At 60.3% G+C, this 57286-nt stretch carries 53 protein-coding genes (2 of these 53 only partly in view); 11 read left to right on the forward strand and 42 right to left on the reverse strand.

Going from position 1 to position 57286, the window contains the following annotated elements:
• On the forward strand, window positions 1-1691 hold the 3' portion of the coding sequence (locus HGP16_RS15840) for an AsmA-like C-terminal region-containing protein (protein WP_168840970.1). It extends 211 nt beyond the left edge of the window; only the last 1691 of its 1902 coding nucleotides appear in the window; the start codon falls outside the window, past its left edge; the stop codon is at window positions 1689-1691.
• A gap of 33 nt (window positions 1692-1724) precedes the next feature.
• Here HGP16_RS15840 and HGP16_RS15845 read toward each other — a convergent pair whose 3' ends face one another.
• From HGP16_RS15845 to HGP16_RS15865, 5 genes are all read right to left on the reverse strand, one after another.
• A complete protein-coding gene (locus tag HGP16_RS15845) occupies window positions 1725-2540 on the reverse strand; it encodes an ABC transporter permease subunit (protein ID WP_168840971.1) in 816 nt (271 codons plus the stop codon).
• A 3-nt stretch (window positions 2541-2543) separates the two neighbouring features.
• On the reverse strand, window positions 2544-3455 hold the full coding sequence (locus HGP16_RS15850; RefSeq protein ID WP_168840972.1) for an ABC transporter permease subunit: 912 nt from the start codon (window positions 3453-3455) through the stop codon (window positions 2544-2546).
• Between the two features lie 2 nt (window positions 3456-3457).
• Window positions 3458-4600: an ABC transporter ATP-binding protein gene (locus HGP16_RS15855; RefSeq protein ID WP_168840973.1), complete on the reverse strand. Its 1143-nt coding sequence runs from the start codon at window positions 4598-4600 to the stop codon at window positions 3458-3460.
• Window positions 4601-4720: 120 nt separating this feature from the next.
• Window positions 4721-5809, reverse strand: a complete 1089-nt coding sequence (locus tag HGP16_RS15860) for a polyamine ABC transporter substrate-binding protein (RefSeq protein WP_246703496.1) — start codon at window positions 5807-5809, stop codon at window positions 4721-4723.
• A 192-nt stretch (window positions 5810-6001) separates the two neighbouring features.
• Entirely contained in the window at window positions 6002-6874 is an 873-nt protein-coding gene (locus HGP16_RS15865; protein ID WP_168840975.1) for a LysR family transcriptional regulator, read from the reverse strand.
• An 88-nt stretch (window positions 6875-6962) separates the two neighbouring features.
• Here HGP16_RS15865 and HGP16_RS15870 point away from each other — a divergent pair, with 88 nt between their 5' ends.
• Window positions 6963-7220, forward strand: coding sequence for a hypothetical protein (locus tag HGP16_RS15870; protein WP_168840976.1), 258 nt, complete (start codon window positions 6963-6965; stop codon window positions 7218-7220).
• Here HGP16_RS15870 and HGP16_RS15875 read toward each other — a convergent pair.
• From HGP16_RS15875 to HGP16_RS15890, 4 genes are all read right to left on the reverse strand, one after another.
• Window positions 7196-9733 carry a methyl-accepting chemotaxis protein gene (locus HGP16_RS15875; RefSeq protein ID WP_168840977.1) on the reverse strand — a complete coding sequence of 846 codons (2538 nt, stop codon included), beginning with the start codon at window positions 9731-9733 and terminating at the stop codon, window positions 7196-7198. The two genes, HGP16_RS15870 and HGP16_RS15875, sit on opposite strands and share 25 nt — an antisense overlap.
• 328 nt (window positions 9734-10061) lie before the next feature.
• Entirely contained in the window at window positions 10062-10205 is a 144-nt protein-coding gene (locus HGP16_RS15880; protein ID WP_168840978.1) for a hypothetical protein, read from the reverse strand.
• A gap of 159 nt (window positions 10206-10364) precedes the next feature.
• Window positions 10365-10877 carry an ankyrin repeat domain-containing protein gene (locus HGP16_RS15885; protein ID WP_168840979.1) on the reverse strand — a complete coding sequence of 171 codons (513 nt, stop codon included), beginning with the start codon at window positions 10875-10877 and terminating at the stop codon, window positions 10365-10367.
• Window positions 10878-10949: 72 nt separating this feature from the next.
• On the reverse strand, window positions 10950-12131 hold the full coding sequence (locus HGP16_RS15890) for an NAD(P)/FAD-dependent oxidoreductase (RefSeq protein ID WP_168840980.1): 1182 nt from the start codon (window positions 12129-12131) through the stop codon (window positions 10950-10952).
• A gap of 137 nt (window positions 12132-12268) precedes the next feature.
• Between HGP16_RS15890 and HGP16_RS15895 the strand changes: the two genes are divergently transcribed.
• The 5 genes from HGP16_RS15895 (at window position 12269) to edd (ending at window position 19340) form a co-directional block, all read left to right on the forward strand.
• Complete coding sequence (locus HGP16_RS15895) at window positions 12269-13705, forward strand: glutamine synthetase family protein (RefSeq protein ID WP_168840981.1); 1437 nt, start codon at window positions 12269-12271, stop codon at window positions 13703-13705.
• 13 nt (window positions 13706-13718) lie between these two features.
• Window positions 13719-15017 carry an FAD-binding oxidoreductase gene (locus HGP16_RS15900; RefSeq protein WP_168840982.1) on the forward strand — a complete coding sequence of 433 codons (1299 nt, stop codon included), beginning with the start codon at window positions 13719-13721 and terminating at the stop codon, window positions 15015-15017.
• Window positions 15018-15148: 131 nt separating this feature from the next.
• Window positions 15149-16624 (forward strand): glucose-6-phosphate dehydrogenase, encoded by a 1476-nt coding sequence (gene zwf, locus HGP16_RS15905; protein ID WP_168840983.1) that lies wholly within the window; start codon window positions 15149-15151, stop codon window positions 16622-16624.
• Window positions 16625-16639: 15 nt separating this feature from the next.
• Window positions 16640-17338: a 6-phosphogluconolactonase gene (gene pgl / locus HGP16_RS15910; RefSeq protein ID WP_168840984.1), complete on the forward strand. Its 699-nt coding sequence runs from the start codon at window positions 16640-16642 to the stop codon at window positions 17336-17338.
• Between the two features lie 178 nt (window positions 17339-17516).
• Window positions 17517-19340, forward strand: coding sequence for a phosphogluconate dehydratase (gene edd, locus HGP16_RS15915; RefSeq protein ID WP_168840985.1), 1824 nt, complete (start codon window positions 17517-17519; stop codon window positions 19338-19340).
• A gap of 41 nt (window positions 19341-19381) precedes the next feature.
• Here edd and HGP16_RS15920 read toward each other — a convergent pair whose 3' ends face one another.
• Window positions 19382-20212 (reverse strand): DUF3313 domain-containing protein, encoded by an 831-nt coding sequence (locus HGP16_RS15920; RefSeq protein WP_246703488.1) that lies wholly within the window; start codon window positions 20210-20212, stop codon window positions 19382-19384.
• A gap of 297 nt (window positions 20213-20509) precedes the next feature.
• On the opposite strand from HGP16_RS15920, the gene HGP16_RS15925 reads away from it, so the two are divergent.
• On the forward strand, window positions 20510-21106 hold the full coding sequence (locus tag HGP16_RS15925) for a TetR/AcrR family transcriptional regulator (RefSeq protein ID WP_168840987.1): 597 nt from the start codon (window positions 20510-20512) through the stop codon (window positions 21104-21106).
• Between the two features lie 53 nt (window positions 21107-21159).
• On the opposite strand, the gene HGP16_RS15930 is transcribed toward HGP16_RS15925, so the two are convergent.
• The 6 genes from HGP16_RS15930 to HGP16_RS15955 all read right to left on the reverse strand — a co-directional run bounded on the left by HGP16_RS15930 (window position 21160) and on the right by HGP16_RS15955 (window position 28274).
• Window positions 21160-21513, reverse strand: a complete 354-nt coding sequence (locus HGP16_RS15930) for a hypothetical protein (RefSeq protein WP_168840988.1) — start codon at window positions 21511-21513, stop codon at window positions 21160-21162.
• A gap of 305 nt (window positions 21514-21818) precedes the next feature.
• Window positions 21819-22907, reverse strand: a complete 1089-nt coding sequence (locus HGP16_RS15935; RefSeq protein WP_168840989.1) for an ABC transporter ATP-binding protein — start codon at window positions 22905-22907, stop codon at window positions 21819-21821.
• A 21-nt stretch (window positions 22908-22928) separates the two neighbouring features.
• Window positions 22929-24581 (reverse strand): alpha-glucosidase, encoded by a 1653-nt coding sequence (locus HGP16_RS15940; protein WP_168840990.1) that lies wholly within the window; start codon window positions 24579-24581, stop codon window positions 22929-22931.
• Between the two features lie 35 nt (window positions 24582-24616).
• The gene (locus tag HGP16_RS15945; protein ID WP_168840991.1) at window positions 24617-25771 is read right to left on the reverse strand and encodes a carbohydrate ABC transporter permease; all 1155 of its coding nucleotides are present in this window, start codon (window positions 25769-25771) and stop codon (window positions 24617-24619) included.
• Window position 25772: 1 nt separating this feature from the next.
• Window positions 25773-26789 (reverse strand): carbohydrate ABC transporter permease, encoded by a 1017-nt coding sequence (locus HGP16_RS15950; RefSeq protein WP_168840992.1) that lies wholly within the window; start codon window positions 26787-26789, stop codon window positions 25773-25775.
• A 123-nt stretch (window positions 26790-26912) separates the two neighbouring features.
• Window positions 26913-28274, reverse strand: a complete 1362-nt coding sequence (locus HGP16_RS15955; RefSeq protein ID WP_168840993.1) for an ABC transporter substrate-binding protein — start codon at window positions 28272-28274, stop codon at window positions 26913-26915.
• A 312-nt stretch (window positions 28275-28586) separates the two neighbouring features.
• Between HGP16_RS15955 and HGP16_RS15960 the strand changes: the two genes are divergently transcribed.
• Complete coding sequence (locus tag HGP16_RS15960) at window positions 28587-29618, forward strand: substrate-binding domain-containing protein (RefSeq protein WP_168840994.1); 1032 nt, start codon at window positions 28587-28589, stop codon at window positions 29616-29618.
• Between the two features lie 60 nt (window positions 29619-29678).
• On the opposite strand, the gene HGP16_RS15965 is transcribed toward HGP16_RS15960, so the two are convergent.
• The 24 genes from HGP16_RS15965 to HGP16_RS16080 all read right to left on the reverse strand — a co-directional run bounded on the left by HGP16_RS15965 (window position 29679) and on the right by HGP16_RS16080 (window position 52752).
• Complete coding sequence (locus HGP16_RS15965) at window positions 29679-30578, reverse strand: bifunctional methylenetetrahydrofolate dehydrogenase/methenyltetrahydrofolate cyclohydrolase (RefSeq protein WP_168840995.1); 900 nt, start codon at window positions 30576-30578, stop codon at window positions 29679-29681.
• Between the two features lie 117 nt (window positions 30579-30695).
• Window positions 30696-32624: a succinoglycan biosynthesis transport protein gene (locus HGP16_RS15970; protein WP_168840996.1), complete on the reverse strand. Its 1929-nt coding sequence runs from the start codon at window positions 32622-32624 to the stop codon at window positions 30696-30698.
• A gap of 199 nt (window positions 32625-32823) precedes the next feature.
• A complete protein-coding gene (locus HGP16_RS15975) occupies window positions 32824-33663 on the reverse strand; it encodes a WecB/TagA/CpsF family glycosyltransferase (RefSeq protein ID WP_168841112.1) in 840 nt (279 codons plus the stop codon).
• 254 nt (window positions 33664-33917) lie between these two features.
• Window positions 33918-34445, reverse strand: a complete 528-nt coding sequence (locus HGP16_RS15980; RefSeq protein WP_168840997.1) for a hypothetical protein — start codon at window positions 34443-34445, stop codon at window positions 33918-33920.
• A complete protein-coding gene (locus HGP16_RS15985; protein WP_168841113.1) occupies window positions 34442-34810 on the reverse strand; it encodes a hypothetical protein in 369 nt (122 codons plus the stop codon). The genes HGP16_RS15980 and HGP16_RS15985 overlap by 4 nt, the downstream gene beginning before the upstream one ends.
• Window positions 34811-34824: 14 nt before the next feature.
• Window positions 34825-35421 (reverse strand): rod-binding protein, encoded by a 597-nt coding sequence (locus HGP16_RS15990; RefSeq protein ID WP_168840998.1) that lies wholly within the window; start codon window positions 35419-35421, stop codon window positions 34825-34827.
• 134 nt (window positions 35422-35555) lie between these two features.
• The gene (locus HGP16_RS15995; protein WP_168840999.1) at window positions 35556-35972 is read right to left on the reverse strand and encodes a hypothetical protein; all 417 of its coding nucleotides are present in this window, start codon (window positions 35970-35972) and stop codon (window positions 35556-35558) included.
• A 166-nt stretch (window positions 35973-36138) separates the two neighbouring features.
• A complete protein-coding gene (fliR, locus tag HGP16_RS16000) occupies window positions 36139-36891 on the reverse strand; it encodes a flagellar biosynthetic protein FliR (protein WP_168841000.1) in 753 nt (250 codons plus the stop codon).
• Window positions 36888-38975, reverse strand: a complete 2088-nt coding sequence (gene flhA / locus HGP16_RS16005) for a flagellar biosynthesis protein FlhA (protein ID WP_168841001.1) — start codon at window positions 38973-38975, stop codon at window positions 36888-36890. The genes fliR and flhA overlap by 4 nt, the downstream gene beginning before the upstream one ends.
• Window positions 38976-39127: 152 nt before the next feature.
• Window positions 39128-39394, reverse strand: a complete 267-nt coding sequence (gene fliQ, locus HGP16_RS16010; protein WP_112506729.1) for a flagellar biosynthesis protein FliQ — start codon at window positions 39392-39394, stop codon at window positions 39128-39130.
• Between the two features lie 29 nt (window positions 39395-39423).
• Window positions 39424-39912: a flagellar hook assembly protein FlgD gene (gene flgD, locus HGP16_RS16015; RefSeq protein ID WP_168841002.1), complete on the reverse strand. Its 489-nt coding sequence runs from the start codon at window positions 39910-39912 to the stop codon at window positions 39424-39426.
• Window positions 39900-40352 carry a flagellar biosynthesis repressor FlbT gene (gene flbT / locus HGP16_RS16020; RefSeq protein ID WP_168841003.1) on the reverse strand — a complete coding sequence of 151 codons (453 nt, stop codon included), beginning with the start codon at window positions 40350-40352 and terminating at the stop codon, window positions 39900-39902. Before flbT ends, flgD begins: the two co-directional genes overlap by 13 nt.
• Entirely contained in the window at window positions 40349-40696 is a 348-nt protein-coding gene (gene flaF / locus HGP16_RS16025) for a flagellar biosynthesis regulator FlaF (protein ID WP_168841004.1), read from the reverse strand. Before flaF ends, flbT begins: the two co-directional genes overlap by 4 nt.
• A 37-nt stretch (window positions 40697-40733) precedes the next feature.
• Complete coding sequence (locus tag HGP16_RS16030; protein WP_168841005.1) at window positions 40734-41786, reverse strand: flagellar hook-associated family protein; 1053 nt, start codon at window positions 41784-41786, stop codon at window positions 40734-40736.
• A gap of 3 nt (window positions 41787-41789) precedes the next feature.
• On the reverse strand, window positions 41790-43280 hold the full coding sequence (gene flgK / locus HGP16_RS16035; protein ID WP_168841006.1) for a flagellar hook-associated protein FlgK: 1491 nt from the start codon (window positions 43278-43280) through the stop codon (window positions 41790-41792).
• A 24-nt stretch (window positions 43281-43304) separates the two neighbouring features.
• Window positions 43305-43616, reverse strand: coding sequence for a hypothetical protein (locus tag HGP16_RS16040; protein ID WP_168841007.1), 312 nt, complete (start codon window positions 43614-43616; stop codon window positions 43305-43307).
• A 289-nt stretch (window positions 43617-43905) separates the two neighbouring features.
• On the reverse strand, window positions 43906-44577 hold the full coding sequence (gene rem / locus HGP16_RS16045; RefSeq protein ID WP_168841008.1) for a transcriptional activator Rem: 672 nt from the start codon (window positions 44575-44577) through the stop codon (window positions 43906-43908).
• A 278-nt stretch (window positions 44578-44855) separates the two neighbouring features.
• The gene (locus tag HGP16_RS16050; RefSeq protein ID WP_409526843.1) at window positions 44856-45488 is read right to left on the reverse strand and encodes a transglycosylase SLT domain-containing protein; all 633 of its coding nucleotides are present in this window, start codon (window positions 45486-45488) and stop codon (window positions 44856-44858) included.
• Window positions 45391-46974 (reverse strand): flagellar hook-length control protein FliK, encoded by a 1584-nt coding sequence (locus HGP16_RS16055; RefSeq protein WP_168841010.1) that lies wholly within the window; start codon window positions 46972-46974, stop codon window positions 45391-45393. Before HGP16_RS16055 ends, HGP16_RS16050 begins: the two co-directional genes overlap by 98 nt.
• Window positions 46975-46976: 2 nt before the next feature.
• Window positions 46977-48284 carry a chemotaxis protein MotC gene (gene motC, locus HGP16_RS16060; RefSeq protein WP_168841011.1) on the reverse strand — a complete coding sequence of 436 codons (1308 nt, stop codon included), beginning with the start codon at window positions 48282-48284 and terminating at the stop codon, window positions 46977-46979.
• Between the two features lie 3 nt (window positions 48285-48287).
• Window positions 48288-49715, reverse strand: coding sequence for a MotB family protein (locus HGP16_RS16065; protein WP_168841012.1), 1428 nt, complete (start codon window positions 49713-49715; stop codon window positions 48288-48290).
• Window positions 49712-50344 (reverse strand): hypothetical protein, encoded by a 633-nt coding sequence (locus tag HGP16_RS16070; protein WP_168841013.1) that lies wholly within the window; start codon window positions 50342-50344, stop codon window positions 49712-49714. Before HGP16_RS16070 ends, HGP16_RS16065 begins: the two co-directional genes overlap by 4 nt.
• A 252-nt stretch (window positions 50345-50596) precedes the next feature.
• Window positions 50597-51577, reverse strand: a complete 981-nt coding sequence (locus tag HGP16_RS16075; protein WP_168841014.1) for a flagellin — start codon at window positions 51575-51577, stop codon at window positions 50597-50599.
• Between the two features lie 257 nt (window positions 51578-51834).
• Complete coding sequence (locus tag HGP16_RS16080) at window positions 51835-52752, reverse strand: flagellin (RefSeq protein ID WP_168841015.1); 918 nt, start codon at window positions 52750-52752, stop codon at window positions 51835-51837.
• 339 nt (window positions 52753-53091) lie between these two features.
• Here HGP16_RS16080 and HGP16_RS16085 point away from each other — a divergent pair, with 339 nt between their 5' ends.
• Both HGP16_RS16085 and HGP16_RS16090 read left to right on the forward strand, forming a co-directional pair.
• On the forward strand, window positions 53092-54579 hold the full coding sequence (locus HGP16_RS16085) for a pyridoxal-dependent decarboxylase (RefSeq protein WP_168841016.1): 1488 nt from the start codon (window positions 53092-53094) through the stop codon (window positions 54577-54579).
• A complete protein-coding gene (locus HGP16_RS16090; RefSeq protein WP_168841017.1) occupies window positions 54573-55829 on the forward strand; it encodes a RimK family alpha-L-glutamate ligase in 1257 nt (418 codons plus the stop codon). Before HGP16_RS16085 ends, HGP16_RS16090 begins: the two co-directional genes overlap by 7 nt.
• 111 nt (window positions 55830-55940) lie before the next feature.
• Here the strand turns inward: HGP16_RS16090 and HGP16_RS16095 are convergent, their stop codons facing one another.
• Both HGP16_RS16095 and HGP16_RS16100 read right to left on the reverse strand, forming a co-directional pair.
• Window positions 55941-56852, reverse strand: a complete 912-nt coding sequence (locus HGP16_RS16095; RefSeq protein WP_168841018.1) for a flagellin — start codon at window positions 56850-56852, stop codon at window positions 55941-55943.
• A gap of 239 nt (window positions 56853-57091) precedes the next feature.
• Window positions 57092-57286: the end of a flagellin gene (locus tag HGP16_RS16100; protein WP_168841019.1), read on the reverse strand. 717 nt of this gene lie beyond the right edge of the window; 195 of the gene's 912 nt are visible here — the last part of the coding sequence; the start codon falls outside the window, past its right edge; its stop codon occupies window positions 57092-57094.

Genomic DNA, 57286 nt, shown 5'->3' on the forward strand with positions numbered 1-57286 from the left:
AGATCGAAGGAGATCCGACACTGGAATTCTGGCCGACGGCGCGCGTCACGCTCAATGGCGTGACCATCCGCGAGCCGACGCGGAACGGCAAGGTTCTGGGTCATGTCGACAGTCTTTCTGCGGATTTCTCGCTCTGGTCGGCCATTCGCGGCCATGCGCGCTTTCATGAATTTCATTTCCTGCGCCCGATCCTCTATATCCGCCGCGACGATAACGGCCTGATCGACTGGACGAATGAAGGCCGTCTTTCCAAGGCGATCGAGCAGGCCGGAGCCTCCTCCGGCCAAGGCATATCGATGCGGAAGGACCAGGATGCAGCCATCGGCATGCTGACCATCGAGGACGGCAGCGTCGAAATGACCGATGAGCGCAGTGGCAACATCTACCGGCTGAATGGCGTCAACGCCGATATTTCATGGCCGCGGCTCTCGCAGGCGATGGCCGCCGTCATCCTCGCGCGCTTCAACGGCCAGGACATCAAGCTCAATTTCGATTCGGCGCAGCCGCTGCTGTTCTTTGCCGGCAAGAATGTCGATGCCAGGACGAGCTTCACCTCGGCGCCGATCAGCTGGACTTATTCCGGCGTCACCAGCCTATCCGACTTTTCAGCCTTTGCGGGCAATCTGGAGCTCAGCGTCCCGAACGTGCCCTCTTTCCTAGCTTGGAGCGGGCAACGTCTGCCGGCGGCCGATGCCCTCAAGAACGTTTCGCTCAGCGCCGATATTGCGGCGGTCGAAAAAGGCCTGCGCTTCAACAATCTCAGTTTCAAGGTCAATGATTCCACGGCGTCCGGCATCATGGATCTGAACTATACGACGGCAGGCAAGCCAAAGATCTCCGGCACGCTCGCCTTCGACCAGATGAACCTCAATCCGTTCCTGGCCGCCTTCTCCATGCGCCTTGCCGCCGAGACCGCCATCGATGCGATCCTGAACGGTAATCCGCTGCAGCGGCTCGACCTCGACATGCGCCTGTCGTCGAACAAGGCGGCACTCGGTCCCTTCCAGTTCGAAAATATCGGCGCCAGCCTGCTGGTGGCGGGCGGAAAGGCGAAGTTCGATATCGGCGACAGCGGCTTCGAGAACGGTTCGCTGACCGCGCATCTGGAGGTCGCCCCTGGAGACTTCGACGGCGGCGGCAAATTGCAGATTTCAATCCGAAACGCGGATTTCGGCGGTCTCTTCACCCGCCTGAAGCTGATAGGTCCGCTGCCGATGCCGTCGTCGGGCTCGCTGGATCTGTCGCTCAGCACCTCCAAGCCGATCTGGGTCGCGACGCTCAGCGATGTGGCCGGCACGCTGCACTTCAGTTCGACGGCGGGCACGTTCCGCGAATTCGACATCTCCGACTTCCGGACGCTTGCAACGGAAAAAGCCTTTTTCCGGATGAGCGATATCGCCGACGCATCCTTCGACTTCGACAGCATCAATATCGACGCAAGCTTTGCGAAGGGATCCGCCGAAGTGAAGAATGCCTCGATTGCCGGACGCAACGAAACGATTACCTTCAACGGTATCGTTCCCTTCCGTACCAATGGCCTGGCGCTTTCGGGCGCGATCGAGGCGACATCACCCTCCGATGCGGACGAGTTACCGATGCTGCCTTTCTTCATCGGGGGCAGCTGGCCAAATCCGGTCGTGTCGCCGGTCGCGACGCTGCTGCAGAAGCCGGCACAGCCACAGCAGCAGTAATCTCTCCGGGCTTGGTTTTCCGATCGCCGCGTCTCAGGCCGCGGCTGCCGCCTGCTCATCCCTCTGACGCTGCACTTCGCGGCGCTTGGTGACGATGGAGGCGCAGATGACGCCGATGGCGACGACACCGATCAGGATGGTGCAGATGGCGTTGATCTCGGGCGTAACCCCAAGCTTGACCTGGCTGTAGATCAACATCGGCAGCGTCTTGGCGCCGGCGCCGGATGCGAAGGTCGCGATCACCAGATCGTCGAGCGACAGCGTCAGGGCCAGTACCCAGCCGGAAAAGACGGCTGGCGCGATGATCGGCAGCGTCACTTCGAAAAAGGTGCGTACCGGCGGCGCGCCCAGATCCAGCGCCGCCTCCTCGATCGATCGATCGAAAGTCAGCAGGCGCGACTGCACGACGACGGCGACGAAGCACATGGTCAACGTCGTGTGCGCCATAACGATCGTCCAGAAGCCGCGATCGACGCCAGAGGTGACGAAGAGCAGCAGCAGCGACAGGCCGGTGATGACGTCTGGCATGACAAGCGGCGCATAGATCATCCCCGAGAACAGGATGCGCCCGCGGAAACGCGTGTAGCGCACCAGCGTGATGGCCGCAAAGGTGCCGAGCACGGTGGCAATGGTTGCCGAGAGCAGTGCGATGCGCACCGTCAGCCAGGCGGCATTCAGCATGGTGTCGTTGCTAAAGAGGTGCACGTACCATTGCGTCGAGAAACCGCCCCAGACGGTGACCAGCCTGGAGCTGTTGAAGGAATAGATGACCAGCAGCAGGATCGGCAGGTAGAGGAAGGCAAGGCCGAGCGTAACGGAGACGATGTTGAAGCGGGACCAGCGGGTCATCAGTTATCTCCCCTTCTCGTCGGCCTTGGCCTGGAAATGCTGAAAGAAGACGATGGGGACGACCAGCACCAGAAGCAGGATGGTCGCCACCGCCGAAGCCAGCGGCCAGTCGGTATTGCTGTAGAACTCCGTCCAGAGCACCTTACCGATCATCAGCGTTTCGGAGCCGCCGAGCAGATCGGGAATGACGAACTCGCCGACGGCCGGGATAAAGACCAGCATGCAGCCGGCGACAACGCCGGGAAGCGAGAGCGGAAAGGTGACGCGCCAGAAAGCGCCGATCGGCGTGCAGCCGAGATCCTGCGCCGCCTCGATCAGCGTGCCATCCATCTTTTCCAGCGCGGAATAAAGCGGCAGCACCATGAAAGGCAGGTAGGAATAGACCATGCCGATATAGACGGCGGTATTGGTGTTCAAAATGACAAGCGGCTGGTGGGTGATGCCGAGCCCCATCAGCAACTGGTTCAAGAGACCCGTCGTGCTGAGGATCGACATCCAGGAATAGACGCGGATCAGGAAGCTCGTCCAGAAGGGTAGGATGACCAGCATCAACAAGGTCGGCCGAAGCGTGCGCGGCGCCTGCGCCATGCCGTAAGCGATGGGATAGGCGATGATCAGCGTCAGCAGTGTCGAGATGCCGGCGATCTGAAGGCTCTGAATATAGGCATTCATATAAAGGGGATCGCCGGTCAACCAGACGTAGTTGTCGAACGACATGGTCTGCAGCTTGTCCCACCAGTCGCCGAAGCTGTCGTTCCAGGCGAAGGACGGATCATAGGGCGGAACCGACAGCGCCTTCGTCGACAGCGAGATGCGGAAGACGATGAGGAACGGCGCGAGGAAAAAGAGCAGCAGCCAAGTGTAGGGAACGATGATGACGAGGCGCTGATAGATTAGGGAACCGAGCGCTCTCATGATCAGTCCTTCAACAAGATGCCGGCATTTTCGTCGAAGGATACCCAGACATTCTGGTCGTAGGCGAAGGGCTCCTCCACGGCTCGGACCGCGTTCAGCGACGAGGCCTTGACCACCTGTCCGCTCTTCAGCTTCACATGGAAAACGGTCATGTCGCCGAGATAGGCGATGTCCCATATCTCGCCTTCGGCGGCATTGAGGGACGCATTGGCGGGCGGGCGCGGCGACACCCGCAGCTTTTCCGGGCGGATGGCGAGGCTGGCTCGGCTTCCCGTCGACGGCGTATCGCCGGTGGCGGTGCGCACCGCGAAGCCCGAATCGACCGATATTTCGACGATGCCCGATTGCGCCGAGGTGACGTTGCCGTCGAGAATGTTCACATCACCGATGAAATCGGCGACGAAGCGGCAATTGGGCGCCTCGTAGATTTCAGCCGGAGTTGCCACCTGCACCACCTTGCCGTGGCTCATGACCGCGATGCGATCGGCCATGGTCATCGCTTCCTCCTGATCGTGGGTGACGACAACGAAGGTCAGCCCCAGGCTTTGCTGCAGATCCATGAGCTCGAACTGGGTCTCCTCACGCAGCTTCTTGTCGAGGGCGCCGAGCGGTTCGTCGAGCAGCAGTACCTTTGGGCGCTTTGCCAAAGAGCGCGCCAGCGCCACGCGCTGGCGCTGGCCGCCGGAAAGCTGGTTGGGCTTGCGTTTGGCGAATTGCTCCAGCTTGACGAGCTTCAGCATCTGCGCGACGCGATCGTCGATCTCTGCCTTCGGCATGCCGTCCTGCCGCAGGCCGAAGGCTATGTTCTTCTCCACCGACATATGCGGAAACAGCGCATATGACTGGAACATCATGTTGACGGGACGGCGATAGGGCGGCGTGCCGGCAAGGTCCTGACCATCGAGCACGATCTCGCCGGTCGTCGGCTGCTCGAAGCCGGCGAGCATGCGCAGAAGCGTGGACTTGCCGCAGCCCGATGCGCCCAGAAGAGCAAAGAATTCGCGGTTGTAGATATTCAGGGAGAGATTATCGACGGCGATGAAATCACCGAACTTCTTCGTCACGTTCTTGAAGGAAATATATGGCTTTGCCGAAGGATCGGTCCATGGAGCAAAGGAACGCCGGATATTACCGAGTGACTTCATATTTATCCCCAAATGAATGCCGGGCGGGCTTTCGTCGAGCCGGCTCTTCCCCACCCGGCACGCTCGCGATTTTTGCCTTATAAGGAAAGGCCCGGACGTTGCCGTCCGGGCCGTTTCGAATTATTGGCCTGTCGTGACCTTTGTCCACAAGCGCGTCGCCACGCGCTGCGTTTTCGCGTCCCATGGAGTGAGGGTAAACAGCTTCTCGCGGACCGCATCGGTCGGATAGACGGCTGGATCTTCCAGCACGTCCTTGCTCACGAACTGCTGCGAAGCCTTGTTGCCGTTGGCGTAGGCGGTAAAGTTGCTGGCCTTGGCGATGACTTCCGGCTTCATGATGTAGTTGAGGAAGATATGCGCTTCTTCGACATGCGGCGCATCGGCGGGGATCGCCATGACGTCGAACCACATCTGCGCGCCCTTTTTGGGGATCGAATAGCTGATGTTCACACCGTTCTTGGCCTCGGTCGCACGGTTGCGGGCCTGCAGCACATCGCCGGAATAGCCGAAGGCGAGGCAGATATCGCCATTGGCGAGCGCGTTGATGTATTCGGAGGAGTGGAACTTGCGCACGAACGGCCGGATCGACGTCAAAAGCTCTTCGGCCTTCTTAAAGTCTTCCTGCTTGGTCGAATTCGGATCAAGACCCAGATAGCGCAAGGCCGCCGGAATAACGTCGGTCGGCGAATCCAGCACGTAGATGCCGCAATCCTTGAACTTGGCGGCAAGCTTGGGATCGAAGATCACGTCAATATCAGGCGCGTCGTCGGTGCCGAGAATCTGCTTCACCTTGTCAACATTGTAGCCGACGCCGCTCGTGCCCCACATGTAGTCGATGGCGTACTTGTTACCGGGATCATATGTGGCGATGCGCTGCTGAACCGCATCCCACATGTTGGAGATGTTCGGCAGCTTGGACTTGTCGAGCTTCTGGAAGACGCCTGCCTTGATCTGGCGCTGCAGGAAGTACGCCGTCGGGACGACGACATCATAGCCAGTCTTTCCCGCAAGCAGCTTGGTTTCCAAGGTCTCGTTCTGATCGAACGTGTCGTAGACGACCTTGATGCCGGTTTCCTTGGTGAAATCCGACAGGATCGAATTATCGATATAATCCGACCAGTTGTAGATATTGACGACTTTGTCTTCCGCCTGAGCGACCGTTGCCAGCGAAACGACCGCGAAAGCCGTTGCTGCAAGCCGTGCGAACATGGACTTCATAGTCTCTCCTGTTTTGTTCAAGGGCATCCAGGCGACACCCAACCCTCTGTTTTTCCCGTTAGACTAGAAAGGAAATCAGAAGGCGACAAGCGGAAAAGCGTGGGGTCGCACTCTTTCGCATTTTGCCGTCCATCGTCCGCAAGCTACATCCGCGCACAAGAAAGCAGACTTCCAGGCAATACGTCACGCATAGGTCGGGCGCTTGCCCGCAAACAGCTCGGAATGGCTTTTCAACAGCTTGGCCATGCGGTCGACCACGGTGCGGATTTCCATGCGATGGCGGTCGGCATTATTCATGACGATCCATTGCCGGTGACGGAGAGACGGGATTTCCTCGCCGACCCGTTCCAGCCTCGGCTCCTGATCGCCGACAAAGCATGGCAGAACCGCAATGCCCGAACCCGCAAGTACGAGATCATGAAGCGAGCGCGGGCGGCTGACCGTGAAGGCGATCTCCTCCTGCCTGTTTTGATAGGGCCAACGCAGATAGGCCGACACCGCCTCCTCCTCCGCCACGGCGATCCAGCGCTGCGGACCGGCAAAGCGCATATTGCGGGCCTGATAGGCGGCATAGGCGACATCACCGATCTTGATGGCCGCGAGATTGGTCTCCTCCGGCTCGAAGGCACGGATGCCTATGTCGCTCTCGCGATGGGCAAGGCTGGCGCGACGCTCGCCGAGATGAAGATCGATGCGGAATCCGTCCCGCTCCGAACAGATCGTCGGCATGTTTTGGCTAAGCAGCCAGCCGAGCCATGTGCCGGCAGCGATGCGGACGACGGACATGCCCTGGGCATCACGCTGCCAGATGTCAACCTTGCGGGAGGCAGCTTCCATCTCCAGCAGCTGATCGAACAGCGCCCGGCCATCGCCGGTCAGCGTGTAACCGGACTGGCTGCGCTCGAAGAGCGAGCGGCCGATCCGCCCCTCCAGTTCCAGCATCCGCCGGCCGATCGTTGCCGGGCTCAGGCCGCTTGAAGCGACCGCCCCGGTCAGTCCACCACCACGGGCGACATCGAGAAAAAGCTGGTAGGAATCCCATGTCGTATTTTTCATAATTGAAAAACATAAGGCGAAAACGGCTGTTTATAAAGCAAATTCTCATGTGTAGTTAAAGGGATGCTTCAAACCATGGAGACATCTCATGATGGACAGCATCGCGTTGGCCAAAGCCATCGAAATACAAAGCCGGGCGCGCGAAGAGCAATGGCGCCAGAAGGAGGATCTCTTCTACCTTGACTACGGGTATGAAACACCGCCCCTCTTCCTGTGGAGCGGGCGGATGATCGCCGCTTTAAGCGCCCGTCGCAAACCAATGAAAAAGGCGGACCGGCTTGAAATTGGCCGATCCGCCCATGATGGCAATAATTGCAGCGGTCAGGCTGCTTGCTCGCGAATATAGCCCGCGCTGTATCCGGCCTCGATCTTGAACTGCTGGATCAGGTGCAACAAGGCGTCGGCTTCGGAGGCCAACTCGCGGCTTGCTGCCGTGGTTTCCTCCACCATGCCGGCATTCTGCTGTGTCATCTGGTCCATGTGATTGACCGAGGCGTTGACCTCCTGCAGCGCGCTTGCCTGATCGTGGCTGGCGCGGGCGATCATTTCCACATGCTGGCTGATCGTCACGATCTGGCTGCTGATCTGCGCGAGCACCGAGCCGGCCTCCTGCACGAACTGCGAACCGGAGGCGACCTCCTCGGTCGACTTGTTGATCAGCCCCTTGATTTCCTTTGCGGCGGCAGCGGAGCGCTGCGCGAGCTCTCGCACCTCCATGGCGACGACCGCGAAACCTTTGCCGGCGTCGCCGGCGCGGGCAGCCTCGATACCGGCATTGAGCGCCAGAAGGTTGGTCTGGAAGGCGATCTCGTCGATCACGCCGATGATCTGCTCGATCTTGCGCGAAGCATCCTCGATGCGCGTCATCGCGTCGATGGCGTTGCCGACGACGACGGAACTGTCATCGGCGCTGCGCTTGGCCTCGCGTACGATCGCATCCGCATCCTTGGCGCGCTCAGCGGAAGAACGAACGGTGACGGTGATCTCGTCGACCGCGGCGGCGGTCTGTTCCAGCGATGCCGCCTGCTGTTCGGTGCGCTTCGACAGGTCCTCGGCGGAGGCGGCCATCTGGCTGCCGTTGCTCTGGATCATCACGACATTGCTGCGGACCTGGCTCAGCGTCTGCTGCAGGCGCGAGAGCGAGCTGTTGAAGTCCTGACGGAGCTGCTCGAGACGGCCGATGAAAGGCGTCTCGATGGTCGCGGAAATATCGCCCTGAGCCAGGCGCTCGAGGCCGGCGGCGAGCTCGCTGACGGCATAGTCGATCTGGCGGTCGAGTTCGCGCTTTTCGGCATCGTTGCGCTGACGCTCGTGTTCCGCGGCGGCGCGCTCCTCGTCGCTCTGCTCCTCGATGCGGATCTTCGAGATGGCGTTGTCCTTGAAGATTCCGAGGGCGCGAGCCATGTCGCCGATTTCGTCACGGCGCTGCTCGCCGGAAATCGCGGTCTCCAGCATGCCGTCGGCGATGCGGCGCATGGCGGCGGTGATCTGGCCGATCGGGCGTTGCAGCGTCAGCACGAGCGCGATGCCGCCGGCAACAGAGAGGATGATGCCAAGGGCGGTTGCCAGGATGGAGATGTAATTCGCCTGGTTGCGCTCGGTGCCCGCGCTCTGCTTCTGTGTTTCGGCGAAGGCGGTAAGCTGGCCCCAGACCTGATCAAGCTGCTGGCGGGCGCTCGCATATTCGCCGATGCGCCGTGTGATGGTGTCGACCAGCTTGCCGCTGGCCTCGTCCATCGACTTGATCGCCGGGCGAATGGCAGCATCGATGTCGCTGGCGAAATCCATGCTCTTGGCGCTCTGGTTCAGCGTATCGATATCGCCGCCGAGCTTGGAGATTTCCTGTCGCAGGCGGACGAGATTGTCCTTGTTCGTGTTGGCGTTGAAATCCGCGAGAACGAGCTGCAGCGAATAGACCGAGTCCTCAAGGCGGCGCGTGTCCTGCAGGACCGAATTGGTCTGCGCGACGCGGGCATCGAGCGATACGAAGGTCGTGGTTGCCTGGCGCATCATCTGCGTTGCCGCCAGCTGTGTATAGGTCGAGGTCTGACGGAAGCGCGAGAGCAGCCGGCTGATATTGGCGACAGTATCGTCGGTCGGAACATCGGTGCTTTCCGTGAAGGCGGCAAGATCCTTGATCGTGCCCACCAGCGACTGAACGACGCTCTTCTGGTTCTGCGGCAATGCAAGATCGATCGAACGCTGTGCCTTGTTCAGGTCCGGCAGCCGGTCCTTCAGGAGCTTGACCTTGTCGGCCGGCGTCGCCGCCTTGTTGAAGTCTTCGGCGACAGAGGCCAGCATATCGCCGCCCTTCAGCAGGCGATCGGCGGAACGCAGCGTGGAGGTCGCGTCCGCCTGGTCCTGGCGCATCCGGTCTTCCAGCTGCTGGCTGTTGAAATTGACGTTGAAGCGGGCACTGATCAACGCCCTCTGCGCGTCGTCGATTGTCTTGCGGAGCGAGACCTCCTGCTCGTGCAGCGTCCATAGCCGGCCGACGAGATTTGCCATGTCCGCGGTCTTGGCGGTGGCGTCAGTCAGATTGTCACGGCCATCCGCATCAACACCGAGCTGGCCAAGGGTCGCATTCAGCACGCCCTGCTGAGACTTGATATCCTCGTAGAGCTTGTCGCGCTGCTGCGCATTGGTGATGCGCAGGAAGTCGTCCATGGAGCCGTAAAGGTTCTTGAAGCCGGTCAGCGACTGCAAGACGCTGTTGGAGATCTCCATGCGGCCCTGGAGCAGTCCCGACGCATAAAGCCCCGTAAGGCCAACGGCGGAAATACTGATGACGAACGGCAGGACAAATATGAGGACCTTCGTCTTGATCTTGAAACGCGACAATATCTTATCAATGAACATAGTGGCTCAGACCTCTCACATGCCGCTCCCCCGTCGACGCCGCCTCGGCGCTGACCGGATGTATAACCATCGTTCTTGAAATATCCGCAGGCAGGGCTTCCGAGTATAATGTCGGGAAGCAATCATTGCTTCGGCTCTATCATGCAGTAGAGCGCCCCATGAAATCGTCGGGAATTGTCGGTCTGATTAATTAATTTTCAGATAAGGGCGTTGTGTGAGCTCGCGACGTACAATCAAACGCTGAAAAGCGGATGGCAAAGCCTATATCCGTGCGCGAGCAAAGGCCGTCGTTCCGGCGGCGGCCAAGAATAATGAAGCGGCTAAAAGATCAGAAGCCGCGTACCGCGAGGTAAGCGATGCAGGCGGCTGTCACGCCGGTCGCCAACATCAAAATTCTTGCCGCCAAGAGCTTGGCATTGTCTTGGGTCTGAGCGATTGCAATGGCGCGAGCGCGACGCTTTGTTCTGTTCATGAGTATATTCCCATTTTCGCACTGACACGATAACCGGCAAAATGCCGTTCCCGCAACAGGCAATATAGATATAGGAAAAGAAAACCCTAAAACCAGAGGTTAGCATCGGGTGCCGCGCGCATCGGTTACCAGCCCGAGGTCGCGCGACCGGAGCGCGCGCTACTTCAGCAAGGCCGCAATTGCGGGATTGGTTGCCATTTCGGCGGCAGTCTTGCCGGAGGCGGACTTGATGGTCTTGTCGGCGCCATCCTTCAACAACGCCTGGACGAGAGCCGGATCATCCTGCTGGGTCGCCATGTGCAACGGCGTCCAGCCATCGTAATTGCCGCGCGCGTTGACGTCGGCGCCCTTGGAAACCAGAAGATCGATCATGGTGGCGGGGCCGTAATAGGCGGCGGTGTGCAGCGGATACCAGCCCTCCGTCGTCTTCATGTCCAGCTTGGCGCCGCAGGCCAGCATCTTCTTGACGACATCGCCCTTCTTGTCGCGGATCGCAAGGGCGAAATTCGTATCGCCGCCCGCATCCTGGCCGTTCGGATCCAGCTTCTTGCATTGCGCGGAAGCAGCGCTGGCATCCGATGCCGTGACGGCAAGCATGCCAAGCGATATCGTCAGGGCCGTAACGATGCCTGAAAGAACTACGCCGCGGAATATCAAGGCCTTGAACGTCATGATTGTCTCCATCGAATATCTTCGCGTTGGAGGTGCTCTTTGCCCGTTTCGCGGCCTGTTGGCAAGGTCAATTCAGGCGGCCTCGCCGGCGACATGGCCGGAGGCCCAGGCCCATTGGAAATTATAACCGCCCAGCCAACCCGTCACATCGACGCACTCACCGATGAAGAAGAGGCCAGGGACGGTTTTCACCTGCATCGTCCGCGAATCGAGACAGTCCGTGTCGATGCCGCCCAGCGTCACCTCCGCCGTGCGATAGCCTTCGGACCCCGACGGCTTGACCGACCAGGATTGGATGGCTGATGCGAGCTGCTGCAGGCGCTTGTCGGACTGATCGGCCATATTGCCCGATATGCCTTCGTTCTCGACGAAATGCTGCGCCAGCCGTTTCGGCAGGATCTCGGCAAGGGCCGTCTGCGCGGATTGCCGGCCATTCATCTGCTTGGCCTTCTTGAGAAGCTCAAACATGTCGATATCGGGTTCGATCGCGACGGTAATGTCCTCACCTTCCCGCCAGTAAGAGGAAATCTGCAGAATGGCCGGACCGCTGAGGCCGCGATGGGTGAAGAGAAGGGCCTCGCGGAATGCCGTCTTGCCGTGGCGGATTTCGGCGGGCGCGGCAATGCCCGACAGAGGTGCGAGGCGCTGGAGCAATTGCGGATCGAGCGTCATCGGCACGAGGCCCGGCCGGGTCTCGACAACAGGCAATCCGAATTGCTCGGCGATGCGGTAGGCAAAGCCGGTGGCTCCCATCTTGGGGATCGACTTGCCGCCCGTCGCGACGACCAGCGAAGATGCTTCGAAAACGCCTTCGGACGTGCTGATGCGATAGCCGCCAGCACCTTGCTCGATGCCGCTGATCTCCGTTCGCAACCGAAGTTGCGCATCCGCAGCGCGCATTTCGTCGGTCAGCATGCGGATGATGTCCTTGGCGCTGTTATCGCAGAAGAGCTGGCCGAGCGTCTTTTCGTGCCAGGCAATGCCGTGGCGCTCGACCATGGCCAGGAAATCCCTGGGCGTGAAGCGCGCCAGCGCCGATTTGGCGAAATGCGGATTGGCGGACAGGAAGTTCCTCGGACCGGCATTGATATTGGTGAAATTACAGCGGCCGCCGCCCGAAATGCGGATCTTTTCGCCTGGCGCCGCGGCCTGATCGAGCACGACGACGGAGCGGCCGCGCTGGCCGGCGCGGATGGCGCACATCATGCCTGCCGCGCCCGCGCCGAGGACGATTACATCATATCTGTCAACCACGCTTCAGCCCTTCATTCTTCGCCGCGCTCTCTCGTTTCCTTTTCCATCATACGGCGAAAGTCCGAGCGGTTTCCCCCTCGCCAATTGGCAAACTGCGGTTATGATGCAATCTCCGATCAACGCAAATACGGTGTTTTATGCCCGCGAGAAAGACCCCGCTGAAAGCTTCCGTGCCGGTCTCAAAAATCCCAACGGTTCCTCCCAGCCTGAGATCGGCACGCGGCGTGGCAAACTGGAAAGAGGCAGCCCAATGGCTGCGGGCACGCGGGATCGAGGACATAGAATGCATTACGCCGGACCTTGCCGGCGTGCCGCGCGGCAAGATGATGCCGACCTCGAAATTCACCTCGAACACCTCGCTGGCACTGCCCTCCGCGATCTATCGCCATACGATTTCCGGCGAATATCCGGAGGAGACCGAAAGTTTCCGTTACGAGCCGCGAGACAGCGACTTGAAGCTGGTGCCCGATCTTTCGACGCTTTCGGTCGTGCCCTGGGAGAGCGATCCGACGGCGCAGGTCATCTGCGATATCGTCAATTCCGAAGGGCATGCGGTGTCCTATACGCCACGCAACCTGCTGAAGCGCATCATGGGGCTCTATCGCGATCGCGGCTGGAAGCCGGTGGTCGCACCCGAGATCGAATTCTACCTCGTCGCCAAGAATGACGATCCGGATTATCCGCTGCATCCGCCGAAGGGCCGCTCCGGCCGCTCGATCCTCGGCGGACAGGGTTATTCGATCGCCGGCATCAACGAGTTCGACGAACTGATCGACGACATCTACCATTTCTCGGAGAAGCAGGGTCTCGAGATCGACACGCTGATCCATGAAGAAGGTCCGGCGCAGCTCGAAATCAACCTGCGCCACGGCGACCCGATCGAGCTTGCCGACCAGGTGTTCATGTTCAAGCGCACCATTCGCGAGGCGGCGCTGAAGCACGGCATCTACGCCACCTTCATGGCGAAGCCGATGCAGAGCCAGGCCGGCTCGGCGATGCATATCCATCAGTCGGTCGTGAACATCGAGACCGGCAAGAATGTTTTCACCAATCCGGACGGCAGTCCGTCGCAGGAATTCTTCCATTTCATTGGCGGCATGCAGCGCTACGTGCCGAATGCGCTCGCCATGCTTGCGCCCTATGTGAATTCCTATCGACGGCTGGCGCCGAACATGTCGTGCCCGGTCAACAATGCCTGGGGCTACGACAACCGCACCACCGCGTTCCGCGTTCCCGTTTCCGATCCGCAGGCCCGCCGCGTCGAGAACCGGCTGCCGAGCTCCGACGCCAATCCCTATCTCGCACTCGCCGCCTCACTCGCCTCCGGCTTGCTCGGCATCATGAAAAAGGTGGAGCCGACGGCGCCCACCGAGGATTCGGCCAATGAAGGCTCGATCGACCTGCCGCGCGGCCTTCTGGAAGCCATTGCGCTGCTTGAGGACGAGCCGGCCTTCGAAGAGGTCCTCGGCAAGGACTTCATCGACATCTATGCCGGCGTGAAGCGGGGCGAATTCGAAACCTTCATGCAGGTGATCAGCCCGTGGGAGCGGGAATTCCTTCTGCTCAACGTGTGAGGAGGGACCGTCCATGGCATTGCAGGAAACATGGCAGAGCCCGATTGCGCCGGGCCTTTCCTTCTACCAGGCGACCGTCGGCCCGCGTGCGAGCTATCCGCGGCTCGACGGCTCGCGCCGGACCGACGTCGCGATCGTCGGCGGCGGCTATACCGGCCTCCAGGCCGCCTATAATCTCGCCAAGGGCGGCGCCGGCGTCGTCCTGATCGATGCCAACCGCTTCGGCGACGGTGCCTCCGGCCGCAATGGCGGCCAGCTCGGCACCGGCCAGCGCTGGTGGCCGGAGGAGATGGAGGAGAAAATCGGCTACGAGCGCTCAAAAGCGCTCTTCGACCTTGCCGAGGATGCCAAGCGCCATCTGCTCGATTTCGTATCCGAGCAGGGCATCGACATCGACTTCCTGCCCGGCCAGATGAATGTCACCCACAAGCGCAGCTACAAGCGCGACTACATGGACAATGCGGAAATCGCGGCGACGCGCTACGGCTATCCGCACATCACGTTCATGGATCAGGCCGAAACCCAGGAGCGGCTGGGTTCGCAATTCTATCTCTACGGCGTCCGGGACATGGGCACAGGCCATATCCATCCGCTGAAGCTGCTCATCGGCCTTGCCCGGGTCGCGGCGGAAGCCGGTGCAGCCCTTTTCGAAATGACCAAGGCGAAGAGCTTCCGGCAATCGGGCGGCAAGACCATAATCGAAACGGATGGCGGCGAAATAACCGCCGACCGCGTGCTGATTGCCTGCAACGGCTATATCGGCAATCTCGAGCCCGTGACATCGAGCCATGTCATGCCGATCCGCTCCTTCATCGGCGCCACGGAGCCGCTCGATAAGTTTCCGAGCGTTCTGCCCGGCAATGAGGCGGTGGCCGATTCGCGGTTCGTCGTCCGCTATTTCCGCAAATCCAAGGATGGGCGCCTGCTGTTCGGCGGGCGCGAAGCCTATACATCGGACAATCCCCGCGACATAACGCAGCACATCCGCCGGCAGATCGCTGAAATCTATCCGGCGCTCGGCGATATCAAGATCGACTATGCCTGGGGCGGCTCGGTCGGCATCACCATGCCGAGGCAGCCCTTCGTGCGCGAAGTCATGCCCGGCGTCACCTCGATCGGCGGCTATTCCGGCCATGGGGTGATGCTGTCAAATTATTGCGGTAAACTCTATGCGAAAACGGTACTCGGGAATGCGGATGAACTTCACCTCTTCAGGGAGCTGAATATCCCGCCCTTCCCCGGCGGTGCGCGCATGCGGGCGCCTCTGCTGTTCCTGGCGCTCTCGTGGTTTGCGTTGCGCGACAGGTTTTGAAAACCGGAAGATGATTCCTTCCGCCGGCAATCCGCTCTAAAAAGCCGACCTGAATTTTGCGATGCACACTGGCCTTTTTAAATCGATTAGATTAAAAGAGGCCTCAACCAAGACCGATTGAGAGATAGCTCATGAGCAGCCAAATCATTCCCGTTGAACCATTTGATTATGTCGTTTTCGGCGGCAGCGGCGACCTTGCCGAGCGCAAGCTCCTGCCCGCTCTTTATCATCGTCAGATCGAAGGCCAATTTTCCGAACCGACCCGCATCATCGGCGCATCGCGCAGCGCGCTTTCCAATGAAGAATATCGCAAATTCGCCGACGCCGCCCTCAAGGAACACCTGAAGAAGGGCGAATATGACGACGCCGAGGTCAAGAAGTTCCTGGCTCGCTTGTTCTACGTGCCCGTCGACGCACGCAGCGACGCCGGCTGGGATCAGCTGAAGAAGATCCTGGATGAAGGCAAGGAGCGCGTGCGCGCCTTCTATCTCGCGGTCGCTCCGGGCATCTTCGGCGACATCTCGCAGAAGATCCATGATCACAAGCTGATCACCAAGCAGACGCGCATCGTCGTCGAGAAGCCGATCGGCCGCGACCTCGCATCGGCCCTGCAGCTGAACGACACGATCGGCAAGGTCTTCAAGGAAGAGCAGATCTTCCGCATCGACCATTACCTTGGCAAGGAGACGGTGCAGAACCTGATGGCGCTGCGCTTCGCCAACGCTCTCTACGAGCCGCTGTGGAATGCCAATCACATCGACCACGTACAGATCACGGTTGCGGAATCGGTCGGTCTCGAAGGCCGCGCCGGCTACTACGACACAGCCGGCGCCCTGCGCGACATGGTGCAGAACCATATCCTGCAGCTGCTTTGCCTGACCGCGATGGAAATCCCCTCCTCGATGGATTCCGAAGCTGTCCGCGACGAGAAGTTGAAAGTGCTGCGCGCGCTGAAGCCGATCAATGCATCCAACGTCGAGCAGGCGACGGTTCGCGGCCAGTATCGCGCCGGCGCATCCTCGGGCGGCCCGGTCAAGGGCTACCTTGATGAACTCGAAGGCGGCGTTTCCAACACGGAAACCTTCGTCGCCATCAAAGCCGAGATCGGCAACTGGCGCTGGGCTGGCGTTCCCTTTTACATCCGCACCGGCAAGCGTCTTGCCGGACGCATGTCGGAGATCGTCATCACCTTCAAGCCGATCCCGCACAATATCTTCGATCAGGCCGCCGGCCGCACCGTTGCCAACCAGCTGATCATCCGCTTACAGCCGGACGAAGGCGTCAAGCAGTCGCTGATGATCAAGGATCCGGGTCCGGGCGGCATGCGCCTGCGCAATGTCTCGCTCGACATGAGCTTCGCATCGGCCTTCAACGTCCGCAATCCGGACGCCTACGAGCGCCTGCTGATGGACGTCATCCGCTCCAACCAGACGCTCTTCATGCGCCGCGACGAAGTCGAGGCGGCGTGGGAGTGGGTCGATCCGATCCTCAAGGGTTGGGAAGAAGCAGGCCAGCAGGTGCAGGGCTATACCGCCGGTACCTGGGGTCCGAGCCAGGCTATCGCGCTCATCGAGCGTGACGGCCGCACTTGGCACGACGATATCTAATCCGGGACGATAACGATGACAGCAAATATGCATGCTTTCGCCAATGGCGCCGAACTCGCCGGCAAGCTCGCGGACAAGGTGGCCGAGACCCTCTCGGCTGCCATCGACGCGCGCGGCTCCGCAAGCATAGCGGTCTCCGGCGGCTCGACGCCGAAGGCCTTTTTCCAGACGCTGTCGTCGCGCTCGATCGACTGGGGCAAGGTGACGATCACCCTGGTCGACGAACGGTTCGTGCCGGCGGACAATCCGCGCTCGAACCACCTGCTCGTTCAGGAAAACCTGCTGAAGGATAAGGCGGCAGCCGCCAACTTCCTTCCACTCTACCAGGCTGCGGCTTCCGTCGAAGAGGCCGCCGCCATCGCCACCGAAAAGACCAAGGCTGTCGGCCGTCCTTTCGATGTCGCCATTCTCGGCATGGGCAATGACGGCCACACGGCTTCCTTCTTTCCGGGCGGCAGCAATCTCGCAACCGCACTTGATCCGAACACTCCGCGCGGCATCATCACGATGGAAGCGGAAGGTGCCGGCGAGCCGCGCCTGACATTTACCTTCTCCAGTCTTCAGGATGCCCGATTGTTGGTGCTCCATGTCGAAGGAGAAGGCAAGAAGGATGTCCTCGCCAAGGCGGAGGCAGCAGGCGAGGAAACCGAGATGCCGATCCGCGCCATGCTGCGCCGGGCCGCTTCTCCGGTCGAGATTTATTGGGCTCCGTGATACGGCCGGCAGGCTTCGTCATCGAACCCTGAAGACACAGCAACATGTGCTGCGCCATGCGCCCGCAAGGGTGCGCCGGCAGTGCATTGACTTATAAACCCCGCGCCAGGCCCTCTACCACGATAGATCGAAGCAGATCTTACGGGCACAGCGCAGAACAGACGGAGGCAGATCGACCATGGCCGCTGACGCCCGCATTTCAGCGATTACCGCACGTATCGTCGAGCGCTCGAAGCCGACGCGCGAGCGCTATCTGGACCGCCTGCGCAATGCCGCAACGAAGGGAGCGCAACGCTCCGTGCTCGGCTGCGCCAATCTTGCGCATGGCTTCGCCATCTGTTCCCCCTCCGAGAAAGAGGCACTGGCGGGAGAACAGGTGCCCAATCTCGGGATCATCACCTCCTACAACGACATGCTCTCGGCGCATCAGCCCTTCGAGACCTATCCGGCGATCATCCGCCAGGCAGCCGCAGAAGCCGGCGGCATCGCGCAGGTTGCCGGCGGCGTGCCCGCCATGTGCGACGGCGTCACGCAAGGACAACCGGGCATGGAGCTCTCGCTCTTCTCGCGCGATCTGATCGCCATGTCGGCGGCCGTCGGCCTGTCGCACAATATGTTCGATGCGGCCGTCTTCCTCGGCGTCTGCGACAAGATCGTGCCGGGCCTCGTCATCGCAGCCCTTTCCTTCGGCCATCTGCCCGCCGTCTTCATTCCGGCCGGGCCGATGACGTCTGGCCTGGCGAACGACGAAAAGTCGCGCGTACGTCAACTCTATGCCGAGGGCAAGGTCGGCCGCGCCGAACTGTTGGAAGCGGAGTCGAAGTCCTATCACGGCCCCGGCACCTGCACCTTCTACGGCACGGCCAATTCCAACCAGATGCTGATGGAAATCATGGGCTTCCATATGCCGGGCGCCTCCTTCGTCAATCCCGGCACGCCGCTGCGCGAAGCCCTGACGCGCGAGGCGACCAAGCGCGCGCTCGCCATCACCGCCATGGGCAACGAGTTCACGCCAGCCGGCGAGATGATCGACGAGCGCTCGATCGTCAATGGCGTTGTCGGCCTGCATGCGACCGGCGGCTCGACGAACCACACGATGCACATCGTCGCCATGGCGCGCGCGGCCGGCATCGTGCTCACCTGGCAGGACATTTCCGAGCTGTCCGACATCATCCCGCTGCTTGCCCGCGTCTATCCGAACGGGCTTGCCGACGTGAACCATTTCCATGCCGCCGGCGGCATGGGCTTCCTCATCAAGGAACTCCTGAAGAAGGGGCTGCTGCATGACGACGTGCGCACCGTCTACGGCCAAGGCCTCAGCGGCTACTCCATCGACGTCAAGCTCGGCGCCGACGGCAACGTCCTGCGCGAGCCGGCACCGGAAAAGAGCGCCGATCCGAAGGTGCTGGCAAGCATCGAAACTCCGTTCCAGACCAGTGGCGGCCTGAAGATGCTGCGCGGCAATATCGGCAAGGCGGTTATCAAGATTTCCGCGGTCAAGCCGGAGCGCCACATCGTCGAAGCGCCGGCCGTGATCTTCCACGATCAGCTGGAGATGCAGCAAGCCTTCAAGGACGGCAAGCTGAACCGCGATTTCGTCGCTGTCGTCCGCTTCCAGGGACCGAAGGCAAACGGCATGCCGGAGCTGCACAAGCTGACGCCGGCGCTCGGCGTGCTGCAGGATCGCGGTTTTCGCGTGGCGCTTTTGACCGACGGACGCATGTCCGGCGCATCGGGCAAAGTACCCGCCGCCATCCACGTGACGCCGGAAGCCATCGACGGCGGCCCGATCTCCCGCATCCGGGAAGGCGACATCATCCGCGTCGACGCGATCGCCGGCACGCTTGAGGTGCTGGTCGATGCCGCCGACATGGCCGAGCGCGAGCCTGTTACCGCCGATCTCTCGGAAAACGAATACGGCATGGGCCGCGAGCTCTTCGCCCCTTTCCGCCACGCCGCAGGGCCGGCGGATCAGGGCGCGAGCGTCCTGTTCCACCATTAAGGTTTTCCGCCGGAATTCCGTAAGACGACGTCGACGGCTGCTTAAAGAGCCTTCGACGCCGTTTTTTCCGCATCCGCCGGAGCCTTATCCGTCCACGCGGGCGGAAGGCCAAGGCGGGCTCCCACGAAGCCTTTCACGCCTGGGGACTTCCCGAATACCTTGCAGGCCTCATACTTGGGTGCCCTGCCGACGAGTGACGCCAGTTTTGCTCTGGATGGGAAAGAGGGCGTCGCTCCGAACGGCGTTTTTCCCTTGACCAGCATCTTGCTGAAATCACCGCCGAATTTGGCGGCAAGGCTATAGGCATCCCCTTCCCTGGCAACCGTTCCCGAATCAAGAAGTGCGTTTGCGCCGCGTCCCCAGATCATGACCGCCTTCTGCACGCCCTGGGGATCGAGAGCCTCCGCCTCGAGGGAGAGGCTGCCCATGCCGATCGGAATGCGGGGAACGGGCACGGGTACACCCGGCAGCAATATGCTCTTGCCCACGGATGCGACTTTCGAAACGCCGACAGCCGTAGCATTGGTTGCCTTGACCTGTGTCACCACGGCGCGGATGGTCAGATCCGCCGACTCGGACAGGCCGACAACGACGAAGCGCTCGCTCAATCCGGAGCAAAGCGCTCTATCGACGGCATTGGTGACGAGGTTGCGTTGCTCGGGTGTGAAGGCGGCGCTTTCAGCCCGCATCGAAAAAGCTGCCGGAACGATCTTCACGGTCTTCGCCGTCAGAACATCATCCCTGCTCACCCGAAGAAGTGAATGCGCGACCAGCCCGTCCGATCGGGTCAGGCCGTCGTAGGACCGCAAGGATCCCGCACGATCCAGCGGCGCGGCGGCGCAGCCCCCCAACAGGCTCAGTAGAACAGCCATCGAGTAAATATCGCGCCTCAGACGGCTTTCAGCGGCATTTGGACCAGAGGTCTTATTTCCATCGTGATTTGGGATTGCATTGGCTGGCATTGATGTTTGTGCTCCTGCACCCGGTTATGAACATTCAGCATCAACATTAAATATCGCACTTGGTGTAAAAATTAATGTTGGCTACTTTGCGGCAATCGGGAGGCGAGGCGAAAGAATTATTTTACCGGGAATTGCGATCTCTGAGAAAGGAGCCCGAGAGCATGCCCATGATTTGAGTGGCGCTGCGACTCATGCCAGAATGGCCGGATGCATAATGCAACCTCAAAGCCGGAAGGCCTGCGCGAGCGCAAGCGGCGCCTTACATTTCAACGCATAGCGGAAGCCGGACTGAAATCCTTTCTTGCGAAGGGATATGAGGAGACGACGATCGACGAGATTGCGGCGGCCGCCGGTATTTCCCGCCGGACTTTCTTCTATTACTTCAAAAGCAAGGACCAGATTCTTCTGGCGCACCAGCGCGGATACATGGACGCGCTTCGGATGAGCATCATGGAGAATGCATCAGCCGGGCGACCGATCGAGGTCGTTCATCAAGCCACCCTGGGACTTGTGGCTCGCCTCGAGGCGAAAGCACCGCAGCTTCTTGAGACGGCCAGGCTTTTACGTCAAAGCGAAACCCTGCACGCCCGCTCGCGAGGTAACTCTTTGCAGCTCGAGCAAATCGCCTATCAAGCCCTGTGCGAATTGTTTCCGACGAGGGATCAGGACGGTCTACGGCTGGTTTCGATGATCGCAGTGAGCCCGCTTCGCCTGTCGGTCGACAAATGGCTGCAGGAAAATGGCAGGCTGCCGCTGATTGAGTATCTTGAGGATGCGCTTCGGAAATGGCGAACGGAAATCTGATCCGCCGGCCGCATGGATTGTTGCCAGCAACTATTCCTGGCGGCGAGACTTGATCAGCCCTTGATATCGAGCACGCGGTTTTTGTGGGCCGGATGCGTGCTGTAGACGAAGATCTTGTTCATTTCCTTCTCCGTGAGGAGCCGCAGGAAACGGACTTCCACCGTATTGTTGGGGAATACCTTCATCAGAACGCAGCCGATCTTGGTGATGCGGGCGTCGGGAATATCCAGATAGAATTGCTTCGGCAGATTATACTGGGTCAGGATCGCAAGCACTGCGCTGCTCTGCGAGATGCGGATAATATCGCACCGGCGAGACGCAAGGTTCATCACACCCTTTTCGGTGTATTCGAGCCGCGCCGCGTTCATCGTATCTTCCATGCGGAACCGCACTTCGCGGTCATACATGAAGGATTCTTCTTTGTTGAGGAAATGCTGACCTGAATTAGCTCTGCCGAAAGCGGCCATCTTGGTAAATCCCTAGGGTATATTACAAAGAGGAGACTATCAGCGGGTATTTAACAGAAGGTTTGAACGCGCCAGCCCAAGTTGAATTTTGTTTGTTCATCTTAGAGCCGGATGATTTTAGGTCTGCTCGACCTAAAGTCTGAATCCGCTCTAGAATCAAATAAGTAGAGCGTGATGTCGTCCGAAAACCGCCTACACTTTTCGGCATCACGCTCCAGCTTGAGCCGGCGTCGTGCCATGAGCGCCTACTTGCGATAGGAATGTCCCTCGGCATCGAAGAGATGCAACTTCTGCCGGTCGGCAGCAAACCGCATCTTCTGGCCACGGTGGATATCGGCGATACCGGGGATCTTGACGATGATCGGCTCGCCATCGACCAGGCCTTCGATATAGAGCTGCGTCACTTCGCCGAGCGCCTCGACGATGGAAACCTCACCTTCGAAGAGATAGTCGTCACCGGCCGCGATACGCAGGTCTTCGGGACGCACGCCGAAGCTCGCCGTCTTGCCCTTCTCGGAAGCTGCCGTCGGCATGTCGAGCGTCACCGACTTGCCGCCGGTCAGCGTCACGGTCGTCGTCGCGCCGGTTTCGGTCACCGTGGCTGTAATGATGTTCATGGCCGGTGAGCCGATGAACTTGGCGACGAAGAGGTTGGCCGGGCGCTCATAGAGTTCGAGGGGCGCGCCGACCTGCTCGACGCGGCCGGCCGACAATACGACGATACGGTCGGCAAGCGTCATGGCTTCCACCTGGTCGTGCGTGACGTAGATCATCGTCGTCTCGGGCATGGAGTCGCTAAGTTTGGCGATCTCGATTCGGGTCGCGACGCGCAGGGCGGCGTCGAGGTTCGACAGCGGCTCGTCGAACAGGAAGACCTTGGGATTGCGGCAGATGGCGCGGCCGATGGCGACGCGCTGGCGCTGGCCACCCGAAAGCGCCTTCGGCAGGCGTTCCAGATATTGGGTGAGCTGCAGGCTTGCCGCCGCCTCGCGCACGCGGCGGTCGATCTCCTGCTTGCTCTCGCCGGCGATGCGCATGCCGAAGGCCATGTTGTCGTAGACGGTCATATGCGGATAGAGCGCGTAGGACTGGAAGACCATGGCGATGCCGCGCCGGGAGGGCGGCACCTCGTTCACTTTCTGCCCGGCAATCATCATATCGCCTGAGGTGATGCTTTCGAGCCCGGCGATCATGCGCAGCAAGGTGGACTTGCCGCAGCCGGACGGGCCGACGAAGACGATGAATTCGCCCTCGTTGATCTCCAGATCGATGCCGTGCAGCACATGCACGCTGCCGTAGGATTTCTTGATATCCTTCAGAACAAGTCCCGTCATTATGCTCCCTCCTCCCAAAGGTCAGGCAAGACGCGCGAAATAAGCGCCCCAGGCCGGAATATCGATCTTGTTGCCGTAGTTGTTGCTGGTGAACCCGTGCCCCGTCAACGCCTGCCAATTGCCTTCCGGCAGCATCGCCATTGCTTCGACGGGGCTCATGTTGAAGGCGCAGAGAATGGTCTCGTCGGCGTAAGCGCGGCTGTAGACGAGCACGTCGCCCTGTGGCTCCCAGAAGGCGATCTCGCCCTTGGCGAAGGCCGGATGCTGCTTACGGAAGGCGAGGAAACGGCGATACTGCTCCAACACGGAATTTTCATCGCCCTGCTGGACGCTGACGGCGCGCAGGATGTGCTCGACCGGCACCGGCAGCCAGGGCTTGACGGTGGAAAAGCCGCCCTGCGTAACCTGGCTGTCCCAGACCATGGGCGTGCGGCAGCCGTCGCGTCCCTTGAACTCCGGCCAGAACTGGATGCCGTAAGGATCCTGCAGGTCCTGATAGGCGAGATCTGCTTCCGTCAACGCCAGTTCCTCGCCCTGATAGAGGCAGACGGAGCCGCGTAGCGTCAGCAGCAGCGCCGCGTAAAGCTTGGCGAAAGCATCGCGATCGGCGACCAGATTGCCCCAGCGGCTGACATGGCGCACGACGTCATGATTGGAGAACGCCCAGCAGGCCCAGCCCTCCGGAGCCGCGGCGGCAAAATCCTTCATGACTTCCTCGACGCGGTCCGGCGACAGCGCGTCCGGCGACAGGAATTCGAAGGCGTAGCACATATGCATCTTGTCGCCGCCGGAGGTATATTCGCCGACGATCTCAAGGCCACGTTGGCTGTCGCCGACTTCGCCGACGGCGGCAATGGCCGGATATTCGTCGAGGACGGCACGAAAGCGCTTCAGGAATTCCAGGTTCTCGGGACGGTTCTTGTCGTAGAGATGCTCCTGAAAATTATAGGGATTGACGGCCGGCGCGGTGGACGCGTTGCGGCGCGCAGGCTCCAGCGCCGGGTTGTCGCGCAGCTCCTTGTCATGGAAGTAGAAATTGATCGTATCGAGGCGGAAACCATCGACGCCACGGTCGAGCCAGAAGCGCACGACGTCAAGCAAGCGCTCCTGCACTTCGGGATTATGCAGGTTCATATCCGGCTGCGAGGTCAGGAAGTTGTGCAGGTAATATTGCATGCGGGTCGGATCCCACGCCCAGGCAGAGCCGCCGAAGATCGACAGCCAGTTGCTGGGCGGCGTGCCATCCGGCTTGGCGTCGGCCCAGACATACCAATCGGCCTTGGGATTGCTCTTGCTCGAACGGCTTTCGACGAACCAGGGATGACGATCCGAGCTATGCGACAGCACCAGATCGATCATCACCTTGATGCCGAGACGATGGGCTTCCGTCACCATCGCATCGAAATCGGCCAGCGAACCGAAGATCGGGTCGACGTCCTCGTAGTTGGAAACGTCATAGCCGAAATCGCGCATCGGCGAGGTGAAGAACGGCGAAATCCAGATCGCATCGACACCGAGAGCCGCGACATGCGGCAAACGGACGGCAATGCCCTTGAGATCGCCGATGCCGTCGCCGTTGGAGTCCTGATAGGAGCGCGGATAGATCTGATAGATCACGGCGCCGCGCCACCAGTCCTTGTCAACTTCCGAAGCCGATTGAAGAGCAATGCTCATGCTGAATGGGTCCTATGTGAGTATGTGTTTTTGGATCAGCCCCCCTTCACCGACCCGGCAAGCAGACCGCGCACGAGATAGCGCTGCAGACCGAAGAAGACGAGGAGCGGAATAAGGATGGTGACAAAGGCCGATGCCGTCAGGATTTCCCAATTGCCGCCGCGCGAGCCGAGCAGCGCGTTGAGAGCGGCCGTCAGGACCAGATGGTCCTTGTCGGTGCCGAGGAACACCATCGCGATCAGGAGGTCGTTCCATACCCAAAGGAACTGAAAGATCGCGAAGGAGGCCAGCGCCGGGAAGGACAGCGGCAGGATGATCTTGACGAAGATATCGAAATCGCTGGCGCCGTCGACGCGAGCGGATTCGATGATCTCCTTCGGCAGGCCGGCAATGTAGTTGCGCAGCAGATAGATGGCGAGCGGCAGGCCGAAGGCCGTATGCGCCATCCAGATGCCCGGATAGGTCTTCGACGGCACGCCGAAGATCTGGCCGATCTCGTTGTAGATGCGCAGGAGCGGGATTAGCGACATCTGCAGCGGCACGACGATGAGGCCAACGACGAGCGCGATCAGGATCGCGCGGCCGGGAAACTCCATCCAGGCCAGCGCATAGGCGGCAAAGGCGGCAATCAGGATCGGAATGATGGTTGCCGGGATCGTCACCGTCAGCGAGTTGATGAAGGATTGGCCGATACCTTCGCCACCCAGCACGTTGCGATAGTTGTCGATCGTGAATTGCGGCGGCGTGGCGACGGTCAAATAGACACGCTTGGCACGCGCATCGGCCTCGAACGGGCCGTTCTTCTGATAGCGATAGCTGCCGTCGGCATTGATGGTCAGCGTCTCGCCGTTCTCGAGTTGCGCAGGCGAGCCAGCCTTGTAGGCTGCCGGCTCCTGCACGCGCAGACCGAAAGACTGGATCTTGCCGTCGCCTTCAACGGTGAGCGCGCCTGATATCACGAAATTCGCGCCGTCCGGCTTTGCCTTGTCCGGCCCGTCGAGACGGGCGGCCGTCGTGCGGGAGGAACCGGCAAAGGCCGTCCACCAACCGGAAGCGACGATCTGATCCCTGTCGCGCAGCGCGGTGACGAAGATGCCGAGCGTCGGCAGCAGCCAAAGAAGGACGATGAGCAGCACCGCGGCATGAACGAAGATACGGGCGGGACCGATACGGCCGAGATTTCCAATCATGTCAGCGCCCCTTCGTTTCTGCGTTTGCACGACGGATGTTCCAGATCATGATCGGTGTGACCGCGACCATGATGACGAGCGCGATGACGGCGCTTCTGCCGCTGTCGCCACCGCCTCTAAACATCCAGTTGAACATCAGGTTGGCGAGAACCATCGTGTTCCACTGGCCGTTGGTCATTGTGAGAACGATGTCGAAAACCTTTAGGACGAGGATGGTGATGGTGGTCCAGACCGTGGCAATCGTGCCCCAGACCTGCGGCACCATGATCTTCCAGAAAATCTGCCAGCCATTGGCGCCGTCGATGACGGCGGCTTCGATGGTTTCTTCCGGAATGCCGCGCAATGCAGCCGAGAGGATGACCATGGCAAAGCCGGTCTGAATCCAGATCAGCATCACCATCAGGAAGAAATTGTTCCAGAACGGAATGGTGATCCAGACCTCCGGCGTACCGCCGAAAAGCTGGACGACCGCGTTCAGGAGGCCGATCTGCGTGTCGGTGCCGCCACGATATTCGTAGATGAACTTCCAAATGACCGAAGCGCCGACGAAGGAGATCGCCATCGGCATGAAGATGACCGCCTTGGCGATATTGCCCCACCAGATGCGGTCGGTCATGACGGCGATGACGAGGCCGAAGAAGGTGCAGGCCGCCGGCACGACGGCAAGCCAGAGGATGTTGTTGAAGATCGACTGGCGGAATTCGGTGTCGTTGAGCGCCCAGAGGTAGTTGGCGCCACCGACGAATTTATTGCCGTCCGGCCCGTAGAAGGACAGGATGAACGTCGCGACGACGGGATAGACGAGATAAACGGCCAGCAGGAACAGCGCCGGCCCCAGGAACAGCCAGGGGCGGATGAGACCGCGGCGTCGAAGGTTGACGGCCGCCCGATGGACCTCGTCCCCCTCCCTTGCCGGGAAGATCAAGTCCAAGAGCTTGTTGGAGAACCAGAAATAAGCGGCGCAAATGGCAACGCCGAATATCATGGCGCCAATCGCCGATACGATCTGCGAAAACATCCATTCCCTCCCCGAATTTACCTGCTTGAGTCCATCAGTCCGGCATCGGCCGCGCATAGGGGCGCGCCGTTATATGTTATTTAGCGCCGCCGGCTTTGACCGGCGGCGCTGGACTATGATGTCTTACTTGATGGCATCCCAGGACTTCTGGACCCCGTCGGCAACATCCTGAGCGGACTTGCCGCCGACGAAGTCCACCATGCCTGTCCAGAACGCGCCCGCGCCGATCTTGCCCGGCATCAGGTCGGAGCCGTCAAAACGGAAGGTGGTCGCCGAGGTCAGGGTCTCGCCTTCCTTGCGCAGCGTGTCGTTGGCATAAGCCGCGGTATTGACGGCCTTGTACGGCGTCAGGAAGCCGGACTGGGCCATCCAGACTTCCTGGGCGATCGGCGTCTGCAGGAACTGGATGAAGGCGCGGGCAGCCTTCGAGTCCTTGGTGATGGCCGCCAGCGTGCCGGCGCCGAGAACCGGCTTGCCGAGTTCAGGATGCGCGGCAGAGGGCGGGAAGTAGAAGAAATCCGCATCCTGGCCGAGCTTGGTGCCTTCCGGGAAGAAGGACGGGATGAAGGATGCCTGCTTGTGCATGTAGCACTTCGGCGGGACCGTGAAGAGGCCCTTAGGGCTGTCGCGGAAGTCCGTCGAGGCAACGGCGGCGACACCGCCGGCGACATATTTCGCGTTCTTGGAGAACTTGCCGAATTCCTCGATAACCGAGACGACCTTCGGATCGTTGAACTTCAACGTGTTGTCGACCCAATGATCATAGTCCTGCGGTGCGTTCATGCGCAGCATCAAATCTTCGACCCAGTCGGTCGCCGGCCAGCCGGTCGCACCGCCAGACCCGAGACCGATGCACCAGGGCGTACCGCCGTCCTTGACGATCTGGTCTGAAAGCTTGAGCAGGTCCTCCATCGTTGTCGGAACCTTGTAGCCCGCTTCCTCGAAATTCTCGGGCACATACCAGACCAGCGACTTCAAGTCGGCCTTGTAAGGGAAGGCATAGAAGGCATCCTTGCCGTCCTTGCCCTTGTAGGTGCCGTAGCCGACCCAGCTGTCGCCGGCGCCGTAGTTCGTCTTGACCCAGCTCGCGAGATCGTCACCGAGCGGCGTCAGATAACCCTTGCTGGCAAGATTGGCGAAAAGGCCCGGCTGCGGGAGGATGGCGACGTTCGGCGGCGAACCGGCCTGCGTGTCGATGACGATCTGCTGCTCGTAGTTTTCCGAGGATGAATATTTGGCGTTCACGCCGGTCGCTTCGGTGAAGTACTTGAGGACGCTAGTGAAGAGCGCTTCGTCCTCGCCGCGCCAGGGGCCGAAGATGGTCAGCGTCTCGCCCTTCAGGTCGGCATGCGCCGACTTGAAGTCATCGTAGCTTTTCCAGTTGAACTTGGAGTCCTGACCGGGCTGGAACTTCAGATCGGCCGCCATCGCCGTACCGGCCACCAAGGCGGCGGCAGCGACGGTCATCAAAAACATCTTTTTCATGCGGTTGTCCTCCCAAATAACGAAACCCATGAGCCCAAACACAGTTTTGTGCTGTGCAGTGCGCCCCATTCCTCAAAGCGCTTTGGCTACCTCTCTCATCCATTGCGAGCGGGGAAAAGTCAAGCGCTTTTCAAATTCTGGCTAATATTCATAGAATATCTCGCGTTGCAGCATAAAATAGGCGGCGATATTTTGCTATTTGTCTTGTCTCGGGCGCATCGCCTGCTACATATTAAAAGCGCTTTGGATGTCAGCGATATTCGGGAGGTGTGCTGGCACCAGAGCAGTCGGGAATTGGAGGAGCCGAAATTCGTGAACCTGAAACAGCTATCGCAAATGCTCGGGCTGTCGCAGACGACAGTCAGCCGGGCATTGAACGGATATCCCGAGGTTAATCGCGAGACCCGCGAGCGCGTTCTCAAAGCGGTTCGGGAAACCGGCTATCGTCCCAATAAGGCGGCGCAAAGGCTCGCGACCGGCAAGGCCGGCTCGATCGGGTTGGTCATGCCGACATCACCCGGCAATTCCTCGGACGTGCATTTCAGCGAATTCCTGACGGGGCTGGGAGAAGAAGCGCTGCGGCACGATTTCCATTTCGTGCTGACGCCTGCGGATCCGAACGATGAAGTCGGCGCGTTAAAACGCCTGGCGGCCAGCGGCAATGTCGACGCGCTCTTCGTCAACTATATGCGTGGCCACGATCCGCGCCTGGCCATGCTGAAGACCCTGTCCATGCCTTTCCTCGTGCATGGGCGCTCGATCGGCTCCGAGCCGGACTATCCCTTTCTCGACCTCGATAATGAAGCCGCCTTCTACGACGCCACGAAGCTGCTGCTGCAGCTCGGACACCGGCGCTTCGCCCTTTTGAACGGCCCGATCTATCTTGATTTTGCCATTCGCCGGAAGAACGGCATGGAAGCCGCCCTTGCTGAGCGCGGCCTTGCGCTCGACGAGGCCTGCACCAGCCATACGCCGATGACCGACGAGCAGGGCCTGCTCGTCATGGAGCGCATCCTGCAGATGGAGAAGGAGAAGCGTCCGACCGCGGTACTCTGTTCCAGTACCGTGCTGGCGCTCGGCGCCGTTCGCGCCATCAACCAGGCCAAGCTTAGATTGGGAGAGGATATCTCGCTCATCGCCCATGACGACGTGCTGACGCTTTTGAAACCGGAAAGCTTCACCGTGCCGCTGACGACGACCCGCTCGTCGCTGCGTGCGGCCGGCGTGCGCATCGCCGAGCGGCTGATCGGCGAAATCAAGCATACCGAGACGTTTCCGACCCAGGAATTGTGGAAGGCCGAATTGATCGTTCGCGCCTCGACCGGCGTTGCGCCGGCCGACTGACACTTGGCTTAAAGCGCGTCGTTATCGCAAAACCGCTGCACACTTTTGCGCGACAATGCTTCAGAACTTCGGCGGCTTTTTACCGGCGGCGCGATGGGCTGCGATGACGGTATTGGCCATCAGCATGGCGATCGTCATCGGACCGACACCGCCCGGAACCGGCGTGATCGCACCGGCGACATCCAAGGCTTCGGCATAGGCGACATCGCCCACCAGCCGGCTCTTGCCCGCGCCGCGCTCAGGGGCCGCGATCCGGTTGATGCCGACATCGATGACCGTCGCGCCCGGCTTCACCCAGTCGGCCTTGACCATCTCCGGACGGCCGACGGCCGCCACCAGAATATCGGCGCCGCGTGCGACGGAGGCGAGATCCTTCGTCCTCGAATGCGCCGTCGTCACCGTCGCATTGGCATTGAGCAGCAATTGCGCCATCGGCTTGCCGAACAGGTTGGAGCGGCCGATGACCACGGCGTTCAGTCCCGACAAGTCCTCGCCATGGATGCGCCGCACCAGAAGCATGGCGCCGGCCGGCGTGCAGGAGATCAGCCCGGTTTCGAGATCGCCGGTTGCCAGCTTGCCGGCATTGACGACATGCAGGCCGTCGACATCCTTATCCGGCCGGATCGACTGAATGATCGCATCGGAATTGAGATGCTTCGGCAGCGGCAGCTGCACGAGAATGCCGTGGATGGAGGGATCGTCGTTCAGCGAGGCGACCAGGCCTGCGAGCGCCTCCTGCGTCGTCTCGGCCGGAAGCGTGTGCTGGACGGAGTTGAAGCCGCATTCCTTGGCCATGCGGCCCTTGGCGCCGACATAGGCGTGGCTGGCCGGATCGTCGCCGACGATGACGACCGCAAGTCCGGTCTTCACGCCGGCCTCAGCTTCAAGTCCCGCCGCCGCAGCCTTCACAGCCTCGATCACCGAAGCCGCCGCTTGTCTCCCGTCGATCACTGTCGTCACGCTCGTCTCCCGATCATGAATTCGGTGGCAATCTACAGACCATCGGCCCGGCATAATTGCCTGCTAACGCCCTATGGTGTCTGAAAGCGGTAATTGCAAGGGAAAACGATGGGGCGGTCAGCCGCGGTCCTGATGCCTGCGCACCGCGTAGATTTCGACCTTGGCACGCAGGGACGCAAGCTCCCGTTGAATGCGGACCCACTCATCCGCAATGTCGAGCCGACTCCCAATTTCGGAGCCAGCCGTCGCCGGCTCGACCGCGATAGCCGGCAAAGGCTGAAGCGAGATGTCGCCATCCTGATGGAAAGAGGGGATGGCCGGCAGGACGTTGTCGTCAGCCATATGGTCTTCCGCAGCTTCGGCACCGCCCAGCCACTTGCGCAGGAATACCGCGCCAAGTGCCACGCCAAGAGCGGCCAGAAAACCGACTGCCTGGTTGCTCGCGAGATGGTCGTCCAGCGGTAGAGCCGATGCGACCGCTTGCGAAATCACCGTCAGCGGCTGCCTCGCTTGCGGCACCGACAGGGCGGCATTCTGTTGATCGGCCTCATAGCGGCTCTGGGCAACGGCCACGGCATCCTGCAATTGCGCGAGGCGGATGACGTCGACATCGATGTTCTTCTGGCTGAGGGCCGTCATCTCGGCTGAAAGAGCTGTCTGCTTTTCGAGAGCCGCCTTCACATCGGCATCGCTGCTGACGACGAGCCTCTGTAATTGACCGCGGATACTGGCGACAAGATCATCGACTGTCGCCTGCTGCGCAAGCAAGCGGGGATGGCGCGGGCCGAGTTGCGTCGAAAGCTGGGAAAGCTGGGCCTTGGCGGCACTATAGCGGCCGCGCAGGTCGTCGAGCCCGGTGAAAGCGGCATCGCCCGACGAGGCCCCACTCAGCAGGGAGGCCGGCGTGGCCGACCTGATCGATGCAAGGCGAGATCTGGCCGCGCGCACTGCCTGCTCGGCGGCCTTTATGTCGCCGTCCAACCGCTGGCGCCGCTGCTGAAGCGCCAGCGCCGCAGCGATCTTGTTCTCGCCATAGTGCGCCTTGAACTCGGCCAGAGCCGCCGATGCGCGATCTAATTCCTTGCGGCTGCGATCGGCTGCCGTCTCGACCCCGAGCGACGTGCCAGCCGCTTTTGAAACCGCAGCATCATAGAGGGTGGCGACCGCCAGACGATTGGCAATATCGGCCGATCTGGCGGGATCGCCGCTGGTCACGGTCAGGCGCAGCAGGCCTGTCTGGCCGTCGATACCGACGGCGATGCCCTTGCGGAGGGTCGACTGGGCGCGCGAAGGCGCATCGGATGCGTTGCCGCTGCCGGACAGGAGCTCAACGACGACACCAAGGGCGCCCGCCCGACTGCCGGTAAATTCCGGATCGTGATCGAGCTTCATCCTGGCGACAATATCGGACAGCACGGACGGCGCGACGGCACGCTTCGCCGCGACGTCGAGCAATGTCTGGCGTCCACCGCCCTCACCTTCCGCATGCAGGACAGCTTGCGACATATAGAGCGGCGGCGATGCAAGCATCGTCGGGATGGTCGCTCCCGCCAAGGCTGCTGCAATGACGAAACAGAGAGAGCGGATGCTGAGAGACCGGCGACCCGCGCGAGGCCTGTGTTCGGCAAGAATGGGGATGGCAGTCTGTGGGGGAAGTTCCGCCGCTCCTTCGAGCAGGTCGGGCACGAATTCCAGCAGGTCGGGCACAGGCTCCCGTGCCGGTTCCCGCATTTGTTCGCGCTGCGTGTGGCGGAACGTCGGAATGCTTTGGATATCCGCCGCAGTAGGCCGATACTCCGACGGCGCCGCGCCCATCGGCCCCGTTCTCCCCGAGACCGGATAAGGGTCGCCATCCAGCCTCCTGCGCAAAATGGCGCGCAGCTCCGTATCGCGTGGATCGTCGGAATTGGCTGCCCGGAGATGGGCTGTACCGCGCAAGCCATCTTCGCCCCGATGGGGAGAAACGTGCCGGTTCCACCCACGCGACACCTCGAAGGTTTCCGCATCCTCTGGGTAAAATCCGGGCGTGGCTTTGCTTTCAAACATGGCGGGCTATCTCGCGCACATGGTCGGAGACCAATGCAATGGTTAACCCACTCTAAACTTTCATGCCAAAGAAAGAGTTAACGCCGCGCCCGCGAATACTAATGCGGTCGAACTCTTCGCCGAATCTCTGAACCGCGCTATCCTATTGTTTTTATATAATTTCGACCGGAAAGTCGCCCAGCGTTTTCCAGGAAGTACTCTAACTTGCTAATTTATCCGGAGAGGCGATACGCCGCTGTGACAGCTGTTGCGGCTCCGCGCGAAGGACACGCTCCTTGCGGCCGAACTGATGCCTGATGACCTGATAGAGGAAGAGCGGTACGCCCAGAATATAGCGCCGCCACAGCCTGCCCGGCTCACGAGTCAGGCGGAACAACCACTCGCTGCGCATCGCACGCACGAGCGTGGGAGCCCGCGGCACGGTTCCGGACACGAAATCGAACAGGGCGCCGACGGTCAGCACCAATCGCGCATGCTGCGGCCCGACATGCTCGGCGACCCATTTTTCCTGCAAAGGCGTTCCCATGCCGACGATCAGCACATCGATCTTCTGCCGGCCGATTTCCGCGGCAACGGCGCTGCTTCTCGCGGGATCGAAGAAGCCATCGGAAACGACAATGTACTCGTGCCACGGCGCATGCCGGCGAAATTTCTCCGCCGCATTTTCGACAACCGAGCGCTTGCCGCCCAGCAGGCCGATCCGCTTCGTCCGCTCCATGAAAGTCAAAAGCGCGGGCACGAAATCCGTACCGTTCAAGTTCGCCGGAAATGGCTCGCCATGAGCGACGCGCGAGGCGATGTCGAGGCCGACGCCATCGGGGAGCACCAGATTTTGCTCAAGGACGTTGCGATAGCTGTCATCGCGCAGCATGACAAGCATATTGTGGGCATTGACGAAGGAGATCGAGGTCTGTCCGACCGGCAGGGATGCAAGTTCATTGACGAAGGTCAGGGCATTATCCCAATCGAGATCGCAGACCGGCAGATCGAAGATCATGCGGCGCGACGCAACGACGGCAAAATCGGCAACCCGGTTCAATCCAACAACCTCCTGCCCGACATCGCAAACACGCATGATGCCGGGAATAACAAGGCTCATGCAGCTCACCGTTCATCGGTGCGGCGGCTACGAGACGTCACTGGGAGGTGTTTATAACGAGATAAATCCAACGTTCCGTTAGGATGGAAAGTGGGATTTTTCGGAAACCATCAAGGATTCATTAATGTATCACCGGCCCGAGCCCGGCTTTGCCGCCTTGGAGTGGAGCGGCATCCCGCAACGCCAGGACACCCTTACTCCAGCGGCACCTTATCCTTCGCCGCGTCCTGCACGATCTTGACCGGCTTGACCGTTTTCCTGCCGATGCTCTCCCCGCCATGGGTTTCTTCCTTGGAGAGATAATCAAGCTGTTCGATCAGCACGTCGGCGACATAGTCGCCACCGAGCCGCTCGTTCATCCGTTTCTTCAGGTCGCTGCGAAAGGCGGCGACATCAAAGTTCTGCGTATGCGCAATGTCGATCACCTTGTTGCCGATCAGCAGCGAAAAAAGTTCATCCGTCGTCAGTTCCGGCAGGGGTATCTGAAGTGCATTCGCCTTGCCCTTCTCCATCATGAAGGAGATGCGCGTCAGGAAGTAGCCGGTCACCTGGCCGTTGGCGATGACGGGAACGTTGATCGATTCGCCCTTGATCAGTTCCTGCTGCGCCTTCTTGGCGTCGTCAGGGCTGATTGCGGGCGCCGTCGCCACCTGCACCGAAAAATAGACCGAGGCCAATGTCACGGCGCAGACCCACAGGCCGGTGAGAGCGAGCTTGATCATCCGGCCTCACGGACGCGGAATTGCTCCTGCGAATAGGTGCCGTCCGCGTCGGCGTTCTGCACGGCATTTTTCAGAATGTCGGCGACGGCGCGCACGGCCTCGAGATGGGCTTCGACCCGGCGGGCGTTCAGAACCAGCTTCTTCTTCAGATCGTGCAGCTGCTCGATATGGGTGGCGGCAAGATCGGCCGGATCGGTATCGCGAAACAGCATCGACAATTCGTAGAGGCAGCGGCTCTTGTGCGCATTCGATACCTTGAGATCGAATTCCGGGTCGGTGCCGATCCGGTTATTCTCATTATCGATAATCATCTCCAGGCGGCCAAGGACAGACTTGATCCGATAGTCCTGCGACATCATTTCCATGTTTGCTACCTCGCTCATGCTTTCTGGGACGTCAAATTATTCTGATTGGTGATGCTGGCATTGCCGTCATTGTCGGCATCCGCGGCGGCGAGCGTCTTGCGCTGAAAATCGGTAATCGCGCTCAGAGCCATTTTCTTGTCGTTTTCATCGGTCGCAGCGTTGAGGGCGCCGGTATTGCGCATCTTGTCGACCTGTTCCTTGTACATCTTCTCGGCAATGCCAACGCCGCCATTCTTGGCGAGCGTATTGCCCATTTGCTCGGCCATCATGCCTTTCCAGATCTCGCCGGCCGAACCCTTGCCGTAGAGCGTCTCGCTGCTCGGCAGCATGTTCTTCACGAAATTCTGCAGCACCATGGCTTCGAACTTGCGATAGGCCTGCGGCACCTTCGTCCCGGCCACATGCGTGTTGGCATTGGCAAGGCCGGCCTGGGTGGCCGCGCTGTTCATCGCGTCCACCGTCGCGCCGAAGCCGTTGCCGTTCTCGGCGAGGCTGGTGGCGGCAAAGGCGGCCCGGTTGGCTGCAAGCTTGGCCTGCGCAGCCTCGACATCGGCGGGATTGGCCGCCTTGACGACATCGAGGACCAAATCACTCGGAGGCGAAATAGCCACGTCACGTCTCCTTCTGCTATCGCACACCCTGAAAATGCGCGGCTCAGCGCTCATCCCAGGACATGTCGAATCAAACTGTCAGAGCAGATCGGCAACCCAACGATGCGAATCCTGCTCCATGATCGCGATGATTATTATTTTTGAACCTTGCTGGAGGCTGGCGTTGCGGCGGCGAAGCGCTGATCGATGATGTCGTAGACCGCATTGTCGTCGGCCTCCCGCGTTTCGAGCTCGCGGGCATCCTTCATATGCTCTTCGAGCCGGTCGGCCTTGGTGCGCTCCTGCTGGACCTTCATCTGGATGAGCGTCTGGATGCTTTCCAGCTGCTGATCCCTAATCATCAGACGGCCGTAGCGCTCGGCGTAGTGGATCGAGAATGCCATGTGCACGGGATCGACCGAGCCGATGGCAACCATGACCCGCTCCATCGATTCCGTGACCTCCGCGCGCTGGCGGGTCGTATCGGCAAGCTCGTTTTCCGCTATCCGCTCCAGATGGCGTTGCACCGCGACCAGGCGCTTCAATTTTTCAGACCGGTTTTTCTCCGCCATCGTCTACCTACCCGCCGGCTGCCTTTTGCCGGCTCTGCCCGAACCGGGCCTGTCCATTTGCGGGATAGAGCGGTTCAGCTTTCCACGGAATCTCTGAATTGCTCTAGCTCTTTATTTCATCGCAATTCCGGACAGAAAACCGCTGCGCGCTTTTCCTGGAATTGCTCTAATGCCCATTGAAGACCGTGAGAAACGCACTGGAAAACTGACTGACCAATGCCGCGATGCTGAGATAGAGCATGAACAGCCCTCCCATCAGCAAATACGGCGTGGAGATGAAATAGATCGGGATCTGCGGCGCCAGCTTGTTGATGAAACCGATCGAAATCTGGAACATCAGGCCATAGAGCAGGAAGGGGCTTGCGAGCCGCAGCATGATGAAGAAGGTGGTCTCCAGCGTATCCGTAATCGAGATCAGAGCGGCTCGCGGCTCGATATGACCGCCCAGAGGAACCACGGAATAGGAATCGACCAGCGCCTGCAGGATATAATGGTGAAAATCGAGGATGAAGAGCATCATCAGCCCGCAAAAGCTGATGAGACTCGTGAGCGACGTCTCGCTTGACTCCTCGACGATATCCGCACCGCCCGGCGCGTTGAAGCCGATCAGCATCGATATGCTCGCACCGGCGAATTGCAGGCCCAGCGTATAGATTCGCGCCATCATGCCATACATCAATCCGATGACCGTTTCGGTGAAGATGAGGCCGATAAAGCTCGCGTCGCCCTTCGACACCTGAGGATAGATCGTGTTCCAGAGCAACGGTAGAATCGCCATCGACAGGGCCACGGAAAGAAGCAGCCTGATCTGCGGCGGGATACGACCCGATGAAAATCCCGGGAGGACCATCATGCAGCCGCCGATGCGGCAGAAGGCGACAAACAGCGCCAGAATGGTCCCCTGGGGGTCTGAAATCATGAAATCGAACCTAGAATCTTGATCTCGATCCCCTTGGCCAGTTCCACATGCGACAGGACCGGAAGGGTCGCGAACAGGCGTTCGATGATCATGCGCACATAGGAGCGCGTTTCCGGCGACGTGACAAGAACGAAGGGCATGCCTCTGTCCATGTATTCACGGATAACTTTGCCGGCTTGCTCGCTGAATTCCTCTAGGCTGCGCGGATCGATGTCGAATTCGACGATTTCGCCCTTCTGGTCGCGTTTCAGCGCCTGATGGAAGATGAGGTCCCATTTGCTGCCAAGACGCAGGACGCGCAGCACGCCATTGTCAGCCAGATCGCCGCAGAGCTGCTGCGCCATGCGCACGCGCACGTGTTCGACGATCTGTTCCGTCTTGCGGACATGCGGCGCCAGTTCGGCGACCGCTTCGAGGATGAGGTGCAGGTTGCGGATAGAGACGCGCTCGGCGAGCAACAGCTTCAGCACCGCCTGCAGGCCGGAATAGGACATATGCGACGAGCAGATCTCGTCGGCGAGCTTCTTATATTCCGGATCGAGGCGCTCGATCAGGATCTTCACGTCCTTGTAAGAGAGAAGTGCCGGCAGGTTGTTGCGGATGACCTCGCTCATATGGGTGAGCACGACGGACACGTTGTCGATCGGCTGGAAGCCTTCGCGCTTCAGATCCTCGGTGAAGGCCTCGAGAACGGAAACGGCGGGCATGCCGAAAGCGGGTTCGCGAATCTCGTCCCCCGGTACGGTCGGCTTGCGGCCCGAGCCTGTGACGACGAGCACTTCGCCGACACGCAGCACGTTGGAGGCAATGGTCGTGCCGTGGATGCGGATCTGATAAGACTTGTCGGCAATCGCCATGTCGTCGATCACCTTGATCTCCGGCACGACGAAACCGTATTGCGTGGCGAATTTCTTGCGCATCTTGCCGACGCGGAAAGCCAGTTCCTGATGGGCGCCGAGCAGGCGGGTGGAGACGATCTTGCCGAGCGCCAGTTCGATCTCCGCGGTCTTCAGCACCGATTTGACCGAATCCTTTTCCATTTCCTTCGTCTGCATCACCTTCTGCTCTTCGGCGTCGCGGCGAAGCTTGTTCTCGGCTTCGATCTGGCGCGGAATGAACCAAGCACCGGAGGCCATCAGGCCGCCGAGGAAAACGAAGGGAAGGAAGGGCATACCGGGCATGATGGCCAGGATGCCCATGAGGACCGCAGAGACGGCGAGCGCGCGCGGATAGCCGCTCAGCTGATTAACGACGGCCTGGTCGGTCGAGCCGGACGTACCGCCGCGTGAAACGAGAAGGCCGGCAGCGAGAGAGACGATAAGCGCCGGCATCTGCGACACCAGACCGTCACCGACGGAGAGCTTGACGAAAACGTCCGCAGCCTGACCGATCGGCATGCTGTGACGGAAATAGCCGATGATGATGCCGCCGAAGATGTTGATGCAGGTGATCAAAAGGCCGGCAACCGCGTCGCCGCGCACGAATTTCGAGGCACCGTCCATCGCGCCGAAGAAGGAGCTTTCCTCTTCCAGTTCGCGACGGCGGCGCTGCGCTTCCTTTTCATCGATCAGGCCGGCCGACAGATCGGCGTCGATTGCCATCTGCTTGCCAGGGATGGCGTCCAGGGTGAAGCGTGCGCCGACTTCCGCGATACGCGTCGCGCCCTTGGTGATGACGATGAAATTGATGGTGATAAGGATCAGGAAGACGATCAGACCGATGACGAAATCACCCGACATCACCAGGCTGGAAAACCCCGCGATGACGCCGCCGGCGGCATCATGCCCTTCATAGCCGTGCGAGAGGATGACGCGCGTCGTCGCGATGTTGAGCGACAGACGCGTCATCGTGGCAATCAGCAGGATGGTCGGGAAGGACGAGAATTCCAGCGGCTTCTTGATCCAGAGCGCCACCATGAGGATCAGCACCGAGAAAGCGATCGAGAAGGCCAGCCCGAGGTCGATCAGGAATGGCGGGATCGGCAGGAACAGCACGCACAGGATAACCATAATACCAAGTGCGAACCCGATATCGCGTACACTGGGATTGGCTTTGGGAAGTGCTATTGCGGGTGGTTGTGCCATCGACCGGTTCCGTCTCTTCATGAGAGGAGGCAAACGGCTGACCCGCCTGCCCTATTGGAACCGAGCTTTAGAAGTCGAAGCTTGCGCGAGCATGGCCTATGGCCATCTATGCCCGTATCCGAAGGCCGCCGCGGCCTTTGGACCTTCTCTGGCTAGAAGCCCGACTGGATGCGCGAGAAGACGAGATTGGTGAAAATCGAAATCTGGGCGCCGACGAACGGAGCCGAGATGCCGATGGTGACCATGACCGCCACGATTTTCGGCACGAAGGTCAGCGTCGCCTCCTGCACCTGGGTCAGCGCCTGGATCAGGGCGATCACCAGGCCGACGACCATCGCCGCCAGAACCGCCGGACCGGAAGCCACCAGCACCGTCCAGATCGCCGCCTGGAAGATATCCAACGCATCGGCTTCATTCATGGCATCTTCACTCCCGGTTCAGCGGCTCCTCATGAGCCGCTGGTCGACGAATCGCTGCTGCTACTATCGCTCGAGGTGGCCGTGGTATCAATGGTCGTGCCTGCCGGAGCGATCGTCACGCCGGCCTGGATCAGGATCTTGTCGCCGGCATCGGTTTCGGCGATAACACCGTCCGTATAGACGCTTACCTGTTTGATCGTGCCCGTGGTCTTGCCGTCGGCACTCATGATTTCCTTGCCGATATAATCCGACGCCTGCGAGATCCACTGGTTCTGCAACACGGTTTCCAGATGAGAGTTCGTCTGGATCTGCTGCTCGACCTGGGAGAAGCTCGCCAGCTGCGAAATCTGCTGGCTGGCGTCCATCGGGTCCGTCGGATCCTGGTTCTTCATCTGTGCGATGAGAAGCTGCAGGAAGTCGTTGTAGTTCAGGCTGGCGCTCGCCGATGCGGAAGCCGCATTTTTCGTGGCAGTGCTGGAGGTGTCCGTGCTGCTGTTGACGGCGTCTACCGCTGCCATGGCGCGATCTCCCGACGGATATGCTCGATCGTTGCCGCCGGCATTTCCTGGTTGTTCAGAATATTGTCCTCGATCGGGTAGAGAGCGCGGATCGCCTTCAACGCGTCGAAAGCGCGGCCAGTGGCGACGAGGCCGTCGATACGCTTCAGCTCGGCCAGCACTTCCTCGTTGTGGAAGCACGAAAGCAACATGACGATCGACTTGCGGAACATGGTCGTCGACTGCTCCTTCCCCTCCGGATTGACGAGGATCATCTGCGCGATGAAATATAGCTGGCGCAGAGGCGTCGTCGCGTCTTCGGGCTGGAGCACGTGGTTCTCAAGCAGGAAAGTCACATCATTCAGGAATTCCAGGGCAACCTTGCGATCGACGCGCAGGACGGCCCCGTTGATAAAGATCTTTTCCCCGGCTTTGAGCGATATGCGAAGCGTACTTTTCATTTAAGTCCATCCCTGATGATGGTGGTGACATCGATGATGCCTTGATAATTTTCCGACTGGCGCCGCCGGATTCGATCACATTCCTTCAAAATCCAGATGGCAATCGAGATGAGGCTGGCACGTAGTTCGACATTGAGCTGGTTCTCCGGACTTTTGAGGTCCTCGACGAAGCTGACCCATACGCGTCGCGTATAGAAGAGCGCTTCGATCGCTTCGCGGCCATATTTCCCCGCATCACGGGCCGCGGCGAGGAGAGCTATCGACCGGTCCAGAACTTGCCGTTCTCTTTCCTTGGCGTCGGCCACCGCATCCTGCATGACTTCCGCATATGAGAACTGATACATTTACGCATCCTTCCTGGTCATTCCGTCCCTTTGATCATCAAAGGTAATTTACAAGGCTGAGCTGCTGGATCTTTGAAACAATAGTGTAAGCGGTCTCGAGCTGGGTCTCGAGGCTATTGACCTTGGTCGAAGCCTCATAGGGATCGACCCCCGTCAGATCGCCCAGGCTGGTATTGAGAATGGTCTTCTGGGCATTCAGCGTCGTGTTCGCATCCGAGAGGCGCGACTGCGACAGGCCGAGCTGGCTTGACTGGCTGTTCAAGCCGTCAACCGCCTGACGCGAGTAGCTGATGGCCTGATCGGTCACCGCATTCAGCGCGTCCGAACTCAGGGCCGGCGTCGTTTTCATCAGCGCATTGGTGACGCTGGTTGCAAGTGCCAGATAGCGAATGCCGGAGGAATTCGAGTTTGTCGACGTCTCTACCACTTCCGAATTGCTGATGCGGCTTGTCATATTCTGGTCCGACGCGCTCGACCAGCTTGCCCAGCTGCTATCGGAGGTGAACATCGGCTCGACCTTGGTGGTGATGAAGTCCTTCATCTGGGCGCCCGTCAGATCGCTTGTCGAAGTTACCGGCGGGGTCTGAGCGGCCATATAGGCGGTGAGCGCGGTCTGGATTGCCGTGTTCGTCGCGGCGGATTTATCCGTCATCGGCTGGACATCGGTATTGGTGCCGGCGAAGAGATATTCACCGTTGACCATGGTGTTGGCAGAAGCAACAACGCTCGAAAGGGTGGACGTCGCGGTCGACTGCGTCAGCGCTATGCTACTGCCATCCGTGTTTCCGCGCAGGGCCACCAACTGGTCCATCAGCTTCTGCGCCTGGCTACCCATATCGCTCAACGCGGTCTGCGAGGAGGTCATGCGCTGATTTGCGATGGAATTACTGCTGAGAATAGAGTCGATCCTCGACACTTCCCGCGTCAGGTTCACGCTGAGCGATGTGCCGCTGCCCAACGAAACCCCGATGTCGGCGTAAACGCCCGTGGTTGCTTCTGTAGAAGCACTGGTCATCTCATTCTGCGCCTGACGGATCGTCTGACGCATGGCGTTCTGAATGGCCGTGCTCGAAATGAAAGAAAGTTTCATGGCTTAGCTCGCAATATCCAGTACCGATTGAAGCATCTCGTTGACAGCGTTCAATATCTTCGTTCCAGCCTTGTAGGACTGCTCGATATCCATCATCAGCGTCAGTTCCTCATCGAGATTGACGCCGGTCGCATTCGAATAAGCGCCCGAAGAGCGCGATAGTGCCGCGGATGTGTTCTCGGCCGCAGTCGTTGCCGTGCTGCGCTGACCTTCGAGCCAGCCGATGGAACTCGATGCATAGTCCATGAGGCTGGCCCTGGTATCGGAGCCGGCCGTGGCATCGAAATCCATCTTCGTATTCATGGCAGTGATAAAGGCGTCCAGCTGAGTGGAATAACCGGTGCCACCGCTGGTATTCTTCGTGTAACCCGTCACTCCAGTCGCGGTATCGTTATTAATACCACCATCACGCAGCAATGTCGGGTCGCCGCCTTGAGACGTGATTAACTTCGGATTAACGGTTATCAAGCCAGCCAGGCCGGTGACTGCGGTAGCACCGGTCGGAACGCTGCCGCCGCTCCAGGTAAACAGGCCGGGCAGGGTCGGCTTTGCGGGATTACTGTTGGTTTCCGCAAACGTGGTCACCAGGCCGCGCGCGATCTCATCGAGCTGCTTCTGGTAGGTCGGTGCGACATCGTCCCGAACCTGCAGCGCCGCCTGAAGACTGCCCTGCGCCGTCGTATTCGCGCCTTGCCCAGACGTCAGCGCGACGCCGTCGATATAGACATTGTTGCCGACCGTGCTGGCCGTATAGGAATTCGTCGGTTGAAACGTCACCGTGCGCGGAATGGTTTCGAACAGGGTCGTTCCGCTCGTGGTGTAGAGCGCCATGTCGTTGTTGCCGCGCGTCACCGTCGTCACGCCGACAATCTTCGAAATCTGGTTCAGGATCGAATCGCGCTGGTCGAGGGCATCGGCAAGGGCGCTCGACGTCGGCCCGGCGGTCGTCGTGGCCGTCTTCACCGCATCGTTCGCGGTCTGGAACTGCTTCAACAGGCTGTTCAGCGTATCGACGTCGGAGCTGATCTGCTTGTCGGCGTCGGTGCGGGCGCTCTGTACGGCGGTCGTGGCATTGTTGAGCGCGGTCGAAAGGCTTTGCGCGGCATTGATCGCGGATTGAGCCGCCGTGGTGCTGGATGGCGACCCGGCATAGGTCTGCATCGCATCCTGAAATGCCGACAGATAGGTCGCCGGAGAAATCTCGTTGTCGTTGCCTCCGAGCGTAGCCGACTGAAGGTTGCTGTAGGCTTTCAGAAGCAGTTGCTGTGCCGAGTCCGATGACGACGAGCTGAGATAGGCCTTCTGTAGCGCCGGCTCGCTGCTGCGGTCGATCTTGACCACTTGGGCGCCGGCCATATCGGTGGTCAGCATCGCCTGACGACGCGAATAATTCGTGTTGCTGGCGTTGGCGATATTGTTCGACACGACGCTGCTCTGCGTGCCGGTATTGTTGAATATTGCCTGCGCGTTATTGAGAGCTGTTGTGAGCGACATGACTGACTCGATACCCTATTCGTTTTAGCGCCGCAGAATGGCCGATGGCGCGCCGGAAGTGACGGAATAGCCTGTCAGAGCGAGGCCGGCGAAGGTCACCAGATTGTCGTTGGCACGGGACGGATGACCGCCTGGGCGAGCCGGAAACGACCATCTGCAAGCATACTGGAACACGCGGACACCGCTGTGGCGGAGATCGGGACCGGTGGCCGGAACATGCAAAACACCCGCCCCGGTTACACCGGCATGATGAGACGACATCGCCACGGCAACGCCTTCAAAAGCAGCGCTCAGGCGAGCTGCCCGTGCATCCACTTCCGCAAATGCGGTCTTCATGCTGCCGAAATTCCTCATCTGGAATCCTCGTTATCCTTCATACGACTGAGAGTAGGTGGCGGGCCTTGCGTGAAGCTGTCTGAGAGGACGAAAAGCCGGCCATCGCGAAAAGCTGCTCCGCAAGCGTCGTATTGCGGCTTGATCGCCGGCGGCGCTCGCGAAAATCGTAAGGAACGACGCACCTACCGCGACGATGACGACCCCACGGATGCAAAAGAATAGGCCCGAGAATCGGGGTGATTCTCGGGCCTATTCATGAATTTAGCATTCTGGATGCCGATTGAAGACGTCAACTCCAGTCGATGCAGTAGCCGAGGAAGCGCTTGGAATCGACCGGATCGAAACCGAGCTTCTTGCGCAGTTTCTTGCGCAGCTTCGAAATATGGCTTTCAACCACGTTTTCTTCGACTTCTTCGTCGAAGATGCCGTAGATGGCGTTAAAGATCTGCGTCTTCGTCACCCTGCGACCGCGATTGGCGATCAAGTATTCGAGGATGCGGCGCTCGCGGCGCGGCAAGGCAAATACGGAACCGTTGACTTCCGGATCACGACCGTCAGCGAAAACGCGTATCGGGCCGATATCGGTATAGTTGTTGATCGCCTTCAGCCTACGGCGGATCGCGGCGGCCCTCGCCAGGATCTCCCGGGGATGCACCGGCTTGCGCACGACATCGTCGACGCCGCAATCGAAGAGTGCAAGGGTGGCTTCCAACGACGGCTGGTCGCTGACCGCGATCACAGGCGCCGTCGTCCGATCGCGAATCGCCCTGGGAAGCTCGAGCACATGCTGGCCCTGCCCGATCAGGAAGGCTTCAACGGCAGCAATATCGCCCTCTGCCGCCGTCGTTACCCATTCGCCGAATTCGCGTGGATCAAACCCCGTGGAAGGGATGCCCTCGCGTCCAAACAGTGATGTATATCCGTCCTTAACAAGCTCTCGCTCATCAACCACTACGATCATTCGTCCGCCTCCGAATCAGTGTGGTGTTTCGATGAACCATGAGTACGAATCGGGCGAATCACGAACAACTGTCGGAAATGAGTGACGGGAATTAATAATTGATTAACTTTGGAGGGGCGATTTGCACTAGATGTAGTAGGTGCTCTGCGTTTTACACCGATAAAAAACTTGTTCGTTAGCGTATTATTAACAAGCGCATTTTGGGCAAATCAACGGCAGTCAACAACCCCAATTGAGTTAGCACCGGCTAACCAGAAGGCATTGCAACCTATAGATGCTTAGTTTTGACAGAAGGTCGCCGCATTGGGCGTCCACTTTCCGTAGCCGGTGGCAACCAGATTGGCGATCACACGGCAGACATAGACCTTCTGGGCGGGGTCGTTGTTCGGACCCGCGTGGTATCTGGCTACCGCCATCGTCCAAGTCTCGTGCCTGTCATGCAGATTGCGGAGAAACTTCGCGGCATACTCGACGTTGCTGCGCGGATCGAACATTGCATCGACGGACGTAAAGTTTTCGCCGTGAAAATACTGGTTGATCTGCATGCAGCCGACGTCGATAAGCTTTGCACCGCTCTGCCGTGCCGCGGCGAAGACCTGCAGGGCGGCGCCCTCCGACGGCGGGAAGATCGGCCGCCCCTCGACATTGAGGGCATAGGGATAAAGCGATCCTTTACGCCCCGTCTCCGTTAAGCCGACAGAATAGAGTATCCCTTCCGGTATTCCGTACTTCGCGGCAGCAGACTGAATTTCGCGTTCGCAAAGGCCCGCGGCACCATTGTCCGGCGGCGTCGGATTACCCGACGCGAGCGCCTCAGAGGTAAACGGCGCCAGAACGAGAACGCTGAACGCCACCAGCAGCGCCGTCCTCAACACCGCGCTCACCCGAACTGCGATTGCCATTGTTTTCATCTGACTGCTGTCCCGAATAGTTCTGGCCCCTGGGACGCGCGTCGCCCCCTTGTCCCTGGTTCAACAGGGACTGTTGCTGGTTCGACCCGGAATTACGCCCGCTGTCCGACTGCTGATCCGCATTGGAGGCCAGGGTGACGGTGATACTGTCCACCTGGTAGCCTTGGGCGCGCAGCGCATCGACCATATGGCTTTGATCGGCATGAAGCTGCCTGTAGGCCTCGCCCGTCTGCACTTTCAGGTCGACGCTCAGCTGATCTCCGGAAAGCCGCATGGTGGCCGTGACATCGCCGAGATTGTCTGGACGCAGCTGGATCTTCAGCGTGTTGACAACCTTGCCCGTGCTCGACAGGTTCGCGGCATTGGAAAGCGCCGAACCCGGCTGCATCGCGGCAGACCATTCGCGATCGCCTGCCAGAGCTCCGGCGACGAGCGACGAGTTGGAATTGGTGGCAAGCCCCAGATAACGGCGGGAATCCAAGACCGTAATCGTCGGGGTGTCGCCGCCTGCGGAAGCCGCCACCTTGACGTCTGCCGCATCATCTCCGCTCTTGCTGATCGACAGGTCGAGCGCGCTGCCACGACCATCCGACCGCGTCAGGCGGAAGGTCTGCGCGGCATCCGCCCCCTTGCCGTCATCCGGCAGCGTCACCGCCGCATCCGATGCATCATTCGTGACGGCCGCGTTGCCGAGCGGCATTCCCTGGATTTTCGCATCGTCGGTCGTCTTGCCCGCCGGCGCCGTGCCCGCTTGTGCCGCAACGACGGGCTGCGGAACGTTCAGCAGCGACAGCGCAGCGGAAATCGTATTGTCGGCCTGGCCGGCTTGCGTCGGCACAGACTTACCATCATCCGCGGACTGTGCATCCTTCCCGTCTTTCACGGCAGGCGTTTTGCCATCGCCCTTCGCCGGCATGGTTTGACCGTCGGTCGCGGTGACATCGGCCAATTGCTGCGCGAGTTCGGCAAGCTGATCGAGCGTGGCCGGTTGTGCCGCCACCTTGCTGGGGTCGACAGCCGGTGCCGCCGGATCGGTGGCCACCCCCGTCTGATCACCTTCCGCAGGAAGCGTGTGGTCCTGCGTCGTCGCGGATATCGCCTTCTGCAGTTCTATCAGCGATTTCGTGAGCGCGGCCGCACCCGCGCCCTGGGACGGCTTTGCCCCCTTGGTCAGACCGGCGAGATTGGCGAGATTGGCTCCGGACGTATCGATCATACCAACTCCGGCGTTGGCGTCTTCGACAACGGCGAGGGCTACCGACGCGGGATCGCTTGCAGCTGTCTTTACGGCATCCGCATCGTCATCGGCTGTCGTGTTCGCGTTCGCCGACGCATCCGTCCCGGAGGATTTGCGCCCGTTGCCGAGCGAACCGGTCAGCGCATCGATAAAGCCCTTGCCGTCGTCCTGCTTCGCGGAGCGGGTGCCCTTGGCGGCAGTAAGAATATCCGCCCCGGATGAGGCGCTGGATACACCGATGTCGTTCATGATCAATGACTTTCCTGCTTCAACAGGCCGTCGATGGCATCCAGCTTCGAACGGCTCGTCGTGACGAATGCGTTGAACGAAGAGCCGGCTTCCTGCCGCCCTCCCTCCGAGGCGGGAGCCGCGTTTACCGAGGCTCCCTGCTCAACACCCGCCGTGCCGGGAGATTGGCCTCCCGATTGATTCGTCACAGCAGCATCGTGTTCAGTATTCTGTTGATTGGGCAGGTTAGAAACGTTGGCTTGCCCGAGGCTTGCAGGTTCGGGGGCGCGCAGTATCTCCTGTGCGACCGCCTTTGCGGCATCGCGCAAGGCACGATCGCGCGCGTTGAGCTCGCCCACCGGCATCTGATTGAGATCGTTGATCGCCGACTTCAGTTCCGGCGTGGATACGCCCGCCACGCCGCCATAGAAGTTCGCCAGCGCACCGAAGGCGTCGCCGCCGTCGGTGGTAGAGATAGCTTGGGCGCGGCCGGCCGCCAGCGCGGCGAGATCAGCCTTGCCGGCGATCGCCGCCCGGCGCGCCATGCGCAGATAGATCTCCCTTTGCCTGGGCGGATCCATGAAGGACAGAATGTCGACAATATCCTGCTGCTTGACGTCGGAATCGTGATCCACCACGAGCTGCACGAAAAGATCGGCAAACTGACTGGCATAGGGCGAATGCAGGAAGCGCCTCGTATAGCGCCGCGCATAATCGAGCCCGGTCGGCACCATTCCCGCATCGGCACATAAAGCCAGCGAGCGACGCAGTGCCGATTCCTCGACGATCGTGCCGGGCGCCATCAACCGCGCCCAATCGTAAAGCTGCAGGGCCACCTTGCCGTTCTTGCCGGACATGACGTTGCCGGCAACGAGCGAGAGATAAGGACCGATCGGCTTGTCGCGATATTCCCTGGCGATATCGGCAAGCGTATTGACGACCAGCAGCCCCTTGCCGTTCAGATATTTTCTCAAGACATCCGCGACGCGATTGTCGAAATTGCCGTTGAGGTCGCGCGACATCAGATATTCGAGCGTTTCCGGGTTGCCGCCGCTCATGGCATAGATCAGCGCCGCATCGACGTTGCGGCTGTCCTCGAATACGGATTTATCGGCATTGCGCAGGCGCTCATCGATAGTGGCGAGCAGAAAGCGCTGCATCTCTCCGGCGGAGCTGTCGCCCGCAGCGACGGAATCCTGGACGAATTCAAGCGAGCGCAGCATCTTGTAGAGCGGCAGGCTGTCCTGCCCCTCGGCGCTCGCGGCCCCCGGCATCAGCATGCCGAGGGTGAGGGTGAGCGCGAGGTGATGACGATGCTGTTTGCGCGCCATGAACTAGCCCTGCTTGCCTTGGCCTGACTTGCCCTTCCCCGAAGCGGGCTTGGCCGGGCTCTGCGCATCAGGGCTGGCCCCTTCCTTCACGGCCTGGTCCGAAGGATTGGCAATCAGGATCTCGATACGGCGATTGGCATCGTTGAAGGGATCGCTGGGCAGCTTCAGCCGTCGGTCCGCGAAGCCGGAGACCTGCGCGATCCGCTTCTCGTCCAACCCGCCGCTGGTCAGCATATAGTAGGCGCTTTGGGCACGGTCGAGCGACAGGCGCCAGTTGTCGTTGCGGCCGCCGACCATGTAGGGACGCCCGTCCGTGTGGCCCCGGACCAGGATCGATCCCTTGTGCTCGGCCAGGATCTTGCCGATCTTCTCCATGGCCAGCACCATCTCCCGGCGCGGAACGGCCGAGCCGATGTTGAACATCGGATCATTGCTCTGATCGGAAATCGTCACCAGCACACCGCCTTCGGCCGCGGTGACTTGCAACCCCTCGGCCAGCTGGCCGGCCACACCGTTGATCTCGGCCTTGATCGCCTGCTGCAAATCCTTGGCTTCCTGCTGCTGCGCCTTCGTCGGCGTCACATCCTTGCCCTGGGGCATGGCGGCATTGTCTTCAGGCATCGACGCGTCGCTTTGTCCGGAGACCTTGGCGATTTGCTGAGCTTGCGTCTGCTTTTCCTGCTGCTTGCCGGTCGCCTGCTCGCTCACCGTCGGCTGCTGTTCCGGCGTCTGCGGCTGATCCGCCGGCTGGCCGGTATCGGAGGCCGTTGCCTTCGACAGGGCGATCACTTCGCCCTTGTCCGTTTGATCCGACTTGGCGGACTGTTCCTCATTCGCCTTCTTGGAGGCGCTGGAAACCCGAACCTGCTTGGTCCAGAAATCAGGATCGAAGGGATCGCGATAGGCCTGACCGCCATCCGCACCCGTGGCTGGGCCGGACTGGGCGGCACCGCCCTCGCCCTTGGCGCTGACATTGGCCTGCTGGCCGACTTCCTGCGCGATTTCCGCCAGAACCGAATAGGGGTTCTCGAAGAAATCGGCCTCGGAATAATTCGTCTGATCGCCCGACGTCGATGTCAGGTCCTCACCCGTCTTGGCGGATTTGCCCTCGTTCGGCTTGTCCTGCGGCTTATCCGACTTCTGCTGGTTCTTTTCACCCTGAGCCTGGTCGACGGGCTTCTTGAGACCCTTCTCCGTCGGCTTTTCGTCCGCCAGTTTGATGGGATTGAAATAGGAGGCAACGGAGGCCTTCGTCTCCTCGTTGGCGGCATTGACGAGCCACATTACCAGGAAGAAGGCCATCATGGCCGTCATGAAGTCGGCATAGGCGATCTTCCACGCGCCGCCGTGGCCGGCGTCATGATCGCCGCCGCCATGGCGCTTGACGATGATGATCTCGTGCTTGCCGTGATTTTGATCGCCGTCGCTCATTTCAATATCTCTTTCAGACTAGCGGCCCAGGCTGACATTCGGGTCACGAGAACGCTCTCGCCAATGGTGACGGTGAGATCGACGTCCTGCGTCTCGACGTGACGCAACAGGGCGCCGTCGGCGCCGAGATGCGCATGAAGGGCCTCGAAGAGACGATGCGGGCCGCTGACGGAGATCGATCCGGCGCTACCGTCGAGAATTGCGGCCCTGACCAGATCGGCGAGATCGGCAACGGCCTTGGCTGTCAGCGTTTCGGTCATGATCGGCGCAAGAATGGCCGCCGTTTCCGCGCTGATCGCCTGACCCAACATCGTGGCCATGCGCGTCACGCCGGCCGCGATGTTCTCGGCCGCCTGTTCTTCATAACGCGTCCGCAACGCCTCCTTTTCGGCCTGAAACGACACGGCCATGGTATCGAGCTCGGCCTGATGCTTCTGCGACAGTTCCTGCGTCGCGGCCTCGTGTCCCTCTGCATAGGCGGCCCGGCGCTCGGCCTCGATATCGACAGGCGGCTCGACCGGACTTTCGGGAAACTCCATCAAATGCGCAAACGCTGCGTCCTCCGCAGGCGGCGGCGGGGCCTGTTCGGCGCTGAAATCCTTGAGGTATCGGGATAGTGCCAGGCTCAAGCGCGCATCTCCCCATTCGCATCGGAAAGATGCAGCACGTCCGTCCCAGCCGAGGGCAGCTCCATTCCCATTCTCAAAACGTCGATCATCACGCTTCCGGTTTCCGTCCTCGGGCTGCGCTTCCGGACATGACTGACGTCACCGGCACATTGCGCAACCATGCCACTGCGAAGGACCGTAGGCAGTCAAACTTGTGCGAGGATGAATGCGGCGGCCTTGGTCGAGAGCCGATCGAGCCGGGCCGCCCGCCCATCATTTCGATTGAAGGAGGATCAGCACCTTGCTCGCCATGCCGTTGGCGATCGACAACGCCTGAATACCCATCTGCTGGGCTGTCTGCAGGGCATTCTGCCGCACCGACGCCTCTTCCATATTCGTGTCGACGAGATCGCCGACGCTGCTCTTGATGGCGTCGCTGAGCTTGGAAATATAGTCCGACTGATCGTCGATGTTCGATTTCATCAAACCGAGCGTCGAATCCGCCGAAGTCGCGGACTTCAGAAGCGAGTTGGTGACATTGATCATGTCGGTCAGCTCGTCGTCGGTCGTGCTGCTCGAGATCGCGATCTCCGTTCCGCCCGCCGGCGCTGTACCAGTATCGGCAGCCAGGAGGTAGTAGTTGCGGGCCGTGGTACCGCCGCTGCTCGATGTGTCGAACGTGCTCGCATCGACATTCTTTGTCAGCAATCCCCGGCTCGCATCGGCGGTATCGATCATCAGGGTTTGGGAACTGTCGTAGCCGATCGTCGTGAGGCTGATCTGGCCGCCAGCGCCGCGCGTGAAATTGCTGATCACGGATTGCTGCGTGCTGGGGTGCTGGTCGGTATTGTAGAGCCAATTTTCGCCGGAGAAGGAGGCCGATTGGGTAACGGATTGCAGCTGATTCTTAAGCTGCTGAATATCGGAATTGATCGCATCCTTATTTGTGCCCGCTTCCTTTGCCGAAACCAGCTTTGACTGGATTTGCGTCAAAAGGCTGACGACCGTATCCATGGCGGTGGACGCGGTATCGACCTTGGAGGAGCCGAGGCCGAGCGCATCCGTGATCGTGGAAAGGCTGCTCCGGTCCGAGCGCATGGTGGTCGCCATCGACCAGTAGGTCGGATCGTCGCTCGCCGTCGCGATGCGATAACCGGACGAGACCTGCTGCTGCACGACACCGAGATCTTTGTTGATTCCGCGTAACACGGTCAGCGCCGCGGACGCAGCATGATTCGTCGTCACATTGCTCATCTGAGAATCCGTAATTCCATTGGGACTGGCAAACCGGGCCGATCCGGTAGCAACGATTGGCCTCATGCCCACCAGCGGGGGATATCCCAGCGCGGCCCGTCGCTAAAGCAAAGCCCGGCTATCGTTCTGAAGACGATCGAAGGCCGGATCCTGCAAAAAGACTGCAAATCAATCAGCGACAACGTTAACAAAAGCTCATGTGCGGCGACAAGAGGGAAATGCCGCCGCGCCATCCTAACGCAAGCTCCAGTCAAGGCTCACTTGAAGAGGGAGAGGACGTTCTGCGCGCTGGTGTTGGCGATCTGAAGCGACTGGATGGCCAGTTGCTGCTGCGTCTGCAGCGCCGACAGCCTGCTCGACTCCTCTTCCATATCCGCATCGACAAGCTTGCCGACGCCGGAATCGATCGTGTCGCGCAGCGTGGAAACGAAGCTCGTCTGCAGATCGATGCGGGTCGAAAGCGAGCCGAGCTGCGAGGCCGTGGTCGTCATGGCGTTGAGGGCGCTCTGAACGAGATTCATGGCCTTGCCGATGTCGCCGCTCGTCATGTTGGTGATATCGAGACTGAAGACCGAATAGGATGTGCCGCTGATATTCTGCTGAGTGCCGAGAATACCGGAGCTGGTATCGATCGTACCGCCGCTTGCGCCGAACAGCACATTGCCCTGCGAACCGGTATCGAAACTGTAGCTGGTGCTGTTGACGGAAACAGTGCCGTTGTTGTTGCGCACGAAGGAGGAGACGACGGAGGCCGATGCGCCGTTGACCGCATACATCCAGTTCTGCCCGGAGAAGGAAGCGGACTGTGCGATACTCTCCAGTTGCTGCTGAAGCTGGGTGATTTCCTCTTGGATATCAGCCTTCGAAACGCTGCTTTCGGTTGCCGCGACGAGCTTGTCCTTGATCTGCTGCACGACGGTGATGGAATTATCCATCGCCGCATAGGCTGTATCGACCTTGGCGGCACCTAAGCCTAATGCGTCCGAGACGGCGGAAAGCGCGCTGTTGTCGGAGCGCATGGTGGTCGCGATCGACCAGTAGGCAGCATTGTCGGCTGCCTTGGCGACGCGATAGCCGGAGGATACGCGGCTCTGCGTGTCCTGCAGGTTCGTGTTGATGCCGCGCAGGGTTTGAAGGGCGGACATTGCCGCGTCGTTGGTGAGAATGCTGGTCATCGAATGGTGCCCCTTGTGGCTGAATTTGGAAGGGACATCCGGTCTGCGGCCGGGAACGGCAATCAGCCTCATGCTTGTTAACCGCCTTTTAAGAGGGGTTAACCAACCGTTGCGTTAGCTGCAACTGACAGCATTAGAGTTAATAAAAGGTTAACGCCACCACCAAAAGTTAACGAATTCATACGGCTGATGACTGGCAGGCTCGCAAGTCAGCCTCGCGCCACCTTGGGCGTCGTAGCATGGCAGCGATCCGTCCGTGTCGGACGGGAAGCGGCCGGTCACTTTTCATAGGGCATTCCGACGGCAGCGTGGATACGGCCGGCCATAGACGAGGTTGAGATGTTCAGTTTGCAGGACGCCGGACGAACGGCGGTTGATCGCCACGCGCGAACAAGCCTCGATCCGGACGACTGGCAGGCCCTGCGCAAACAGGGTCATCAGATGCTCGACGACATGCTCGATCATCTCCAGGCACTCGGCACGAAGCCGGTTTGGCAGCATGCCCCCGCCTCCGCCCGCGCCTTGTTCGATGCGCCGTTGCCCGTGGAGGCCGGCGATCTGGCTGAAGTCCACGCCATCTTTCGGGAAAACATCCTGCCCTACGGCAGCGGCAACATCCATCCCGGCTTCATGGGCTGGGTCCAGGGCGGCGGCACGGTCGCCGGCATGCTGGCTGAAATGCTGGCCGGCGGGCTGAACGCCAATCTCGGCGGCCGCGACCATATGCCGATCGAGGTCGAGCGCCAGATCATCCGCTGGACGCGCCAGATCTTCTCCTTTCCGGAAACGGCCGGCGGCATATTCCTGACCGGCGCATCGCAGGCCAATTTCGTGGCGGTACAGATCGCCAGATGCCGCAAGCTCGGCCGTGACGTGCGCGCAACGGGCCTGTCCGACGAATCCCGGCTGGTCGCCTATGCCTCAAGCGAGGTGCATGGCTGCGTCCCGCGCGCCTTTGAAATGTCCGGCATCGGCAGCAATCAGCTGCGGCGCGTTCCGGTCGACGCCCTCGGCCGGATCGATCTCCATGCGCTGGAGCAGGCGATCCTGCGCGACAGGCAGGAAGGCTTCGTGCCGTTCCTCCTCATCGGCAGCGCGGGAACAGTCAACACCGGCGCCGTCGATGACCTGGCCGCCCTGCGCGGCATTGCCGACACCCATGATCTTCATTTTCACGTCGACGGCGCGCTCGGCGCTCTTGGCATCCTCAGCGAGGAGCTCGCACCTTTGTTTGCGGGGATAGAAACCTGCGATTCCCTTGCCTTCGATTTCCACAAGTGGGGTCAGGTACCCTACGATGCCGGCTTCCTCCTGGTGCGGGACAGCGAGTGGCAACGGCAAGCCTTTGCTTCGGACGCCGCCTATCTCAGCCGCGCGGCGACCGGGCTTGCGGGCGGAGACTGGTGGCCCTGCGACTACGGTCCGGATCTTTCGCGCGGTTTCAGGGCTCTGAAGACCTGGTTCACGCTGAAAACCTATGGCGTCAAAGCATTGGGCGAGGCAATGAGCGCCAACTGCATGCTGGCACGCGAGCTTGCGCGGCGGATCGAGCGGGAGCCTGCGCTGAAACTGCTCGCGCCCGTCGCCCTCAACATCGTCTGCTTCGCCTATGTCGGAGCCGATGGAACGATGCCGGCATCCGTCAATTCCCACATCGTCGAGCGTCTCCACGCCGAAGGCCGCGTCGCTCCGTCACTGACCCATATGAACGGTCAGCCGGCAATTCGCGCCGCGATCGTAAACCACCGTACCCGACTGGCGGATATCGACGCGCTCGTTCGGAGCGTTTTGACAATCGGCTCTCAACAGGATCTTCCGCAATGCTGATGACCAAAGCCCCCACCGCCGATCCGGCGCCCCTGAACATGCCGGCCAGCGCCCGAATTCTCGGCATGCGGAGAATAGTCTCGTCCGTCTACGCAGGCCACGACGTGACCCCGCTCTGGAACGAACTCATGCAGCGCGTGACGGCGGACCCAACCGCCGCCGCCGCATTTCTGGACATGGCCATCATCCTGCAGACGCTCGGCCGCAGCGATGAGGCTCGCCAGATTTTAAAGAGCGCCGTGCAAATACGCCGCGACTATTGCGTGGTCCATGGCAACGGGACGGGTCCGCGGCTGCTCGCTTTCGTGACCGAAGGCGATTTCATGGCCAATACGCCGCTCGACTTCCTACTGGCCGGCAGTGACTGCGTGCTCTGGCTGCATTATGTCGACCTGGAAACCGCTGTCCTCGCCGACCTGCCGGACCATGACGTCGCCTTCATGGCGATCGGGGAATCGACCGAAAACGCCCCTCTGCTCGCCCATATGCAAAAACTGCTTGCCGGCCTCGACGGTCCGGTTATGAACCGCGATCCAGAGCTAATCGCCAGGCTCACGCGCGACGGCGTCAGCGGCATGTTGGCCAACGAGCCGTCCATCCTGTCGCCAAGCACCCATCGCGTTTCGCGCGCCGATCTTGCAGCCGTCGCGGCCGGCGCCAAGCCGCTCGGGGATTGCGCTCCGGGCCTGGCCTTTCCGCTCGTCCTTCGCCCGATCAGCACGCATGCAGGCAGCGGGATGGAACGTATCGCCGATCCGGCCGGGCTGGCAGCCTTTTTGACGACACAGCCCGCCTCCGAGCTTTACGTGGCGCCCTTCATCGAGTTTCGCGGAGCTGACGGCTACTACAACAAGCAGCGTGTCGTGTTCATCGACGGCAAGGCTTTCGCAAGCCACATGGCGCTCTCGGACCATTGGATCGTGCATTATCTGAGCGCCGGCATGGCGGAGAGCGCGGCAAAACGCGCCGTCGAACAGGCATGGATGGAAAATTTCGATCACGACTTCGCCGTGCGCCACAAGGAGAGCTTCGCGGCCCTTTGCCGCCATATCAAGCTCGACTATTTCGGCATCGATTGCGCGGAACTTCCCGACGGACGCCTGCTGGTGTTCGAACTCGATGTGGCAATGGTGGTCCACGACATGGATGACCCGATCGTCTATCCCTACAAGCAGGCGGCCATGCGGAAACTATTCGATGGCTTCGTCGATGCCGTCAGGCAAAGGGCGGCCCCGGCAAAGGCGTCCTGAGCTGGTCGGCGCCGATGTGCCGGACCAAAATTGAAAACCGCGCCTTCCGGGGAAGGCGCGGTGAAGGTCTATCTCTTGCCGTCGACCAACGCGTTGCGTTGGCGCTTTTTATTAGCGGAAGAGCGACAGAATCGACTGGGTCGAGGAGTTGGCGATCGACAGGGACTGAACGGCCAGCTGCTGCTGCGTCTGCAGAGCGGACAGCTTGCTCGATTCCTGTTCCATGTTGGCGTCAACCAGCTTGCCAACGCCCGACTGGATCGAGTCGGAAAGCGAGGAAGCGAAGCTCGTCTGCAGATCGATACGGCTGGAAACGGAGCCCAGCTTCGAGCCGAGGCTGGTCATGGAGTTCAGAGCGGTCTGAACCATGTTCAGGGCGCTCGAGATCTGACCGCCGGTCATGCTGGAGATGTCGAGGCTGAAGACCGAAGCGCCAACCGAACCATCCGACGTACCCAGGATGCCCGAAGTCGTGTCGATCGTGCCGCCGCTCGAGCCGAACAGAACGTTGCCGGTCGCGCTGGTGTCGAAGGCGTAAGAGGTCGTGCTGACCGAAACGGTGCCGTTGGTGCCGCGGATGAAGGACGAGACAACCGAAGCGGAGTCGCCGCTCTGAGCCATGACCCAGTTTTCGCCGTTGAACGAAGCCGACTGGGCAACGCTCTGCAGCTGCTGCTGCAGCTGGCCGATTTCTTCCTGAATAGACTTCTTGTCAACCGAACCTTCCATGGCGGTGGCAAGCTTGTTCTTGATCTGGCCGACAATGTCGATGGCGCTGGTAACGGCGGTGGTTGCAGTGTCAACCTTGGCGGCGCCGAGGCCGAGAGCGTCGGATACAGCGCCGATAGCGCCATTGTCGGACTTCATGCTGGTGGCGATCGACCAATAAGCAGCGTTGTCGGAAGCCTTGGAGATGCGCAGGCCGGAAGAAACGGCAGCCTGGGTGTCCTGCAGGTTGGAGCCGATGGTGCGCAGCGTCTGGAGAGCGGCCATTGCGGCGTTATTGGTAAGAATGCTCGTCATGATATTTGCCCCTTTGGCAGTGGTTAAATAAGGGACATTCCGGACCTAAAACCGGTAACGGCATTCAGCATCATGCCTGTTAACCAAATCCGTTAAGGTTAACTCGCCGTTTCGATGACCCTAAGAAACAGCAATAAAGTTAAGAAAATCTGAACCGCCCTTACCCAGAAAACATAAAAAAAACCGCGCCTTAGACGGGCGCGGTTAACTTCTTGTTTAGGAATGGGCCGTCTATCCGATTAACGGAAGAGCGACAGGATCGACTGGTTCGAAGAGTTGGCGATCGACAGGGACTGGATAGCCAGCTGCTGCTGCGTCTGCAGAGCGGACAGCTTGCTCGATTCCTGTTCCATGTTGGCGTCAACCAGCTTGCCAACGCCCGACTGGATCGAGTCGGAGAGCGAGGAAGCGAAACTCGTCTGCAGATCGATACG

It is taken from the genome of Rhizobium sp. P40RR-XXII (assembly GCF_012641405.1).
Taxonomy (GTDB): Bacteria; Pseudomonadota; Alphaproteobacteria; order Rhizobiales; family Rhizobiaceae; genus Rhizobium.

What these genes read in the sequence shown, in the direction of transcription:
- HGP16_RS15970 (WP_168840996.1), bottom strand. Translation starts at nt 32,624, where the DNA reads ATGTTTGAAAGCAAAGCCACGCCCGGATTTTACCCAGAGGATGCGGAA.
- rem (WP_168841008.1), bottom strand. Translation starts at nt 44,577, where the DNA reads ATGATCGTAGTGGTTGATGAGCGAGAGCTTGTTAAGGACGGATATACA.
- HGP16_RS16080 (WP_168841015.1), bottom strand. Translation starts at nt 52,752, where the DNA reads ATGACCAGCATTCTCACCAACGACGCGGCAATGTCCGCCCTTCAAACC.
- flbT (WP_168841003.1), bottom strand. Translation starts at nt 40,352, where the DNA reads ATGAAAAGTACGCTTCGCATATCGCTCAAAGCCGGGGAAAAGATCTTT.
- HGP16_RS15940 (WP_168840990.1), bottom strand. Translation starts at nt 24,581, where the DNA reads ATGAGCATTGCTCTTCAATCGGCTTCGGAAGTTGACAAGGACTGGTGG.
- HGP16_RS15995 (WP_168840999.1), bottom strand. Translation starts at nt 35,972, where the DNA reads ATGGCGGAGAAAAACCGGTCTGAAAAATTGAAGCGCCTGGTCGCGGTG.
- HGP16_RS15920 (WP_246703488.1), bottom strand. Translation starts at nt 20,212, where the DNA reads ATGGCTGTTCTACTGAGCCTGTTGGGGGGCTGCGCCGCCGCGCCGCTG.
- pgl (WP_168840984.1), top strand. Translation starts at nt 16,640, where the DNA reads ATGACAGCAAATATGCATGCTTTCGCCAATGGCGCCGAACTCGCCGGC.
- HGP16_RS15855 (WP_168840973.1), bottom strand. Translation starts at nt 4,600, where the DNA reads ATGAAGTCACTCGGTAATATCCGGCGTTCCTTTGCTCCATGGACCGAT.
- HGP16_RS16030 (WP_168841005.1), bottom strand. Translation starts at nt 41,786, where the DNA reads ATGAAACTTTCTTTCATTTCGAGCACGGCCATTCAGAACGCCATGCGT.
- HGP16_RS16085 (WP_168841016.1), top strand. Translation starts at nt 53,092, where the DNA reads ATGTTCAGTTTGCAGGACGCCGGACGAACGGCGGTTGATCGCCACGCG.
- HGP16_RS15845 (WP_168840971.1), bottom strand. Translation starts at nt 2,540, where the DNA reads ATGACCCGCTGGTCCCGCTTCAACATCGTCTCCGTTACGCTCGGCCTT.
- flaF (WP_168841004.1), bottom strand. Translation starts at nt 40,696, where the DNA reads ATGTATCAGTTCTCATATGCGGAAGTCATGCAGGATGCGGTGGCCGAC.
- flgD (WP_168841002.1), bottom strand. Translation starts at nt 39,912, where the DNA reads ATGGCAGCGGTAGACGCCGTCAACAGCAGCACGGACACCTCCAGCACT.
- motC (WP_168841011.1), bottom strand. Translation starts at nt 48,284, where the DNA reads ATGGCGCGCAAACAGCATCGTCATCACCTCGCGCTCACCCTCACCCTC.
- HGP16_RS16090 (WP_168841017.1), top strand. Translation starts at nt 54,573, where the DNA reads ATGCTGATGACCAAAGCCCCCACCGCCGATCCGGCGCCCCTGAACATG.
- edd (WP_168840985.1), top strand. Translation starts at nt 17,517, where the DNA reads ATGGCCGCTGACGCCCGCATTTCAGCGATTACCGCACGTATCGTCGAG.
- HGP16_RS16065 (WP_168841012.1), bottom strand. Translation starts at nt 49,715, where the DNA reads ATGAGCGACGGCGATCAAAATCACGGCAAGCACGAGATCATCATCGTC.
- HGP16_RS15985 (WP_168841113.1), bottom strand. Translation starts at nt 34,810, where the DNA reads ATGGAAATGATGTCGCAGGACTATCGGATCAAGTCTGTCCTTGGCCGC.
- HGP16_RS15925 (WP_168840987.1), top strand. Translation starts at nt 20,510, where the DNA reads ATGCATAATGCAACCTCAAAGCCGGAAGGCCTGCGCGAGCGCAAGCGG.
- HGP16_RS15930 (WP_168840988.1), bottom strand. Translation starts at nt 21,513, where the DNA reads ATGTATGACCGCGAAGTGCGGTTCCGCATGGAAGATACGATGAACGCG.
- HGP16_RS16075 (WP_168841014.1), bottom strand. Translation starts at nt 51,577, where the DNA reads ATGAGCAATGTGACGACGAATCATGCTGCGTCCGCGGCGCTGACCGTG.
- HGP16_RS15895 (WP_168840981.1), top strand. Translation starts at nt 12,269, where the DNA reads ATGCCCGCGAGAAAGACCCCGCTGAAAGCTTCCGTGCCGGTCTCAAAA.
- flgK (WP_168841006.1), bottom strand. Translation starts at nt 43,280, where the DNA reads ATGTCGCTCACAACAGCTCTCAATAACGCGCAGGCAATATTCAACAAT.
- HGP16_RS16050 (WP_409526843.1), bottom strand. Translation starts at nt 45,488, where the DNA reads ATGAAAACAATGGCAATCGCAGTTCGGGTGAGCGCGGTGTTGAGGACG.
- HGP16_RS16040 (WP_168841007.1), bottom strand. Translation starts at nt 43,616, where the DNA reads ATGAAGACCGCATTTGCGGAAGTGGATGCACGGGCAGCTCGCCTGAGC.
- HGP16_RS15950 (WP_168840992.1), bottom strand. Translation starts at nt 26,789, where the DNA reads ATGTTTTCGCAGATCGTATCGGCGATTGGCGCCATGATATTCGGCGTT.
- HGP16_RS15885 (WP_168840979.1), bottom strand. Translation starts at nt 10,877, where the DNA reads ATGACGTTCAAGGCCTTGATATTCCGCGGCGTAGTTCTTTCAGGCATC.
- HGP16_RS15880 (WP_168840978.1), bottom strand. Translation starts at nt 10,205, where the DNA reads ATGAACAGAACAAAGCGTCGCGCTCGCGCCATTGCAATCGCTCAGACC.
- HGP16_RS15860 (WP_246703496.1), bottom strand. Translation starts at nt 5,809, where the DNA reads ATGTTCGCACGGCTTGCAGCAACGGCTTTCGCGGTCGTTTCGCTGGCA.
- HGP16_RS15955 (WP_168840993.1), bottom strand. Translation starts at nt 28,274, where the DNA reads ATGAAAAAGATGTTTTTGATGACCGTCGCTGCCGCCGCCTTGGTGGCC.
- HGP16_RS15870 (WP_168840976.1), top strand. Translation starts at nt 6,963, where the DNA reads ATGATGGACAGCATCGCGTTGGCCAAAGCCATCGAAATACAAAGCCGG.
- zwf (WP_168840983.1), top strand. Translation starts at nt 15,149, where the DNA reads ATGAGCAGCCAAATCATTCCCGTTGAACCATTTGATTATGTCGTTTTC.
- HGP16_RS15945 (WP_168840991.1), bottom strand. Translation starts at nt 25,771, where the DNA reads ATGATTGGAAATCTCGGCCGTATCGGTCCCGCCCGTATCTTCGTTCAT.
- HGP16_RS16095 (WP_168841018.1), bottom strand. Translation starts at nt 56,852, where the DNA reads ATGACGAGCATTCTTACCAATAACGCCGCAATGGCCGCTCTCCAGACG.
- HGP16_RS15850 (WP_168840972.1), bottom strand. Translation starts at nt 3,455, where the DNA reads ATGAGAGCGCTCGGTTCCCTAATCTATCAGCGCCTCGTCATCATCGTT.
- flhA (WP_168841001.1), bottom strand. Translation starts at nt 38,975, where the DNA reads ATGGCACAACCACCCGCAATAGCACTTCCCAAAGCCAATCCCAGTGTA.
- HGP16_RS16055 (WP_168841010.1), bottom strand. Translation starts at nt 46,974, where the DNA reads ATGAACGACATCGGTGTATCCAGCGCCTCATCCGGGGCGGATATTCTT.
- fliQ (WP_112506729.1), bottom strand. Translation starts at nt 39,394, where the DNA reads ATGAATGAAGCCGATGCGTTGGATATCTTCCAGGCGGCGATCTGGACG.
- HGP16_RS15875 (WP_168840977.1), bottom strand. Translation starts at nt 9,733, where the DNA reads ATGTTCATTGATAAGATATTGTCGCGTTTCAAGATCAAGACGAAGGTC.
- HGP16_RS15900 (WP_168840982.1), top strand. Translation starts at nt 13,719, where the DNA reads ATGGCATTGCAGGAAACATGGCAGAGCCCGATTGCGCCGGGCCTTTCC.
- HGP16_RS15935 (WP_168840989.1), bottom strand. Translation starts at nt 22,907, where the DNA reads ATGACGGGACTTGTTCTGAAGGATATCAAGAAATCCTACGGCAGCGTG.
- fliR (WP_168841000.1), bottom strand. Translation starts at nt 36,891, where the DNA reads ATGATTTCAGACCCCCAGGGGACCATTCTGGCGCTGTTTGTCGCCTTC.
- HGP16_RS15980 (WP_168840997.1), bottom strand. Translation starts at nt 34,445, where the DNA reads ATGATCAAGCTCGCTCTCACCGGCCTGTGGGTCTGCGCCGTGACATTG.
- HGP16_RS15865 (WP_168840975.1), bottom strand. Translation starts at nt 6,874, where the DNA reads ATGAAAAATACGACATGGGATTCCTACCAGCTTTTTCTCGATGTCGCC.